The 55975-nt window shown below is 72.7% G+C and carries 52 protein-coding genes and 3 tRNA genes (1 of these 55 cut by a window edge); 28 read left to right on the top strand and 27 right to left on the bottom strand.

Going from position 1 to position 55975, the window contains the following annotated elements; genetic code table 11:
- A protein-coding gene (locus tag ACFYW1_RS19490) for an SEC-C metal-binding domain-containing protein (RefSeq protein WP_388994161.1) crosses the window boundary here: on the bottom strand, positions 1-812 show its 5' portion. Its footprint begins 190 nt before the window's first position; only the first 812 of its 1002 coding nucleotides appear in the window; it begins with the start codon at positions 810-812; the stop codon falls past the left edge of the window.
- 78 nt (positions 813-890) lie between these two features.
- Here ACFYW1_RS19490 and ACFYW1_RS19485 point away from each other — a divergent pair, with 78 nt between their 5' ends.
- The 6 genes from ACFYW1_RS19485 (at position 891) to ACFYW1_RS19460 (ending at position 5947) form a co-directional block, all read left to right on the top strand.
- Positions 891-1676 (top strand): class E sortase, encoded by a 786-nt coding sequence (locus ACFYW1_RS19485; RefSeq protein ID WP_388994158.1) that lies wholly within the window; start codon positions 891-893, stop codon positions 1674-1676.
- An 87-nt stretch (positions 1677-1763) separates the two neighbouring features.
- Positions 1764-1922 carry a DUF3311 domain-containing protein gene (locus ACFYW1_RS19480; protein ID WP_078840020.1) on the top strand — a complete coding sequence of 53 codons (159 nt, stop codon included), beginning with the start codon at positions 1764-1766 and terminating at the stop codon, positions 1920-1922.
- Entirely contained in the window at positions 1919-3490 is a 1572-nt protein-coding gene (locus tag ACFYW1_RS19475) for a sodium:solute symporter (RefSeq protein WP_388994154.1), read from the top strand. The genes ACFYW1_RS19480 and ACFYW1_RS19475 overlap by 4 nt, the downstream gene beginning before the upstream one ends.
- A 141-nt stretch (positions 3491-3631) precedes the next feature.
- Positions 3632-3964, top strand: a complete 333-nt coding sequence (locus ACFYW1_RS19470; RefSeq protein WP_148838162.1) for a DUF6412 domain-containing protein — start codon at positions 3632-3634, stop codon at positions 3962-3964.
- Positions 3965-4087: 123 nt separating this feature from the next.
- Complete coding sequence (locus tag ACFYW1_RS19465) at positions 4088-4858, top strand: YidC/Oxa1 family membrane protein insertase (protein ID WP_388994149.1); 771 nt, start codon at positions 4088-4090, stop codon at positions 4856-4858.
- Between the two features lie 228 nt (positions 4859-5086).
- Positions 5087-5947, top strand: a complete 861-nt coding sequence (locus ACFYW1_RS19460) for a fumarylacetoacetate hydrolase family protein (RefSeq protein ID WP_388994146.1) — start codon at positions 5087-5089, stop codon at positions 5945-5947.
- Between the two features lie 130 nt (positions 5948-6077).
- Here ACFYW1_RS19460 and ACFYW1_RS19455 read toward each other — a convergent pair whose 3' ends face one another.
- Positions 6078-6557, bottom strand: coding sequence for a heme-degrading domain-containing protein (locus ACFYW1_RS19455; RefSeq protein ID WP_388994142.1), 480 nt, complete (start codon positions 6555-6557; stop codon positions 6078-6080).
- A 112-nt stretch (positions 6558-6669) separates the two neighbouring features.
- Positions 6670-7785: a Gfo/Idh/MocA family oxidoreductase gene (locus ACFYW1_RS19450; protein ID WP_388994138.1), complete on the bottom strand. Its 1116-nt coding sequence runs from the start codon at positions 7783-7785 to the stop codon at positions 6670-6672.
- A gap of 153 nt (positions 7786-7938) precedes the next feature.
- Between ACFYW1_RS19450 and ACFYW1_RS19445 the strand changes: the two genes are divergently transcribed.
- From ACFYW1_RS19445 to ACFYW1_RS19390, 12 genes are all read left to right on the top strand, one after another.
- Positions 7939-9144, top strand: a complete 1206-nt coding sequence (locus tag ACFYW1_RS19445) for an ROK family transcriptional regulator (protein WP_388994563.1) — start codon at positions 7939-7941, stop codon at positions 9142-9144.
- 583 nt (positions 9145-9727) lie between these two features.
- A complete protein-coding gene (locus tag ACFYW1_RS19440; protein ID WP_388994135.1) occupies positions 9728-10696 on the top strand; it encodes a hypothetical protein in 969 nt (322 codons plus the stop codon).
- Positions 10697-10854: 158 nt separating this feature from the next.
- Positions 10855-11625: a GntR family transcriptional regulator gene (locus ACFYW1_RS19435; RefSeq protein WP_388994132.1), complete on the top strand. Its 771-nt coding sequence runs from the start codon at positions 10855-10857 to the stop codon at positions 11623-11625.
- A gap of 193 nt (positions 11626-11818) precedes the next feature.
- Entirely contained in the window at positions 11819-12943 is a 1125-nt protein-coding gene (locus tag ACFYW1_RS19430) for a TIGR03364 family FAD-dependent oxidoreductase (protein ID WP_388994129.1), read from the top strand.
- A gap of 38 nt (positions 12944-12981) precedes the next feature.
- Positions 12982-13707 (top strand): phosphonatase-like hydrolase, encoded by a 726-nt coding sequence (locus ACFYW1_RS19425; RefSeq protein WP_388994560.1) that lies wholly within the window; start codon positions 12982-12984, stop codon positions 13705-13707.
- The gene (locus ACFYW1_RS19420) at positions 13704-14846 is read left to right on the top strand and encodes an ABC transporter ATP-binding protein (protein ID WP_388994126.1); all 1143 of its coding nucleotides are present in this window, start codon (positions 13704-13706) and stop codon (positions 14844-14846) included. The genes ACFYW1_RS19425 and ACFYW1_RS19420 overlap by 4 nt, the downstream gene beginning before the upstream one ends.
- Positions 14839-15813, top strand: coding sequence for a 2-aminoethylphosphonate ABC transporter permease subunit (locus tag ACFYW1_RS19415; RefSeq protein ID WP_388994123.1), 975 nt, complete (start codon positions 14839-14841; stop codon positions 15811-15813). Before ACFYW1_RS19420 ends, ACFYW1_RS19415 begins: the two co-directional genes overlap by 8 nt.
- Entirely contained in the window at positions 15800-16597 is a 798-nt protein-coding gene (locus ACFYW1_RS19410; protein WP_384224050.1) for an ABC transporter permease, read from the top strand. The genes ACFYW1_RS19415 and ACFYW1_RS19410 overlap by 14 nt, the downstream gene beginning before the upstream one ends.
- Before the next feature lie 158 nt (positions 16598-16755).
- Positions 16756-17817, top strand: coding sequence for a 2-aminoethylphosphonate ABC transporter substrate-binding protein (locus tag ACFYW1_RS19405; RefSeq protein ID WP_388994119.1), 1062 nt, complete (start codon positions 16756-16758; stop codon positions 17815-17817).
- A 241-nt stretch (positions 17818-18058) separates the two neighbouring features.
- Positions 18059-18847: an HAD-IIA family hydrolase gene (locus tag ACFYW1_RS19400; RefSeq protein ID WP_283851754.1), complete on the top strand. Its 789-nt coding sequence runs from the start codon at positions 18059-18061 to the stop codon at positions 18845-18847.
- A 107-nt stretch (positions 18848-18954) separates the two neighbouring features.
- Positions 18955-19518 (top strand): hypothetical protein, encoded by a 564-nt coding sequence (locus ACFYW1_RS19395; RefSeq protein ID WP_388994116.1) that lies wholly within the window; start codon positions 18955-18957, stop codon positions 19516-19518.
- Positions 19515-20240 carry a class F sortase gene (locus tag ACFYW1_RS19390; RefSeq protein WP_388994113.1) on the top strand — a complete coding sequence of 242 codons (726 nt, stop codon included), beginning with the start codon at positions 19515-19517 and terminating at the stop codon, positions 20238-20240. The genes ACFYW1_RS19395 and ACFYW1_RS19390 overlap by 4 nt, the downstream gene beginning before the upstream one ends.
- A 390-nt stretch (positions 20241-20630) precedes the next feature.
- Here ACFYW1_RS19390 and ACFYW1_RS19385 read toward each other — a convergent pair.
- Positions 20631-20704: transfer RNA gene (locus tag ACFYW1_RS19385), tRNA-Lys, on the bottom strand.
- A gap of 184 nt (positions 20705-20888) precedes the next feature.
- Between ACFYW1_RS19385 and ACFYW1_RS19380 the strand changes: the two genes are divergently transcribed.
- From ACFYW1_RS19380 to ACFYW1_RS19370, 3 genes are all read left to right on the top strand, one after another.
- Positions 20889-22352: a peptidoglycan-binding protein gene (locus ACFYW1_RS19380; RefSeq protein ID WP_388994110.1), complete on the top strand. Its 1464-nt coding sequence runs from the start codon at positions 20889-20891 to the stop codon at positions 22350-22352.
- Between the two features lie 25 nt (positions 22353-22377).
- Entirely contained in the window at positions 22378-23964 is a 1587-nt protein-coding gene (locus tag ACFYW1_RS19375; protein WP_388994106.1) for an SPFH domain-containing protein, read from the top strand.
- Positions 23965-24123: 159 nt separating this feature from the next.
- Positions 24124-24714 (top strand): lytic polysaccharide monooxygenase, encoded by a 591-nt coding sequence (locus tag ACFYW1_RS19370; protein WP_388994103.1) that lies wholly within the window; start codon positions 24124-24126, stop codon positions 24712-24714.
- A 110-nt stretch (positions 24715-24824) separates the two neighbouring features.
- Here ACFYW1_RS19370 and ACFYW1_RS19365 read toward each other — a convergent pair whose 3' ends face one another.
- From ACFYW1_RS19365 to ACFYW1_RS19330, 8 genes are all read right to left on the bottom strand, one after another.
- Positions 24825-26342, bottom strand: a complete 1518-nt coding sequence (locus ACFYW1_RS19365; RefSeq protein ID WP_388994100.1) for an MFS transporter — start codon at positions 26340-26342, stop codon at positions 24825-24827.
- A gap of 131 nt (positions 26343-26473) precedes the next feature.
- Positions 26474-26547 (bottom strand) — tRNA-Lys (locus ACFYW1_RS19360).
- 87 nt (positions 26548-26634) lie between these two features.
- Positions 26635-27393, bottom strand: a complete 759-nt coding sequence (locus tag ACFYW1_RS19355; RefSeq protein ID WP_388994097.1) for an IclR family transcriptional regulator — start codon at positions 27391-27393, stop codon at positions 26635-26637.
- Positions 27394-27560: 167 nt separating this feature from the next.
- On the bottom strand, positions 27561-28415 hold the full coding sequence (gene ehuA, locus ACFYW1_RS19350) for an ectoine/hydroxyectoine ABC transporter ATP-binding protein EhuA (RefSeq protein ID WP_388994094.1): 855 nt from the start codon (positions 28413-28415) through the stop codon (positions 27561-27563).
- Positions 28405-29046, bottom strand: coding sequence for an ectoine/hydroxyectoine ABC transporter permease subunit EhuD (gene ehuD / locus ACFYW1_RS19345; RefSeq protein WP_388994091.1), 642 nt, complete (start codon positions 29044-29046; stop codon positions 28405-28407). Before ehuD ends, ehuA begins: the two co-directional genes overlap by 11 nt.
- Positions 29043-29783 carry an ectoine/hydroxyectoine ABC transporter permease subunit EhuC gene (ehuC, locus tag ACFYW1_RS19340; protein WP_388994088.1) on the bottom strand — a complete coding sequence of 247 codons (741 nt, stop codon included), beginning with the start codon at positions 29781-29783 and terminating at the stop codon, positions 29043-29045. The genes ehuD and ehuC overlap by 4 nt, the downstream gene beginning before the upstream one ends.
- A gap of 19 nt (positions 29784-29802) precedes the next feature.
- Positions 29803-30705, bottom strand: coding sequence for an ectoine/hydroxyectoine ABC transporter substrate-binding protein EhuB (ehuB, locus tag ACFYW1_RS19335; RefSeq protein WP_388994086.1), 903 nt, complete (start codon positions 30703-30705; stop codon positions 29803-29805).
- Between the two features lie 253 nt (positions 30706-30958).
- On the bottom strand, positions 30959-31918 hold the full coding sequence (locus ACFYW1_RS19330) for a D-2-hydroxyacid dehydrogenase (protein ID WP_388994083.1): 960 nt from the start codon (positions 31916-31918) through the stop codon (positions 30959-30961).
- Positions 31919-32218: 300 nt separating this feature from the next.
- Here ACFYW1_RS19330 and ACFYW1_RS19325 point away from each other — a divergent pair, with 300 nt between their 5' ends.
- Positions 32219-32956, top strand: a complete 738-nt coding sequence (locus tag ACFYW1_RS19325; protein WP_388994557.1) for a decarboxylase — start codon at positions 32219-32221, stop codon at positions 32954-32956.
- 217 nt (positions 32957-33173) lie between these two features.
- Positions 33174-34274 carry an LLM class flavin-dependent oxidoreductase gene (locus tag ACFYW1_RS19320; protein ID WP_388994080.1) on the top strand — a complete coding sequence of 367 codons (1101 nt, stop codon included), beginning with the start codon at positions 33174-33176 and terminating at the stop codon, positions 34272-34274.
- Between the two features lie 67 nt (positions 34275-34341).
- On the opposite strand, the gene ACFYW1_RS19315 is transcribed toward ACFYW1_RS19320, so the two are convergent.
- On the bottom strand, positions 34342-36240 hold the full coding sequence (locus ACFYW1_RS19315; RefSeq protein ID WP_388994077.1) for a putative bifunctional diguanylate cyclase/phosphodiesterase: 1899 nt from the start codon (positions 36238-36240) through the stop codon (positions 34342-34344).
- Positions 36241-36650: 410 nt separating this feature from the next.
- Here ACFYW1_RS19315 and ACFYW1_RS19310 point away from each other — a divergent pair, with 410 nt between their 5' ends.
- A complete protein-coding gene (locus ACFYW1_RS19310) occupies positions 36651-37865 on the top strand; it encodes a M6 family metalloprotease domain-containing protein (protein WP_388994074.1) in 1215 nt (404 codons plus the stop codon).
- Between the two features lie 82 nt (positions 37866-37947).
- On the opposite strand, the gene ACFYW1_RS19305 is transcribed toward ACFYW1_RS19310, so the two are convergent.
- The 8 genes from ACFYW1_RS19305 to ACFYW1_RS19270 all read right to left on the bottom strand — a co-directional run bounded on the left by ACFYW1_RS19305 (position 37948) and on the right by ACFYW1_RS19270 (position 45147).
- Positions 37948-38021: transfer RNA gene (locus tag ACFYW1_RS19305), tRNA-Lys, on the bottom strand.
- Positions 38012-38767, bottom strand: coding sequence for a hypothetical protein (locus tag ACFYW1_RS19300; protein WP_388994071.1), 756 nt, complete (start codon positions 38765-38767; stop codon positions 38012-38014). Before ACFYW1_RS19300 ends, ACFYW1_RS19305 begins: the two co-directional genes overlap by 10 nt.
- A 130-nt stretch (positions 38768-38897) precedes the next feature.
- Positions 38898-39239, bottom strand: coding sequence for a hypothetical protein (locus tag ACFYW1_RS19295; protein ID WP_388994068.1), 342 nt, complete (start codon positions 39237-39239; stop codon positions 38898-38900).
- A 130-nt stretch (positions 39240-39369) separates the two neighbouring features.
- Positions 39370-39984, bottom strand: coding sequence for a CatB-related O-acetyltransferase (locus ACFYW1_RS19290; protein ID WP_388994554.1), 615 nt, complete (start codon positions 39982-39984; stop codon positions 39370-39372).
- 172 nt (positions 39985-40156) lie between these two features.
- A complete protein-coding gene (locus ACFYW1_RS19285) occupies positions 40157-41485 on the bottom strand; it encodes an AAA domain-containing protein (protein ID WP_388994065.1) in 1329 nt (442 codons plus the stop codon).
- Entirely contained in the window at positions 41482-43092 is a 1611-nt protein-coding gene (locus tag ACFYW1_RS19280) for a hypothetical protein (protein ID WP_388994062.1), read from the bottom strand. The genes ACFYW1_RS19285 and ACFYW1_RS19280 overlap by 4 nt, the downstream gene beginning before the upstream one ends.
- Positions 43083-44231, bottom strand: coding sequence for a hypothetical protein (locus tag ACFYW1_RS19275; protein WP_388994059.1), 1149 nt, complete (start codon positions 44229-44231; stop codon positions 43083-43085). The genes ACFYW1_RS19280 and ACFYW1_RS19275 overlap by 10 nt, the downstream gene beginning before the upstream one ends.
- Positions 44155-45147, bottom strand: coding sequence for a phosphatase PAP2 family protein (locus ACFYW1_RS19270; RefSeq protein WP_388994056.1), 993 nt, complete (start codon positions 45145-45147; stop codon positions 44155-44157). The genes ACFYW1_RS19275 and ACFYW1_RS19270 overlap by 77 nt, the downstream gene beginning before the upstream one ends.
- A 243-nt stretch (positions 45148-45390) precedes the next feature.
- Here ACFYW1_RS19270 and ACFYW1_RS19265 point away from each other — a divergent pair, with 243 nt between their 5' ends.
- On the top strand, positions 45391-45987 hold the full coding sequence (locus tag ACFYW1_RS19265) for a histidine phosphatase family protein (protein ID WP_388994053.1): 597 nt from the start codon (positions 45391-45393) through the stop codon (positions 45985-45987).
- Positions 45988-46145: 158 nt separating this feature from the next.
- Here ACFYW1_RS19265 and ACFYW1_RS19260 read toward each other — a convergent pair whose 3' ends face one another.
- On the bottom strand, positions 46146-46823 hold the full coding sequence (locus ACFYW1_RS19260) for a helix-turn-helix domain-containing protein (RefSeq protein ID WP_388994050.1): 678 nt from the start codon (positions 46821-46823) through the stop codon (positions 46146-46148).
- 284 nt (positions 46824-47107) lie between these two features.
- Between ACFYW1_RS19260 and ACFYW1_RS19255 the strand changes: the two genes are divergently transcribed.
- A complete protein-coding gene (locus tag ACFYW1_RS19255) occupies positions 47108-48553 on the top strand; it encodes an NCS2 family permease (RefSeq protein ID WP_388994047.1) in 1446 nt (481 codons plus the stop codon).
- Between the two features lie 100 nt (positions 48554-48653).
- Here the strand turns inward: ACFYW1_RS19255 and ACFYW1_RS19250 are convergent, their stop codons facing one another.
- The 3 genes from ACFYW1_RS19250 to ACFYW1_RS19240 form a co-directional block, all read right to left on the bottom strand.
- A complete protein-coding gene (locus ACFYW1_RS19250) occupies positions 48654-50303 on the bottom strand; it encodes a phospho-sugar mutase (protein WP_388994044.1) in 1650 nt (549 codons plus the stop codon).
- 70 nt (positions 50304-50373) lie between these two features.
- Entirely contained in the window at positions 50374-51198 is an 825-nt protein-coding gene (locus ACFYW1_RS19245) for a purine-nucleoside phosphorylase (protein WP_388994041.1), read from the bottom strand.
- Positions 51199-51299: 101 nt separating this feature from the next.
- The gene (locus tag ACFYW1_RS19240; protein ID WP_148838869.1) at positions 51300-51737 is read right to left on the bottom strand and encodes a gamma-glutamylcyclotransferase; all 438 of its coding nucleotides are present in this window, start codon (positions 51735-51737) and stop codon (positions 51300-51302) included.
- Positions 51738-52018: 281 nt separating this feature from the next.
- Between ACFYW1_RS19240 and ACFYW1_RS19235 the strand changes: the two genes are divergently transcribed.
- Together ACFYW1_RS19235 and ACFYW1_RS19230 are read left to right on the top strand one after the other, a co-directional pair.
- On the top strand, positions 52019-53458 hold the full coding sequence (locus ACFYW1_RS19235; RefSeq protein ID WP_351833837.1) for an NAD(P)H-quinone dehydrogenase: 1440 nt from the start codon (positions 52019-52021) through the stop codon (positions 53456-53458).
- Between the two features lie 237 nt (positions 53459-53695).
- Entirely contained in the window at positions 53696-54640 is a 945-nt protein-coding gene (locus ACFYW1_RS19230) for a DeoR/GlpR family DNA-binding transcription regulator (RefSeq protein WP_388994549.1), read from the top strand.
- A gap of 119 nt (positions 54641-54759) precedes the next feature.
- Here ACFYW1_RS19230 and ACFYW1_RS19225 read toward each other — a convergent pair whose 3' ends face one another.
- Both ACFYW1_RS19225 and ACFYW1_RS19220 read right to left on the bottom strand, forming a co-directional pair.
- Complete coding sequence (locus ACFYW1_RS19225; RefSeq protein ID WP_388994036.1) at positions 54760-55359, bottom strand: TetR/AcrR family transcriptional regulator; 600 nt, start codon at positions 55357-55359, stop codon at positions 54760-54762.
- A gap of 184 nt (positions 55360-55543) precedes the next feature.
- The coding region (locus tag ACFYW1_RS19220; protein WP_388994033.1) for a biotin/lipoyl-containing protein at positions 55544-55975 on the bottom strand (432 nt) is incomplete at its 5' end.

The raw sequence follows: 55975 nt of genomic DNA, 5'->3' as shown, positions 1-55975 counted from the left end.
GTCACGATGCCGAGGTTGGGAGTGCCGGCCCGGTGGAGGTCGCGCAGGGCGGCCTCCAGGCGGGCCAGGTGCTCGGGGTGGGAGGGGTACTCGTCGCGCAGCCGCGGGTACGCGGCGAGGAGTTCGTCGAGTTCGGCGGCCGGCCAGTGCAGCAGCGCGACCGGGAACGGGCGGGACAACTCCGTGCGGTACGCGCCCAGTTCGGCGTGCAGGCGGGTGATCTCGGCGCGGAGCTCGCCCGGGTCCGAGGAGCCCAGCGACCACAGGCGCTTGGGGTCGTGGAGTTCGTCCAGCGGGACGGCGGCCGTGTGGACGGTGTCGGCCAGGGCGTCCCACGCGTCGTGGTCGGCGCCCATCAGCCGGCGTACCCGGTGCCGGCCGAACAGCAGCGACCGGGTGGCGTACGGGACCTCCTCGCCGGGCGTGAGGAGCAGGGTCAGCGCGGTCGAGAAGCAGTCGTGGGCCGCTTCGAGCTCGTCGTGGTTCTCCAGGGTCCCGGCCACGACCTCCCAGGCGGCGGGGTCGAGCGGGGCCGCGGTGCGGATGCCCTCGATGATCGCGCGGGCCTCCGCCTCGTGGCCGTACTCCCACAGGTTGGCCGCGTTCAGGGCCTTGACCAGGTGGGGGTGGTCGAGGTCGGGGGAGCCGAGCAGGTCGCCGTAGAGGGTGGTGGCGCGGGCGCGGTCGCCGGCGAGTTCCAGATGGGCCGCGGCGCGCAGGAGCAGCGGCTCGCGGTCCTCGGGATACCGCGCCGCGGTGCGCAGCAGGCGCTCGGCTTCGGTGGTGTGGTCGGCAGGCGTGTCGGGGCGCATGGATCACACCGTACTGCTGTACGGCTCCTGGGCGGAGGGACGTTCGGGCCCTGGAGAGTTACGGATGATGGGCCTATCGTGCGGGCCGTGCGGGAGCGGATACCGGTTGTGGTGCAGCGGAACCCGTGGGGGCGAAGAGCCGTCGCGCGCGGGCTCTGGACGGCTGCCGAGGTGGTGGTGACCCTCGGCGTCGTCCTGTTGCTGCTCGTCGTCCATCAGCTGTGGTGGACGAACCGGCAGGCCGGTGCCGGGGCCCGGGACGAGGTGCGGGCCCTCCAGCGGCAGTGGGCGGAGGGCGAGGGGACCGGCGAGGAGGAGGGGACGGGGGAACGGGGGGAGAGAGCCGCGGAGAAGGTCGGGGGGAGGGGAAGCGGTGGGGGCCGTGGGGGGAGTGGTGACGGTGGGGCCCGGGAGGACCGGGCGTACGCCGTCATCCGCATCCCCCGGATCGGGCTCGCCGCCCCCGTTGCCCAGGGGGTCGGCAAGCGCGGCGTCCTCGACAAGGGGTACGTCGGGCACTACCCGGGCACCGCGCAGCCCGGCCGGCCCGGGAACTTCGCGCTCGCCGGGCACCGCAACACGCACGGCGAGCCCTTCCGGTACATCAACCGGCTGCGGCGCGGGGACCGGATCGGGATCGAGACCCGGGACGCCGTCTACACGTACACCGTCGACCGGACGCTCGACCGGACCGGCGCCCACGACAGCGGGGTCATCGCGGCCGTACCGCGCAGCGTCGTGAAGCCGTCCGCCGGGTACGACACGGCCGGCAGCTATGTGACGCTCACCACCTGCACACCCGAATTCACCTCCCGCTACCGGCTCGTCGTGTGGGGGAGGCTCACGGACGTCCGCGCGCGATGACCCGAGTGTCCGCAAGCGTCCGGCCGCGGCGGCCGGGCCGCACTAAGGTTCCCTGACGTGCTCAGACGACGTCCGCAGTTGTTGTGGTTGCTGGTTCCCTACGTGCTCTACCTGGGGGCGCTGCCGTTCGTGAACCGGGTCCACCCGGTGGTTCTCGGGCTGCCGTTCCTCTTCGTGTGGCTGCTCGGGGCGACCCTGCTGACCCCCGTCGCCGTATGGCTGACCCGGCGGGGGGACCGCCGGTGAACGCCACGGTCGCGACCTCCGTCTTCGGGGTCTTCATGGTCGTCACCGTCGCCCTCGGCCTGCTCGCGACGCGCGGCCGGCGGAAGGGGAAGGAGGGCGGTGGCCTCGCCGAGTGGTCCGTGGGCGGGCGCAGCCTGGGAACCGTCTTCATCTGGGTGCTGATGGCCGGCGAGGGCTACACCAGCTTCAGCTACCTGGGCGCCGCGGGATGGGGCTACAACTACGGGGCGCCGGTCCTGTACGTGGTGGCGTACATGTCGTGCGGGTACGCCGTCGGCTACGTCGTCGGGCCGATGCTGTGGGCGTACGCGCGCAGGCACGGGCTCGTCGGGATCACCGACATGGTGGCGCACCGCTTCGGCCGGCCCTGGCTCGGCGCGCTCGTCGCGGTGCTCGCGACCGTCTTCCTGCTGCCGTACATCCAGCTCCAGATCACCGGCATGGGCGTGGTCGTCTCGACCATCTCCTACGGCACCATCGGCCTGAACCAGGCGTACTTCCTCGCCTTCGCCGTCACCACCGGCTTCGTCGTGGTGAGCGGGCTGCGCGGCAGCGCGTGGGTGTCGGTGCTCAAGGACGTCCTCGTGATCGCCACGCTCGGCTTCCTCGCCGTCTACGTGCCGATGCACTACTTCGACGGGTACGGGCCCTTCCTCGACCGGCTCGTCGCGGAGAAGAGCGAGTGGCTGACCTTCCCCGGACACGGGGACAGCGGGCTCGGGCAGGCGTGGTTCATCACCACCTCGTTCCTCAACTCCCTCACGGTGGTGATCTTCCCGACGACCGTCGCCGGTTACCTCGGCGCGAAGAACGCCGACGTGCTGCGCCGCAACGCGATGCTGCTGCCCGCCTACAACGTGCTGCTCTTCGTGCCGATGCTGCTCGGCATGGCGGCCCTCTTCGTCGTGCCGGGACTGGTCGGGGCCGAGTCCAACCTGGCGCTCTTCAAGCTGGTCGTGGACTCGCTGCCGGCCTGGACCGTCGGTCTCGTCGGGGTGGCGGCGGCGCTCTCCTCGATCGTGCCGATGGCGGTCTTCATGCTGGTCATCGGCACGATGTGGGGGCGCAGCGTGCTCTCGCTCGTGCCCCGGTGGGAGCGGCGGCAGAAGGGCGCCGCCCAGGTGGTGGTCGTGGTCGCGGGGAGCTTGGCGCTGCTGCTCACGTACACCGCGCCGAACACCCTGGTGCGGCTCTCCCTCATCTCGTACGAGGGGATGGCACAACTGCTCCCCATGGTGCTGCTGGGGTTGGTGTGGCGGCGGCTGACCCTGCTCGGGGCGATGAGCGGGCTGGTCGTCGGGGTGGGGATGGTGTGCGGGTTCGTGTTCACGGAGAACGACCCGGTGTGGGGGGTGAACGCCGGCATCGTGGCGCTCGGCGCCAACCTCGCCGTCGCGCTCGCCGTGACGTACGCGGGGCCGCGCGAACGCGACGACCGGCCGGACGACGAGGTGCTGGCCCGGGACGAGCTCGGGCCGGTGGCCCGGGAGACGGAGCCCGGCGACGGGGGCCGGGCGGGCACGGGGACGGTGCCGGGCGCAGGGGCGGGGACAGGGGCGGGGCGCTGACGCGGCCGGGGCCGAGGGCGGGGGACGGTACCGGGGACGGATGGCGCTGTCGGACCCATCGTGTATAACGGCTGGAGAGCCGAACGCACGCACACCCGCGGGCACACACATGTGTGAACGGGGAGAAGAGGGGAGGGACCGATGACCGGGGACGCGAACCGTCTGCGCGATGGTCTCGCCCGGCTGCTCCGTCCCGCCGGACTGCTGCTCTTCCTCGTCACCGAGATCCTGCTCGCCGAGGGCGGCAGCCTCTCCGCCGCGGTCGCGCTCGCCGCCACCGCCGCGGCTGGTTCCGCGCTCGCCGTCGCCTCGCTCATCAGCGCCCGCTGCGCCGCCCCGGTGCCCCGCACCCGGGTCCGTACCGCCATCCGGGACCGGGAGAGACGCACCGCGTTCCTGCCGCAACGAGATCCGGACGCCAAGGGGCGCAGACGCCCCCGAGCCCCCGGCCGTGCCCTCCCGACGGCCGCGTAGGGGTTCGTTCACGCCGGTGGGTGCCGAAGCGGGTGCCCGTCGACCGCCGTAGCCACCCCCTGCGGTCCGTCATGCCGATCACGTACTTCCCCCGGCACGACGAGACCCTCGGAGGGCTCACCCATGTCCGTCTTCATGTCCGCATTCGCCGCCCTGGTCGGTGCGCTGGCCGACGTGTTGGAACCGCTGTTCCAGACCGCGTCCGCAGCCGCCGCCATCGTGTTGTTCACCGCGCTCGTACGGCTCGCCGTGCACCCCCTGTCACGGGCCGCGGCGCGCGGGCAGAAGGCCCGCACCAGGCTCCAGCCGCAGATCGCCGAGCTGCGCAAGAAGCACGGCAAGAACCCCGAGCGCATGCAGCGGGCGCTCATGGAACTGCACAAGGAGGAGAAGGTCTCGCCGCTCTCCGGCTGCCTGCCCAGCCTGTTGCAGATGCCCGCCTTCTTCCTCCTCTACCACCTCTTCTCCAGCGGGACGATCGGCGACCGGCCCAACGAACTGCTCGGCCACCAGCTCCTCGGCGCCCCGCTCGGCGAGCGCTGGCACGACGCGCTCTCGCACGGCGGGCCGTTCGGCGAACAGGGGCTGGTCTACCTCGGCCTGTTCGCGATCGTCGTCGCCGTGGCCACGTTCAACTACCGGCGCACGAAGCAGCAGATGGCCGCCAACCCCGTCACCCCGGCCACCGGCCCCGACGGGCAGCCGGTCCCGGGCCTGGGCGCGATGACGAAGCTGATGCCGCTGATGTCCTTCGCCACGCTCTTCACCGTGGCCTTCGTGCCGCTCGCCGCCGCCCTGTACGTCGTCACGAGCACCACCTGGACCGCGGTCGAGCGGGCCTTCCTGTACCGGGACGTGCCGGCCGCCGGGGCCGCCGCGGTCACCGCCGGATGAGTGGGACGGGTCGGGGCGGGGCGCCGGGACGGGCGCCCCGCCGGAGGGCCGGACAGGTGGCCGGTGGAGGGGCAGGACAGATGGCCGGCGGAGGGCCGAGGACGGGGCCCCGGTCCAGGTTGTGAACAGGGTCTTGCAGAGTGATCGGATGTCTTGGACGATCGGACAAGCCTGCGATGGCCGCCACCCATCCGACGGGCCCGATCTCGACCAAGGGGAGAAAGACCGTTGAAGCTGCTTCGTGTGGGTACGGCGGGTGCGGAACGACCTGCGCTGCTGGACGAGGACGGAACCCTGCGCGACCTGTCGGGAGTCGTCACCGACATCGACGGCGCGCTGCTCGCCGACGCGTCCGCGCTCGCCCGGGTACGGGCCGCCGCGGCCGCGCCCGGCGAGCTGCCCGAGCTGGACGCCGACGGGCTGCGGGTCGGGCCGCCGCTCGCCCGGATCGGCAAGATCGTGTGCATCGGGCTGAACTACCACGACCACGCCACCGAGACCGGCGCGGAGATCCCGGCCGAGCCGATCCTGTTCTTCAAGGCGCCGGACACCGTCGTCGGACCCGACGACACGGTCCTGGTGCCGCGCGGCAGCGTCAAGACCGACTGGGAGGTGGAGCTCGCGGTCGTCATCGGGCGCACCGCCCGCTACCTGGAGTCCGCCGAGGAGGGCCTCGCGCACGTCGCCGGGTACGCGACGGCGCACGACGTCTCCGAGCGCGAGTTCCAGATCGAGCGCGGCGGCACCTGGGACAAGGGCAAGAACTGCGAGACGTTCAACCCGCTGGGGCCGTGGCTGGTGACCGCGGACGAGGTCGCCGACCCGCAGGCGCTGTCGCTGCGGCTCTGGGTCAACGGCGAGCTGAAGCAGGACGGCACGACGGCCGACCAGATCTTCCCGGTGGGCGAGGTGGTCCGTTACCTGAGCCACTTCATGACGCTCTACCCGGGCGACGTGATCAACACCGGCACCCCGGCCGGGGTCGCCCTGGGCCGGCCCGAACCCAAGCCGTACCTGCGGGCCGGGGACGTCGTGGAGCTGGAGATCGAGGGGCTGGGGCGGCAGCGCCAGGAACTCAAGGACGCCTGAGGGCCGGGAGCGGGGCCGGGCGGGGCGGTCTTCCGGGGTGCGATGCGGGACGGCTTTCCGGAGGCCGTGAAGACGTAAAGATCGGAGGGGTGGGGTGCCGTGCGAGCGGCGCCCCACCCCTCCGGTGCGTTCAGGCGGCGAGCGTCGCCGCGAATTGTTCCAGCGCCTCGACCACCAGGGCGTGGTCCTCCGCCTGGGGCAGGCCCGAGACCGTCACCGAACCGATGACGCCCGCGCCCTCGACGGCGATGGGGAACGAGCCGCCGTGCGCGGCGTAGACGCCGGGGTCCAGGCGCGAGGAGTCCTCGAAGGTCGTCCCCTTCGCCCGGAACCGTGTTCCGACCAGGTACGAGCTCTCGCCGTACCGTTCCACGACCCTGCGCTTGCGGTCGATCCAGGCGTCGTTGTCCGCGCTCGATCCCGGCAGCGCGGCGTGGAACAGCTGCTGGGCGCCGCGGCGGATGTCGATCGCGACCGGCGCGTGCCGTTGCCGGGCCATCGAGACCAGCAGGTCGCCGAGCGCGTACGCGTCGTCGTGGCCGAAGTGCGGCAGCGTCAGCCGGCGCTCCTGGGCGATGAGCTCGGAGATGGTCGGAGCGGTGGGGGTCATACGGCTGCACCTCGGGGTCGGCGGGGGAGCGGAAGCGGATACGGGGAGCGGCGCGGGGACGGGGGTACGGGGAGCGGGGACGGGGGCGCGGGGGAGAGGGGGCGGGGAGTGGTCAGGCGGGCAGGGGCACGGTCACGCCCTCGCGGGCCGAGCGGCGGGCCGCCTCCAGGACATCAAGGGTCGCCGCCGCCTGGAAGGCGGTCACCGGATTCTCACCCTTTCCGCGCAGTGCGTCGGCGACCGCCGCGTAGTACGCCGGGTAGTCGCCCGGCAGGCTGCGGACCGGGGCGCCGCCGCCCGTCAGCGGGGACTCGCCCGAGCCGATCCGGCCCCACAGCTCCTCCGGCTCCTCGCCCCACGCCCGGCCGGCCGCCGCCGGACGGGTGCCCGCCCGCAGGTCGGCCTCCTGCGGGTCGAGGCCGTACTTCACGTAGCCGGCGGACCGGCCCAGCACCCGGAAGCGCGGGCCGAGCTGCGCGGCCGTGGCACTGACGTACAGATGTGAGCGGACCCCGTTCGCATGGGTGAGCGCGAGGAACGTGTCGTCGTCCGCGGCGGCACCGGGGCGGCGCACGTCGGACTCCGCGTACACCTGCACCGCGGGCCCGAACAGCACGAGCGCCTGATCGACCACGTGGCTCCCCAGGTCGTACAGCAGCCCGCCGATCTCCTGCGGGTCGCCCGACTCGCGCCAGCCGCCCTTCGGCCGCGGGCGCCACCGCTCGAAGCGGGACTCGAAGCGCTGCACCTCGCCCAGTTCACCGTCCGCGATCAGCCGGGAGAGGGTGAGGAAGTCGTTGTCCCAGCGGCGGTTCTGGAAGACCGAGAGCAGCAGCCCGCGCTCCTCGGCCAGGGTCGCGAGCCCGCGTGCCTCGGCCGCCGTACCGGCGATCGGCTTGTCCACGACGACCGGCAGACCGGCTTCGAGCGCGGCGGTCGCGATCGGGACGTGGGTTTTGTTCGGTGAGGCGATCACGACCAGATCGAGGTCGTCCGCGCGCTCCCACAGCTCCTGCGGCGACGCGGCGAACGCCACATCGGGGAACTCGGCGCGGGCCAGGTCCCGCCGCTCCTCGTTCGTGGTGACGACCGTGTCGAGGACGAGTCCCTCGGTCGCGGCGATCAGCGGGGCGTGGAAGACGGAACCCGCCAGGCCGTAGCCGACGAGCCCGACGCGCAGGGGGGTCCCGGACGGCCCGGAGGCCCGGTGGGTCGTGGTGCCAGTCATGCCGTCCACTTAAGCAACGCTGTTGCCGAAGTGCAAGCGACGGCGACAATGGGGTCGTGGACAGGAGCAACGGTGAGCGGGGCCGATGGTGAACAGGATCAGCAGTGAACAGGATCAGCGGTGAACAGGATTAGTGGCGGCGCGAACCTGCCGATGCTGCGCGGCCACAACGCCGCGCTCGTGCTGGACCTGCTGAGGTCGGCGGGCGGGGACGGCATCAGCAGGATCGAACTCGCCGAGCGCACGGGGCTCACGCCGCAGGCCGTCAGCAAGATCACGGCCCGGCTGCGGGCCGAAGGTCTGGTGACCGGGGCGGGCCGGCGGGCGTCCACCGGGGGCAAGCCGCGCACCGTGCTGCGCCTGGTGCCGGACGCCGGGCACGCGGTCGGCCTGCATCTGGACCGGGACGGGCTGACGGCGGTGCTCGTCGACCTGTCCGGCGCGGTCGTCGCGAGCCGTACCGCCCCGCTGGACCTCGGTGCCCCGGCGGCGGAGGTGCTGACGGCCGCGACGGACGCGGTCACGGCGATACGGGACGCGGATGCGGGCGCGGGGCAGAGGCCGGGGCCGGGGAGCGGCACGGGGGACGGCGGCGGGCCGGAGGGGCGGGCGGTGCTCGGGGTCGGGGTGGCGGTGCCGGGGCCGCTGGACCACCGGGGCGGCGTGCTGCGCCGGGTCACCGGGTTCCCGCAGTGGGACGGGTATCCGTTGCGGGACGCGCTCGCCGTGCGGACCGGGCTGCCCGTCGTCGTGGACAAGGACACCAACGCCGCCGCCCTCGGCCTCGCCCTGCGGACGGCGGGCGGCGGCGACTTCGCGTACCTGCACCTCGGGACCGGGCTCGGCGCCGGGCTGTTCCTCGGCGGGGAGCTGCACCGCGGGGCCCGTACCGGGGCCGGTGAGTTCGGGCATCAGACGGTCCGGCTGGACGGGCCGGAGTGCGGCTGCGGGGGGCGCGGCTGCGTCGAGGCGCTCTGCCTCGCCGCCGTCGCCCGCGGCGATGTCGCCGAGGCGGCCCGGGTGCTGGGGACCGGCGCCGCCAACCTCGTCGGGCTGCTCGACATCGACCGGGTGGTGCTCGGCGGCCGTACCGTCGCGGCCGATCCCGACGCGTACGTACGGGGGGTGCGCGCCGTGATCGACGAGCGCACCCGGCGGGGCGGCATCGCGCCGGTGCCGGTCGACGCCGTCGAGGGCGGGGACCGGCCGGTCGCGGAGGGGGCCGCCCAACTGATCCTGGCCCCGCTGTTCGGCCGCGCGGACGGCGCTGAGGGCGCAGGTGGGAGGGGCAGGACGGACGGGGCAGGCGCGGCGGATGACGCAGAGGGAGTGGACGGGGGCACGGGGCGCGCGAGGTGAGCCCTGCGGGGCGGGTGTGAATCATGGGGGCTCAAGGGACGGGTGAGCCGGAAGGGGAACGGTGTCGGCACGCCGGAGGCTGGGCCGATCGGGCGGATTCGGACAGCCGACCGGGCGGCACCGCGGCATGTCGGCGGGGCGTGCCTCGCGCGTGCGTGGCAGCGTCGCGGTTCCAGGACCGGTGAACTCCGGCCGTACGGGCCCCGTGGGTGTCCGCGATGTCCTGTGCCGCCCGTGGGGCCGGTCCGTGGCGCCCGGCACGCCTGCCCGCGGTGTCGCCGGAATGCCCGAGCGGCTCTCCCCGCAAGGCCCTGAAGCGAAGGGCGGGGGACCTCCCGCCGGGGGCGTCCCGGCGCTTTTCGCCCGGGTGCGCCGGATGCCCGGGGCCCCGCCCTCGGGCGAACGGCGACACGCCGCGGACGCCCCGGCCGACCGCACAGCGAGCAGCGAAGGTGATCCCCAGATGTCCCCTGCACCGCCCCCGTCCGGCACACCCTCCGGAGCCACCTCCACCTCCAGGGCGACCTCCGCCCCCGGGCCCGCTCCCGCCTCCGTTCCGACGGCGAGCCCCACGTCCGTCCCCGTGAGCTCCGCCGCGTCCATCTCCGTGTTCGGCGCCCCGGCCGGTTCTCCCACGGCCCCGCCGTCCCCCGGACGCACCCGGCACGGGCTCGCGCTCGGGCTGGCCGCGGCGAGCGTCGTTCCCGCCGTCGTCCTCGGCAGCACGTCCGTCACGTCCGCCTCCGCCGCCTCCGCGGCCACTCCGGTCTCGGCGCCGGACATCACCGCCACCGCCGCCGACCAGCAGCCCGCCTGCGGCGACCCGAAGGCCGGCGAGTTCCCGATCCGTACCCGTATCCACGGCGGCCCGGACAGCTACGCGTCCGGCGGCGGCTACGGGACCTGGTTCCTGGAGCTGACCAACACCACCACCGAACCGTGCCGGGCCATCCACCCCGTGCTCGTCCTCACCGACGAGGACCGGAGGCTGACCTCCGACCAGATCCAGCTGAAGTTCTCCGAGCAGGCCCGGCCCGGTACGGAGCACCGAGTCACCTGGGAGACCACCGACCGGGACGAACACATCGGGGTCTTCGGGGGCGACGGCGACGACTTCGAGGGCTTCACCGTCCCCGCCGGCCGGACCGTCACCGTCCAGGTCCGGATGGCCTTCACCTCCGACACCCTCCCCGGGCGGATCACCGCCAACGCCGCGATCGTCCAGCGGCAGCGCGCGGGCGGCGGTGCGACCGGCGATCCGGGCGGGGACGACGGGGCGTGGGTGGGCGAGTCCGACGACTACTTCTTCACCGTCGTCGACGACAGCGAGGGGACGGACGGGACGGACGGGATCTGGCCCGAGGCCGACACCGACGGCGATCCCTCGCGTCCGGTCGGGCCCGGACGGCCCCCGGCCGGGGAAGATCCGCCGGAACTGGCCGAGACCGGGCCCGGCCTCGCCCCGCTGGCCGGCCTCGCCGGCGCCAGTCTCCTGATCGGTGCCGGGGCCGTGGTGATCCGGACCCGCCGCCCGCGCCACCCCCGCCCATGACCGGCCCGCCCCTGACCACCTCCCCCATGACCGGCCGCGCCCGCACCCCGGAAACCCCTCGCCCCACTCGCCCCCCGAGCAACCCCCGTACCCCGGAAGCTCACCGTCCCGCTCCTGAACGTTCACCCCCGTTCATGTCCGTCTGCCACCATCGCGCCGTGGACTACCCGCACGACCAGGCACCTGGCGCACCCATCCGTTCCGGCATCCCGGAGCACGGCCGCATCCCCAAGTACTACGCGGTGAAGGCCCGTGTATCCACGCTCGTGGAGGAGTTGGGCGAGGGCGGGATGCTGCCCACCGAACGCGACCTCGCCGAGCGGTACGAGGTCTCGCGCGAGACGGTGCGTCAGGCGCTGCGCGAACTCCTGCTGGAGGGGCGGCTCGCCCGTCAGGGACGCGGCACGGTCGTCGCGGGACCCAAGCTGGAGCAGCCGCTCTCGCTGGCGAGTTACACGGAGGGCGTGCGCCGCCAGGGCCGTACGCCGGGACGCCGCCTCATCGGACTGGAGCGGTTCCCCTGCCCCGGGGCGCTCGCCGGCGACATAGGGGTGGCGCGCGGGGAGCCGGTCTGGCACCTGGAGCGGGTGCTGCTCGCCGACGACGACCGGGTCGGGCTGGAGAGCACGTACGTCTCCGTCGCCCGAGTGCCGGACCTGGACCGGGACTTCGACCCCGACTCGTCCTTCTACGCCTATCTCCGCGACCGGCTCGGGATTCCCTTCGGCGACGCCGACGAGCGGATCGAGACCGTGCTCGCCACTCCGCGCGAGGCGCTGCTCATCGGCACCCCGCCCGCGCTGCCGATGCTGCTGATGCACCGCATCTCGCGCGACACGGACGGCGATCCGCTGGAGCGCGTGCGGACCCTCTTCCGGGGCGACAGGTTCTCCTTCACCGCGCACCTGGGCGCGCAGGACGGTCACTGAACACCGCCCCACCCCTTCGCCGAACACCGCTCCACCCGTTCCGGCGGGTGACGGAGGCGGTGACCCCACCCGGCCGAACACCCCCTTCGGATAACGGGAACGTAACGGGTCTAGGCCAACTTTGGGGCCCAGTTCACCATCCCGTTGCCGTACGGATCAGTTCGGGTCACCGGTCCCGAGGAGCGTGGCCGTCGTGAGAGTCATCGTCGTAGGAGCCGGCGTGGTGGGAACCATGCACGCCTGGCACGCAGTGAACCGCGGCCACGAGGTCGTACAGATCGAGCGCGAGAGCGAGGCGCGCGGGGCATCGCTCCGCAATTTCGGACAGATATGGGTCAGCGGCCGGGCCGGTGGCGAGGAGCTGGAGACCGCGCTGCGCGCCCGTGAGCTGTGGGAGGGCATCGGGGCGCGGGTCCCGGAGCTGGGCTTCCGGGCCTGCGGCTCGCTCACCCCGCTCCGTACCGAGCTGGAGATCGCGGTCGCCGACGCGGCCGTCGCCCGGCCCGACGCGGTGGCACGCGGCTACAAGCTGCTCACCGCCGACGAGGCCCACGCGATCAACCCCGCGCTGCGCGGTGACTTCACCGCCGCCCTGTGGTGCGAGCGGGACGCGGCGGTCGAGCCGCGCACCGCGCAACTGGCCCTGAAGAAGGAGCTGTTGAAGTCGGGCCGGTACACGTTCATCGGCGGCCGCGAGGTCCGCGAGGTGGTGGGCACCGCCTCCGTCCGCGACGACCACGGCGACGTGCACACCGGTGACGCCGTGATCCTGGCCACCGGCGCCTGGCTCGGCGGCCTCGTCCGCGAACTGGCCGGCCCCGACCTCCCGGTGCGCCGCGTCCGGCTCCAGATGATGCAGACCGACCCGCTCGGCGAACCGCTCACCACCTCCGTCGCCGACGCGGACAGCTTCCGCTACTACCCGGCGTACCGGAGCGAGGCGCTCGACACCCTCAACGCCGAGCAGGCACAGGCCCCCACCGCGGCGGCGCACAAGATGCAGCTGCTGATGGTGCAGCGCCGCGACGGCGGACTGACCATCGGCGACACCCACGAGTACGAGCCCCCCTTCTCCTTCGACACCGTCGAGGAGCCGTACGAACACCTCACCGGGGTCGTCGAGTCCTTCCTCGGCCGCCCGCTGCCGAGGATCCGCCACCGCTGGGCCGGGGTCTACGCCCAGTGCACCGACACCAGCCGGGTCGTCCACCGCCAGCAGGTGCGGGACGGCGTCTGGCTGGTCACCGGACCGGGCGGCAGGGGCATGACCTGCTCGCCCGCGATCGCCGAAACGACCGCCGACGAACTGGGCTGGTGAAGAAGTTGAGCAACACCGAGAACCCGAACACCGAGAAGCTGAGCACCGGGGCCCCGACCACCGGGAAGCCGGACACCGAGAAGCTGAACCTGGTCGTCCTCGACATGGCCGGCACCACCGTCGCCGACGGCGGCCTCGTCGAGCAGGCGTTCTCCGTCGCGGCCGAGCGCCTCGGCGTGGAGCCCGGCTCCGCCGACCACGCCGAGAAGCTCGACTACGTGCGCGCCACCATGGGCGAGTCCAAGATCTCGGTCTTCCGCCACCTCTTCGGTGACGAGGAGCCGGCCCAGCGGGCCAACGCCGCCTTCGAGGAGGCGTACGGCGAACTCGTCGACGGCGGCCGCATCGCACCGCTCCCCGGCGCCCGCGAGGCCATCGAGCGGCTCCGGGCCGAGGGCCGGACCGTGGTCCTGACCACCGGGTTCGCCCGCGTCACCCAGGACGCCATCCTGGCCGCGCTCGGCTGGCAGGACCTGGTGCCCCTGACCCTCTGCCCGGCCGACGCGGGCGGCCGCGGGCGCCCCTGCCCGGACATGGTCCTCGCCGCGTTCCTGCGCACCGGCGCCGTGGACGACGTCCGGCGGATCGTGGTCGCGGGCGACACCTCGTACGACATGCTCAGCGGCGTGCGCTCCGGGGCCGGGATCGTGGCCGGGGTGCTCACCGGCGCCCACGACAAGGACCAGCTGGCCCGGCACGGCGCCACGCACGTCCTCGGCTCCGTCGCCGAGCTGCCGGACCTGATCGCGCGGGCCGAGGCATGACCGGCGGAGAGCGGTCCGTCCGCAGCGGCATCAGGTTCGACCAGGTCAGCGTCGTGTACGGCGGGAACACCGTGCTCGACCGGCTCGACCTGACCGTCGAACCCGGCGAGGTCATGGCCCTGCTCGGCCCCTCCGGGTCCGGGAAGACCACCGCCCTGCGGGCCGTCGCCGGATTCGTCCGGCCGGCCTCGGGCCGGGTGTACCTGGGCGACCGCGACGTGACCGGGCTGCCGCCGCACAAGCGCGGCATCGGCATGGTCGTCCAGCAGTACGCCCTCTTCCCGCACATGCGGGTCCGGGACAACGTCGCCTTCGGGCTCAAGTCCCACAAGGTCGCGAAGACCGAGATCCCCGCCCGGGTCGCCGAGGCGCTCGAACTCGTCGGCATGGCCGCCTACGCCGAGCGCTACCCGCGCGAGCTCTCCGGCGGCCAGCAGCAGCGCGTCGCCATCGCCCGCGCGCTCGCCATCCGGCCCGGCGTCCTGCTGCTCGACGAACCGCTCTCCGCGCTCGACGCCCAGCTCCGCTCCGGAATGCTCACCGAACTGGCGCGGCTGCACCGCGAGTTGCCCGACGTCTCCATCCTGTACGTCACCCACGACCAGGTCGAGGCGCTCACCCTCGCCGACCGGATCGCGGTCATGGACAAGGCGCGCCTCCAGGACTGCGGCACCCCGCAGGACCTGTACCGCCGCCCGCGCACGGAGTTCACCGCCTCGTTCGTCGGCAACGCCAACCTGCTGCCGGTGACCGTCGCCGACGGCCCCGACACCGTCGACTTCGCCGGGCACGCGCTGGACGTACCGACCGGCGAGGCGGCCCGCGGGGCCACCGCCACCCTGTGCGTCCGGCCCCACCTGGTCGGACTCGGCGACGGACCCAACGCCCTGAGCGGCACCATCGCCGAGGTCCAGTGGCGCGGCTCCACCCACCGGCTGTACGTCGACGTGGACGGCCACCGGGTCAAGGCCGACCTGCGGGAACTGCGCGAGACCCCGGCGCTCGGCGACCGGGTCACCGTGCACTTCGCGGCCGAGGACGCGGTGCTGCTGCCCGCGGGCACGGCCTCCGGAACCGGCGCCGGAGCTTTTGCTGGAACCGGAGCAGCAGCCGGAGCCGGAGGAGGAACCGATGGCTAGCGCCGCCCACCCCGCCGCGTCCGGCATCGCCGCGCCCGGCGCCCTGACGAAGGCGCCGCGCCCGCGCACCGGCGGCGACGGGACCGGCCCGGCCGGGGCGGCGCCCCCGGCCCCGTCCGGTCCGCCCGCCCCGGCCCGCGAGGCCCGCCGCGTGCCCCGCTTCGTCTGGGCCCTGCCGCCCGTCGCCGTCCTCGCCCTGGTCTTCCTCTACCCGCTGGCCCTCGTCGTCCAGCAGTCCGTCACCCCGGACGAGGGCGGCACCTCGTTCGCCCCGTACGGCGAGGTGTTCGCCTCCGAGGCGTTCCGCTCGGCCCTGACGACCACCGTCTGGCTGGCGGCCGGCTCCACGGTCGGCTGCCTCGTGCTGGGCTTCGTCCTGGCCATGATCATCGCCTTCGTGCCGTTCCCCGGCTGCCGGGCGGTCGCCAGGTTCATCGACGTCTTCCTCTCCTTCCCGTCGTTCCTGATCACGCTCGCCCTGCTGTTCATCTACGGCAACGTCGGCATGGCCAACGGCGTCTGGACGGACCTCACCGGGGCGTCGAGCGGCCCCTTCGACTTCCTCACCACCCCGTGGGGCGTCCTGCTCGCCGAGATCACCTACTTCACCCCGTTCGTGATGCGCCCGCTGCTCGCCGCGTTCTCACAGCTCGACAGCGGGCAACTGGAGGTGGCGTCCTCGCTGGGCGCGAAGCCGGCCCGGATCGTGCGGCAGGTGATCCTCCCCGAGGCGCTCCCCGCGCTCGCCGCGGGCGGCAGCCTCGTCCTCGTGATGTGCCTCAACGAGTTCGGCATCGTGCTGTTCACCGGCGCGAAGGGAGTCACGACCCTGCCGATGCTCGTCTACGGCAAGGCGATCCTGGAGTCCGACTACCCGACGGCCTGCGTCGTGGCCGTCGTCAACATCGTGATCTCCGTCGGCCTCTACAGCCTGTATCGGATGGTGAGCCGTCGTGTTGGTGCATAGCCGTACGGGGAAATGGGCCACCTGGGCCGTGTTCTTCGTGCTCTTCGTCCCGCTGTTCGCGGTGCCGCTGCTGGTCGTCGTCGCCGCGTCGTTCGCGACCAACTGGTCCGGGGCCTTCCCCTCCGGGCCGACCGCGAAGCACTACGCGGCCGCGACCGGCGGGGACTCCCTCCAGGCCCTGACCACCAGCCTGGTCACCGCCGTCGCCGCCAGCCTGCTCGCCCTCACCATCGGCTCCTGGGCCGCGCTCGCCGCCGCCTCGATGCGCAGGCGCGGCAAGCGGTTCCTCGACGCGCTGTTCATGCTGCCGGTCGCCGTGCCGTCCGTCGTGGTGGGCCTCGCCGTGCTCGTCGCGTTCAGCAAGCCGCCGATGCTGCTGAACGGGACGCGCTGGATCGTGATCCTGGCGCACACCATTCTTGTCACCGCGTTCGCCTATTCGTCGGTTTCGGCGGCGACGATGCGTCTCGACCCGATGTACGAGCAGGCGGCGGCCAGTCTCGGCGCGAGCCCCGGCCGGGTGCTGTGGCGGGTCAAGCTGCCGCTCCTGCTGCCGTCCCTCACGGCGGCGGCGGGGCTCTGCTTCGCGCTGTCCATGGGCGAGTTGAGCGCCACGATGATGCTCTACCCGCCGGACTGGACACCGCTCCCGGTGCAGATCTTCGCGGCCACCGACCGCGGTTCGCTCTTCACCGGCGCGGCCGTCGCCGTGGTCCTGATGGGAACGACGCTGCTCGTGCTGCTCGGCGTCTCCCGCATCCGCACCAGGGCCTCGTACCGCTGACACCCGGGGCCGGGCGGCCCGCAGGCCCCCCGGCCCCACCCCTCCGTCGGCCCGCCGACGCCACTCGTCGATCAGCTGCCACCTCCGTACCGACTTCGGTGCCACCCCCGTACCGACTCCGGCCGGCTTCCGGCCGACATCCAGGAGATACGACTGCCATGCGCAAGAACCACCTCAAGCCCGTAGCCGCCGTCACCGGCTGCCTCGCCCTCGCCGCCACGCTCTCCGCCTGCGGCGGCTCGTCGGCCGCGTCCGACGAGAAGGTCGTCACCGTCTACAGCGCCGACGGCCTCAAGGGCGAGAACGGCGACGGCTGGTACGACAAGGTGTTCAAGGACTTCGAGAAGAAGACCGGCATCAAGGTCAAGTACGTCGAGGGCGGTTCCGGCGAGATGGTGCAGCGCGCCGTCCGCGAGAAGTCCAACACCCAGGCCGACGTGCTGGTCACCCTGCCGCCGTTCATCCAGCAGGCCGACAGCAAGGGCCTGCTGGCGACGTACGAGCCGGCCGGCTCCGACAAGGTCGACGGCGCCGACAAGGCGTACAACTCCAAGTGGACCTCGGTCGTCAACAACTACTTCGGCTTCATCTACAACAAGAAGGAGATGAAGCAGGCGCCCGCCACCTGGGAGGAACTGCTCGACGGGAAGTTCAAGAACAAGGTCCAGTACTCCACGCCCGGGGTCGCCGGTGACGGCACGGCCGTGCTCATCAAGGCCATGAACGACTTCGGCGGCAAGGAGCCGGCGATGGAGTACCTGAAGAAGCTCCAGGTCAACAACGTCGGCCCGTCCGCCTCCACGGGCAAGCTGGCCCCCAAGGTGGACAAGGGCGAACTGCTCGTCGCCAACGGCGACGTCCAGATGAACTTCGCGCAGTCCAAGGACATGCCCAACCTCGGCATCTGGTTCCCCGCGAAGCAGGGCGGCAAGCCCACCACCTTCGCGCTGCCGTACGCGGCCGGCCTGGTGGAGAAGGCGCCGCACACCGAGAACGGCAAGAAGCTGCTCGACTTCATGCTCTCCGAGCAGGCCCAGAAGGACGTCAGCGCGGTCGGCGGCGGCTTCTCCGCCCGCAAGGACGTGGAGGCCACCGACGCCAACGCCATCGCGCTCGCCGAGCTGATGGACGGCGTGGAGGTCTTCGAGCCGAACTGGTCGGACATCGGCACCAACCTGGACGTGTACGTGGACGCCTGGAAGTCGGCCACCGGCAGCTGACCCCGCCGCGCCGGACGGGCCCGCCGGACGGTTCCGGGAACGGGGCCTGCGCCGGCTCCCGGGACGCCTCCCCCGACAACCTCGGGGAAGCGTCCCCGACAACTTCGGGGACGCTTCCCCGACGGTTCCCGGGACGGCCGGAACCCTCACGTCCGGGGCGGCCTAAAATCGGGGGCGTCGGCGCTGCACAGCGCGGTGCCGCCGGCGTCCCCGCACACGACGTACGGCAGGAGTCCCACGCATGGCAGAGCGCAAGCCGATCTCGTCCTGGCTCACCGACATGGACGGAGTCCTGATCCACGAGGGCACGCCGATCCCCGGCGCGGACGCCTTCATCAAGCGGTTGCGTGACTCGGGCCTGCCCTTCCTGGTCCTCACCAACAACTCCATCTACACCGCCCGCGACCTGCACGCCCGGCTGAACCGCATGGGCCTGGACGTGCCCGTGGAGAACATCTGGACCTCCGCCCTGGCCACCGCCCAGTTCCTGGACGACCAGCGGCCCGGCGGCACGGCGTACGTCATCGGCGAGGCCGGCCTCACCACCGCCCTGCACGACATCGGCTACGTCCTCACCGACCACGACCCCGACTACGTGGTCCTCGGCGAGACCCGCACCTACAGCTTCGAGGCGCTCACCAAGGCGATCCGGCTGATCAACAACGGTGCCCGCTTCATCTGCACCAACCCCGACGAGACCGGCCCGTCGGCCGAGGGCCCGCTGCCCGCCACCGGCTCCGTCGCCGCCCTCATCACCAAGGCCACCGGCAAGGCCCCGTACTTCGCGGGCAAGCCCAATCCGCTGATGATGCGCACCGGGCTCAACGCGATCGGCGCCCACTCCGAGTCCAGCGCCATGATCGGCGACCGGATGGACACCGACGTGCTGGCCGGTCTGGAGGCGGGGATGCAGACCTTCCTGGTCCTCACCGGTCTCACCACGGTCGCGGACATCGACAAGTACCCCTTCCGGCCGTCCACGGTCGTCGACTCGATCGCCGACCTGGTCGCCCTCGTCGACGAGGGCTGAGCCCGGGGCAGGAGCGGTACGGAGAGGGGCACGGGCGGGGCCCGAGTGGGGGAGCTGCGGATGCGGAAAGCCTCCGCAGGCGCGAACCTGCACTGAGGAGGTTCACCATGCGTTCCCTGCCCCTCACGTTCTGTGCCGCCGCGGCCGTCGCGGCGATCCTGGTACCGGTTCCCGCCGCCCTGGCCGACTCCGCGGCCGGGGCCGACCGGGAGGAGGGCGGGGGCCCGCGGGCCTCCCTCACGGTGACTCCGTCCACCGTCGGGCCCGGCAGCGAGGTGGACCTGCGGCTGAAGGGCTGCGGAGGCCGGAAGGCCGAGGGGACGGCCGACGTCCTCGTCTCCCCGGCACGCTTCTCGCCCGCCGCGGACGGGGGCCTGTTCGCCGAGACCCGGATCGGCTCGGACACCTCCCCGGGCGACCACGACATCCGCGTCGTCTGCGAGGACGGCAGGGGCACCGAGGCCGTCGGCACGGTCACCGTCACCGACCGGGGCCGGGCCACCCCCGTGGCCCCGGTGCGCGCGGGCGGCGGTGGCGCCTCCCTGGCCGAATGGGAGGCCCAGGAGGGCCCCGGTACCACGCACACCCTGACCGGGCTGGTCCTGGCCGCCGTCGCGGCCGTCGCCGTCGCACTGCGCAGCGTGCGCCGTCGCCGCCCGGCCGCGGAGTGACCGGGCCCGCCCCGGACCGCCCCGCCGGATACGGCCGGCTGCTCGCCGGAGCGGTCTGGGCCGTCCTGCTGCTGGGCCTGTGGCTCTGGGGGCGTGACATCACCGACGGCCCCGGTGCCGGTTCGGCCCCGACAACCGGTGACGTCGCCGCGGTGGGGAGCCCCCTCGGCGTGGCGCTGCCCCCGCCGCACGACCCGATCAGGGGCGCGGTCCCGCGACGCGTCGAGATCCCGTCGATCGGGGTCGACGCGCCCGTGGTCGCCGGCGGCCTGGACGAGGACGGCGCGATCGAACCGCCCCCGTACGACCGCCCCCAGACCGTCGGCTGGTACCGCGACGGCACCCGGCCCGGTGCGAACGGCCCGGCCCTCCTCGTCGGCCACGTCGACACCGAGACCAGACCGGCCGTCTTCCACGGGCTGAGCGCCACCCGCCCCGGCGCCGAGGTCGAGGTCACCCGCGCGGACGGCACCGTCGCCGAGTTCACCGTCGACGACGTCCGGGTCTTCACCCGGGCGCGCTTCGACGCCGCCGAGGCGTACGGCCCGCGCGAGGCCGGCCGGGCGGAGCTCCGGCTGATCACCTGCGGCGGCACCTACGACCGGGCGTCGCGCTCCTACGACGCCAACGTGGTCGTCTCGGCCTACCTCACCGGCGAGAGGCCCGCCGGGAAACCGGACGGGAAGGCGAACGGGAAGCCGGACGGGAACGACGTCGGCTGAGGGGAGCGGCCGGTGGATTCACCGGTGGCGTCTCCAACTCCCGGACCGCGCGGACCAGTACGGAGCCCCGGACGCCCGGAACACTCCGCGCGAGGAGCCCCAACTACCCGGCGCATCAGCAGGCATCGACCTCCACCCCGGCATCGCCCTGGGGCCCGGTCTCGGCCGAGGGGGCGAAAAGGTCGGGTTACCAGTTGTATGTGCGATTTGCGGAATCCTCGCGAAGGGGCGTGCGCGAGGGTCCGTGAGGGCAGCCTTCCTATCGCTGGGTGACGGACTGGTCACTGTGCGACATCCGGGAGTTGGCTGTGGGTCGGCTGTGCGTCGGTCGTGAAGGGGGTGGAAACGAAGAAACCCCCTCACGCGTGGTGAGGGGGTTTCGACTGTGCGTGCGCCGCCAGGGACTCGAACCCCGGACCCGCTGATTAAGAGTCAGCTGCTCTAACCAACTGAGCTAGCGGCGCCTGCTGACCTGCGTAACTCTACCCGAAGTCGGGAGGTGCTCCCGACCATTTCCCGCCCGCCCCGGCCTGTCGGATGGTCGTTTTTTCTCTTCTGTCCGTCAAAATGCGTTATGTCAGGAGAGTTGAGACACTGGCGCCCGTGCCGACGGGCCAAAAGATCTTGACGAGTGCGGAGGGGAACCACATGACTGTGCCGTCCTTCGAGGAGTACGTACCCGCCGTCGACTGCGTCTGCGCGGGATGCGCCGCGCAGCGGCGGGCCGCCGGCGCGTTGTCCGTGCGGGACGGCGGCCACCCGGCCGCCCACGGCGCGCGCCGCGCGATGGTGCTGGTCACCGCGGCCGGTGTGGTGCTGAGCAGCGGAGTGGCGGAGGCCGCCGGGACCGATGCGGCGGGTGCGTCGGCGGTGACGGATGTGGCAGGAGCGTCGGCCGTGACGGACGCGACCGGGGTGTCGGCCGCGGCGGCCCCGGCCGGCCCGGTCTACGCGCCCGCCGGCCCGGTCGACGCGCTCGCCGCCGCGGACCCGGCGGCGGCGACGGACGTCCCGGCCGGGCTGGACCCGGACAGTCCGCAGGGCGGTCCCGGACCGCTGCGCGGCGGCGGGGTCTCGGGCCCGCCCTCGTCCACGACCACCACGCCCAAGCTGCGCCCCACCAGCCGGGCCGACATCATCAACCGGGCGAAGAAGTGGGTGTCCGCGCAGGTCCCGTACAGCATGGTGAAGTACTGGCCGGACGGCTACCGCCAGGACTGCTCCGGCTTCGTGTCGATGGCCTGGAACCTGCCGGGCAACGAGTGGACCGGCAGCCTCGCCGCGTTCGGGACGCGGATCGCGCGGGAGGAGCTCCAGCCCGGCGACATCCTGCTCTTCCACAACCCGGCCGACCCCTCCAAGGGATCGCACGTCACGATCTTCGGCGGCTGGACCGACTACACGCACACCCATTACACGGCGTACGAGCAGACGAAGCCGCACACCCGCAGGCGGACGACGCCCATGGCGTACTGGACCCACTCGGGCAACTACGTCGCGTACCGCTACAGGGGCCTCACCGGCGGGAGCAGCGGCGGCAGCGCCGCGACGACGACGAGGTTCCCCGGCACGGGGATGTTCGGCCCCGGTGCCAGCAACAAGTACGTCACCGAGCTCGGCCGGATGCTCGTGAAGCGCGGCGGCAGGCGTTTCTACGGGGTCGGCCCCGGTCCCGGCTGGGGCGACGCGGACCGGCGCGCCACCCAGGCGTTCCAGAAGGCCCAGGGCTGGAAGGGCAAGGAGGCGGACGGCATCCCCGGCCCCGACACCTGGCGGCTCCTGGTCGCCGGGACCGGACGCGACATCCCCGGAACCGGAACCGGGAGCGGGGGCGGAACCGGTACGGGAGCCGGGCAGAACGGCTCGAACCCGGATTCGAAGTTCCCCGGCCGGGGCTATTTCAGGCCCGGTCGGTCCAACGGCCATGTCGAGAGGCTCGGCAGGCAGTTGGTGAAGAAGGGGTACGGCAAGCACTACGCGTCGGGCCCCGGACCCCGGTGGACCGAGGCGGACCGGCGCAATGTCGAGGCCTTCCAGCGGGCGCAGGGCTGGCGGGGCGGAGCGGCCGACGGCTACCCCGGCCCGGAGACCTGGCGACGGCTCTTCGCGTGACAGCACGGACATGACGGAGGTGGGAATGCGATCCACGGTGTCGGACAGTTCCGGGAACCCGGAGGACGGAACGGGACGGGAGGGGCGGCGGGAGCGGCGGGAGCCGGTCCGCGCGTGGGGCCCCGACCGGACGGCGCCGCCCGAGGACGCGGACTCCCCGGCGGCCGGGCCGGGCGCCGGGGGCGCGGACCCGGGCGGTCACGGTACGGGTCCGGGTTCCGTCGTGGACGCCGGGCCGGAATCCGTGGTCGATCTCGTGCTGGACCTGGTGCCGGGCGAGAGCGCGGACACCGCGTTCGGCGCGACCTCGGCGGCGGTGTCGGTCCCGGCCGGGGCGGGCGGATCGGCCCCTGTCCCCGTACCGGACGTACCCGCCCCCGCTCCCGCCCCCGAGGCGCCCCGGCGCCGGACCGCGCCCGACACCGTCTTCGACTCCCTGCCCGTCTCCGGCGGCGACGGGGCCGTGCAGTGCGGCGACGCGCCGTGGGGGGCCGGGCGGCACCACGCGGTCATCGCCAACGAGCGCACCGCGACCATCCCCGTGCACCTGCTCTTCCGCGAGGACGCCGCCCGGGCCGACGCCGCCGCGCTCCCCGACGGGGTGGTGCGGCGGGGGAGCGGCGGCGAGCGGCCGGCGGCCGGGGTGCGCCGGCCGCCCATGCCGAGGGGACCGCAGGTGCGGCCCCCGACGCGCCCGGCACCGCTCGGCGACCCCCGGCTCACCGAGCGGACCGGGCCCGCGCTGCCCGGCTGGCTGGCGGTGCTCGCCGCGCTGGCCGGCACCGCGGCCGGCGGGGCCGTCCTCTGGTGGGTCGGCGCCCTGCCCGCCGCCGCGCTCGCCCGGTTCGGGATCGGCCCGCGCCCGTACGACGGGCTCGGCCCGGGTGCCTGGGCGGCGCTCACCGCGCTCCTCTCGTCGGTGCTGTTCGCGCTCGGCGGGCTGAGCCGCGGACGGGTCGGCCACGCCTGGGTGCTGACGCTCTTCGGCGAGTACCGGGGCAGCGTGCGGCGCACCGGGCTGATGTGGATCAGTCCGCTGCTGCTGCGCCGCCGGGTCGACGTGCGCCTGCGGCACTGGCGCAGCGAACCGCTGCCCGCCGTGGACGCCAACGGCACGGCGCTGCGCGTCGTCGTCCTCGTGGTGTGGCGGATCAAGGACACCGCCCGGGCGGTGCTCGGGGTCGCCGACCACGAGGCGTACCTGTGCGAGCAGGTCGAGGCGGCGATGGCCCGGATCCTCTCGCAACTGCCCGCCGACGCCTTCCACGAGGACGCGCACACCCTGCGCAACGCGGAGGCGGTCGGCGACGCGCTGACCCGGCTGCTGAAGGCCGACTGCGAACCCGTCGGCATCGAGGTGTACTCGGCGCAGCCGACCGGGATCGAGTACGCGCCGGAGGTCGCCGCGGCCATGCAGCGACGGCGAATTGCGGCCATCGACGCCAAGCACCGCGACAGCGTGCTCACTTCGGTCGTCGACGCCGTCGACGACACCGTCAACCGGCTGACCGCGCGGGGCATCGTGGAGCTGGACGACTACGAACGGAAGTCCCTGGTCAAGGACTTGACGGTGGCCTTCTACACCGGGCGCAGCGGCGGGGAAGGGGCCTGAGGGCCTGCCGGGTCCCCTGGGGCGACCAAGCGGAATAGGACTCTCATTGGTCTGGACATGTTCATATCCCGTCAATAATCTAAGTCTTGGTCTAGACCGCAGAACACGCGTGCAGCAGGGCTCATGGAACTTCCCCCACGTTCTCGAGGAGCGACAGCAATGCGTAAAAGGGCTAGTGCGGCCGTGGTCGGTCTGGTGGTGGCGGGCGTCTCGATGCTCGCGACGAGCAGCGCCGGAAGCCACGGCTACACCGACAACCCCATCAGCCGCCAGAAGCTCTGTGCCAACGGCACGGTGACCGGCTGCGGCAACATCCAGTGGGAGCCGCAGAGCGTCGAGGGGCCCAAGGGCTTCCCGGCGGCGGGCCCGGCCGACGGCCGGATCTGCTCCGGCGGCCACGGGGAGTTCGCCCAGCTCGACGACCCGCGCGGCGGCAACTGGCCCGCCACGAACGTGACGGCCGGTCAGGGCTTCAGCTTCCGCTGGCAGTTCACCGCCCGCCACGCCACGACCGACTTCCGCTACTACATCACCAAGGACGGCTGGGACCCCACCAAGCCGCTCACCAGGGCCGCCCTGGAGTCGCAGCCCTTCATGACGGTGCCGTACGGCGGCAAGCAGCCGCCCTCGACCCTGACCCAGCAGGGCACCATCCCCACCCAGAAGTCCGGGAAGCACATCATTCTGAGCGTCTGGAACATCGCCGACACGGCGAACGCGTTCTACGCGTGCTCCGACGTCCAGTTCTGATCCCGGCGCCCCGCCTCGAACGGTGACCGCCGCACGACGGACGTCACGCCGAAGCGGCCGGTGCGGACCCGGACCCCGGGCCCGCACCGGCCGCGCTTCCTGAGCGGCCGTCAGGCCGCCGCGACCGGTTCGGCCCGCTTCGTCGGCCCGGTGCCCCGGCACAGCAGGACCGCCGCCAGCACCGCGCCCACCAGCAGCAGCACCGATCCCGCCACCGAGGCGTACCGCATGCTGTGCACGAAGGCGTCCCTGCCGATCGAGATCAGCGAGCCGTCGCCGGTGGCCACCGCGCCCGCCAGGGTCTTGCGGGCGGCCTCCGGAGCGGAGGCGGGCATGTCGGCGGTGTAGACGGCGGTGGCCAGCGCGCCCAGCAGGGCCATTCCCGTCGCGCCGCCGAACTCCTGGCCGGTCTCCAGCAGCGAGGCCGCCGAACTCGCCTTCCGGGGCGGGGCGGTGGACAGCGCCAGGTCCGAGACGAGCGCCATCACGGCCACGATGCCGCAGCTCATCACGGAGCAGCCGACGAGCAGCAGCCACAGCGAGTCCGTACCGGTCAGGGCGAGGACGGCGAAGCCGGCGGCGGCGATGACGAACCCGGCGCAGACGACCTGCCCGCGGCCGGTCCGCTGGGCGACCGCCGTGGCCGTCGGGGCCGCGGCGCCCACCGCCAGGGACGGGGCCAGGCTCCACAGCGCGGCCTCCAGCGTGCCCATGCCGAGCACCGACTGCAGGTACTGCGTGGTGAAGAACGAGGAACCCATCATCGCGAAGGCGGCCAGCGCGTTGAGCCCGATCCCGGCCGAGAAGCGGCCGTCCCGGAAGAGTTCCCGGCTGATCATCGCGTCGCCGCGGGTGCGCTGGCGGCGGACGAAGGCCCATCCGACGAGCAGTCCGACGGCGACGAGCAGGGTGTTCTCCGGGTCGATCCCGTGGGCGGCGGTCTCCTTGATCCCGTAGACGACGGGCAGTACGGCCCCCATCGACAGCGGCATGCTCAGGAGGTCGAACCGACCCGGGGCGGGGTCCTTGTACTCCGGCACCAGCAGCGGCACCAGGACCAGCAGCAGCACCATCGCGGGCACGTTGATCAGGAAGACCGAGCCCCACCAGAAGTGCTGGAGCATGACTCCGCTGAGCACCGAGCCGAGCGCGATCCCACCGGCCATGGCCCCCGACCAGATCCCGATGGCCCGGCCGCGCTGCCGTTCGTCGCGGAACATGTTCCGCACGAGCCCCATGGTCGAGGGCATCAGCGTCGCCCCGCCGATCCCGAGCAGGGCACGGGCCGCGATCAGCATCTCGGGGCCGGTGGCGTACGCCGCGGCCACGGACGCGGCGCCGAACGCGACCGCGCCGAGCAGCAGCAGCCTGCGACGGCCGATCCGGTCGCCGAGCGAGCCCATCGTGATGAGCAGCCCGGACAGGGCGAAGGCGTACCCGTCGAAGATCCAGAGCTGCTGGGTGGCGCTGGGGGCGAGGTCACGGTCGATGGCGGGGATCGCGAAGAAGAGGACGGAGACGTCCATCGAGACGAGGAGGAGGGGCAGCAGGAGGACCACGAAGGCGGTCCATTCCCGGCGGCCGGCGAGGGGGCCGCGATCGGCGGTGGTGCTCGTGGCGTTCGTCATGCCAAGGAATGTACGAGCGTTTAAAACGCTTGTCTAGTACGAGTGTGTAAAACGATCGTATGGATCCAGGGGCAGCAAAAAACGCATCGGGCGGTCCACGTGTGTACGTGGACCGCCCGATGCGTTGTCCGTGCGCCGCCAGGGACTCGAACCCCGGACCCGCTGATTAAGAGTCAGCTGCTCTAACCAACTGAGCTAGCGGCGCCTGCTGACTCGAAAATAATACCTGCTCCGGAGGAGTGCTGATGCCACCGGCCGCAAACCGGGTCAATGGGTGGCGAAGCGGTACGGATCAGAGCGCCATCGACAGCATCAGCGGGGCCGCCCGCCGGTTCAGCGTGTGCGCCGCCGCGCGCAGCCGGTGCGCGTCTTCGACCGGGAGGGACAGTGCCAGGCAGCCCGCCGACGCCCCGGCCGTCAGCGGCACCGCGGCGCACACCGTGCCGACCGCGTACTCCTGGAGGTCGAGCACCGGCACCGTCGCCGGCTGGCTGTCCAGCTTGGAGAACAGCACCTTCTCGTTGGTGATCGTCCGCGAGGTGAGCCGGGGTGTCCGGTGGCGGGAGATGTGGTCGCGGCGGCCGTCCCGGTCGAGCTGCGCGAGCAGGCACTTGCCGGCCGCCGAGGCGTGCGCGGCGAACCGGAAGTCCACCCACTCGTTGACCGCGGGGGTGAGCGGGCCGTCGGCGTACTGCGTGACCCGGATCTCGCCGTCGACGTACCGGCTGATGTAGACCGCCGCGCCGACCGAGTCGCGCAGCTGCGCCAGTGTCCGCTGGAGCCTGGCCTCCAGGGCCTGCCGGCGGGGCCGGCCCGAGCCGAGGCGCAGCAGCGAGGAGCCGATGACGTACGCGCCGTCGGCGATCTGCTCGACGTAGCCCTCGCGGCGCAGGGTCAGCAGCAGGGGGGAGAGGTGTGCGGCGGGCAGTCCCGTCTCGCGCGAGATCCGGGCGGCCGGTACGCCGTCGTCGTGGGCGGAGATCGTTTCGAGGACGCGGAAGGCGTACTGCACCGAATGGAGCGGTGTGGTCGGTTCGGGCATCAGTGCCACGGTTTTCCCCCAGCAGGTTGTGACCGCAAGCTCTGTCCACACGATAACCGTCAAGGTCCCTCCGCGGGGCCGCTGTTGGGGGACCGACGCATGCGCCCCGGCTCGATGAGCTGGGGCGCATGCGTAGGGCATATGCCAATGTCATTGGCGTCCAACAAGTGGCGAGGTCACAGCACCGCGTCGAGGAACTCGCGCGTACGTTCGTGCTCCGGGTCGGAAAAGATTTTTTCCGGCGGTCCGGATTCGATCACCCGTCCGGAATCGAACATCAGCACCGTCTTCGAGACGTCCCGGGCGAAGTTCATCTCGTGGGTCACGCAGAGCATGGTGATGTCGGTGTTCCTGGCGATGTCACTCAGCAGCTCCAGCACCCCGGCCACCAGCTCCGGGTCGAGCGCCGACGTCACCTCGTCCAGCAGCAGGATCTCCGGCCGCATCGCCAGGGCGCGCGCGATCGCCACCCGCTGCTGCTGGCCCCCGGAGAGCTGGGAGGGGTGCGCGTCGACCTTCCCCGACAGCCCCACCAGGTCCAGCAGTTCCCGGGCCCGGGCCTCCGCCTCGTCGCGGTCCATGCCCAGCACGTTGACCGGGGCCTCGGTGATGTTCTGCAGCACCTTCATGTTGGGGAAGAGGTTGAACTGCTGGAAGACCATGCCGATCTTCTTCCGGGCCTCGCGCAGATGCTTCTCGGGCGCCGGTTTCAGCGCCCCGCCGTCCGCCCTGACGTGGGACAGCGGGGAGCCGTCCACCCAGATCACACCGCCGCTGACCTTCTCCAGCGTCATTAGCAGCCGCAGGATGGTGGTCTTGCCCGAACCGCTGGGGCCGATCAGTGTGACGTGCTCGCCGCGCTCCACCGAGAAGTTCAGCCGGTCGAGGACGGTGTGGTCGCCGTACCGCTTCACGACGTCGTCGAAACGGACCAGCGGATGGCCGGTCCCCGGCGCGGCGGCCGGTGCGGCGGCCGACGGGGTGTCCCCGGCGGCGGCCGTCTTGCGCAGGGGAAGGGGTTCAGTGGCCAAGACGCTTCTCCAGCTTTCTCATCAGCAGCGAGGTGGGGTAGCTCGCGACCAGGAAGACCAGGCCGGCGAGCGTGAACGCCTCGGTGTACGCGAAGTGGTCGGCACCGTACTTGCGGGCCTCGAAGACCATTTCCTGCACCGTGATCACGGCGAGGAACGGGGTCTCCTTGAACATCGAGATCGCGTAGTTGCCGAGGGCGGGCAGCACGTTGCGCACCGCCTGCGGAAGGATCACGGCCTGCCAGGTCCGCCGGGGGGAGAGCGAGAGCGCCCGACATGCCTCCCACTGCCCCTTGGGCACACTGTCGATCCCGGCGCGGTACACCTCGGAGGTGTACGCGGCGTAGTGCACGCCCAGCACCACGATGCCGACCACCAGCGGCTCCACCGAGGTGAACAGGGCCGCCGCGCCGACCAGTTGGACGAGCAGCGGGGTGGACCTGACGAATTCCGTCACGGCCCGCACCGGCACCGTCACGAATCTGCTCGGGGCCCGGCCCGCGACCGCGACGACCAGTCCGAGGACCGCGGCGACGAGCGTGCCGAGCGCCGTGGCGAGCAGGGTGACCCGGAATCCCTCGATCAGCAGCGGCAGGGCGTCCCCGGCCGCGTTCCAGTCGAAACCGTTCACCGGGCACCTCCCGGAACGGAGGCGGTGGCCTCGGTGGCGCTGCGGCTGCGCAGCAGCGAACCCGCCCCGGTGGGCAGCCCGAGCCGCCGCTTGGCGCCCCGCTCCAGCAGGTTCATCAGCAGGGTCAGGGCGTACGCCAGCACGAAGTAGACGGCCAGCAGGGTCACGTACGCGGTGAGCGTCTCACCGGTGCGGTCGCGCAGCTGCTGGACCACGGTCATCAGGTCGGCCGCGGAGATCAGCCACAGCAGCGGGGTGCACTTCAGCAGCTGGATCAGCAGATTGGTGAACGACGGGATCATCTGCACCCATGCCTGCGGGAGGATCACCTTCCGCATCCGGTGCAGCGGCGACATGTTCAGCGCGACGGCCGCCTCGTACTGGCCGCGCGGCACGGAGCCGATCGCCCCGCGCACCACCTCGGCGCCGTACGCGCCGTAATTGAGGCCGAAGGCGACGACGCCGCAGAGCAGCGGCTCCAGCTCGTACCCCGTCAGCGTCGGCATCGCGTAGTAGAGCCAGAACAGCTGGATGTAGAGCGAGGTGCCGCGGAAGAACTCCACGACCACGCGCGACACGCCGCGCAGCACCAGCAGGCGGCTGATCGACATCAGGCCGAGGACGAACGACAGCAGGAGCGCGGCCAGCGCGCCCAGCACGGTGGCTTCGAGCGTCACCCACAACCCCGAGCGCACCTGCGGGAGTTCGTCGACGAAGGCGGAGAAGAAATCATTCATGCGGCGCGGCCCGTCCCCGTCAGCCCTTGCACAGATCGGCCGTCTTCAGCGTGGCCGGCGGGAGCTCGGTCGCCGAGAAGCCGTACTCCCGGAGCAGCTCCACGTAGCGGGACCGGTCCGAGACGATCTTCTTCAGCTCGCGGTTGAAGGCGTCCCGCAGCTCCTCGTTGCCCTTGCGGAAGACGGCGCCGCCGGGGCTGTACTGCTTCGCGCCGTCGAGCTCCGGCAGGAACGCCCCGGTGACCTCGGTCTCCGGGTTGGTCCTCGCCAGCCAGCGCAGCGAGATCCCGGTGAGCAGGAACGCGTCGACCCGGCCGCCCTTGACCGCGTCGGCGCCGTCCTGCGGCTTCTGCAGCGTCTTGATCCGGTCCTCGGGGATGCCCGCGCCCTCGGCGTACTTGCCCTCGACGGCGCCCGACATCACGCCGACGGTGATCCCGGCCGCCTTCACGGACGCCAGGTCGGTGACCTTCTTCGGGTTGCCCTTCTTCACCATCAGGGCGGTGGGGGAGATGAACTCGGGCTCGGAGAAGATGGCGTTGGCGCAGCGCTCGGGCGTGATCGCCATGCCGGCGCTGACCACGTCGTACTTGCCCGCCTGGAGCCCGGGGATCAGGCCGTCCCACTCGGAGAGGGTGGGCCTGAGCTCGTCCACGCCGAGCGCCTTGAAGATCTCCCGGTGCAGGGTGGGCGCCTCGCCCTTGAGCTCCTTGCCCTCCAGGTAGCCGTACGGGGCCTCGTTGGCGTACGCCACCCGGACGAAGCCCTGCTTGCGGAGCTTGTCGAGCGCACCCGCACCGTCCGCGGCACCGGCGTCGGTCTTGCTGCACGCGGAGAGCAGCCCGGGGACGACGAGCAGCCCGCCCACGGCCGCCGATCGGTTCAAGAAGCCCCGGCGGGACAGGTTCGGGAAGTCAGCCATGGTTCGCAATCTCCTGGAGGGATCGAACAGTCCGGACAGGGGGAGCGCCTGCCCGATCCCGCACGTCTATGCCGAAAGCGACCGCATGTGACCGAAAGGTGGCCGGAGCGTGACCTTCCCGTGTCCCCTCCGGTCGGCCCCGGAGGCCGGGGCGGTTGGCGAAGTGCCTTGTGGTGAAAGGGAAGTGAGGGAGCGTCGGATCCGTCGTCCCGTCACCGCGTGGCGACGGGGGCGCGGTGCGGTCCGGCCGGATTCACTTCCCCGGCCCGGGGAAGGGCACGTACCCGCGCCGCTTGTCCACCACGTTCGGCAACGGGGCACCGGACAGCCACAGTTCGTACATCGCCACGAACTGCTCGCCCAGCCGGTCCCGCCAGCCCGCCGTGTCGCCGCTCATGTGCGGCGACACGATCAGGTCCGGCACGTCCCAGAGCGGGCTCGACGGGTCCAGCGGCTCCTGCTCGAACACGTCCAGCGCCGCCCCCGCGATCCAGCGCTTGCGCAACGCCTCGGCCAGGTCCTCCTCGACGACCATCGGCCCGCGCCCCACGTTGACGAAGCGGGCCGACGGCTGCATCAGCCCGAAGAACCGGGCGTCGAACAGGCCCCGGGTCGCCTCGGTCAGCGGCGCCGCGCAGATCACCCAGTCGGCCAGGGCCACCAGCCGGTCCAGGTCCTCGGGGCCGTGCACGGTGCGCCGCGCGGTACGTCCCACCAGCGCCACCTCGACCCCGAGGGGCATCAGCAGCCTGGCGATCTCCCGCCCGATCGGGCCCGCGCCGACGACCACCGCGCGGCTGTTCGCGAGCGTCCCGCTCTCCCGGTGGCGCCACTGCCGCCGCTGCTGGAGCTCCAGCGTGCCCGGCAGGTCCTTCGCGAACGCCAGCATCAGGGCCGTCACGTACTCGGCCACCGGCCGCTCGAAGATGCCCCGGGCGTTGGTCAGCACCGTGTCGGAGGCGACCAGCTCCGGGCACAGCAGCCGGTCCACGCCCGCGCTCGCCGTGTGCACCCACGCCGGACGGGGCCCCTCGCCGGGCCAGGCGGCCCGTACCGCGTCGGTGGCGAAGTCCCACACCAGCAGCACATCCGCCTCCGGGAGCCGGGCGGCGAGCCCGGCCCCGTCGGTGTACCGGATGCGGGCCCGGCCGGTCAGCCGGCCGAGACGCGGCGACGGGTCGGTGTCCAGGACGAGCAGGGTGGGCTCTGGCATGGGGGAGGGTCGCTCCGTTCCGCTGCGCCGCGTCCGGGAAGGGCGGATGGCCCACGCTCGCAGCCGCGCCCCGCTCCGTCAACAGGTCGGGGTGGGACTGTGGGCAGATGGGGGAATACTTGGATGAAACGGAGAAAAGAGGGGGAGGGTGAGCGGCGCGTGCGCCCCGGACCGGTCGGGCCGGTTCCGGTTCGGCCGGTTCCGGTCCGGGTGGGCAGGCGCGGGAAGGCGGGAAGCGTGGACAGGACGACCCTCGGCTTTCTCCACCCCGGACATTTCGCGGTGGACGACTTCCCGCGGATGGAGATCCTGCTCGACGCGGTCCGGCTCGTCGTGTACCGCACCGACGTCGACGACGACTCCTACGGGGTCGACGCGCTGGTACGGACCGGGGCGCCCGAGCGGCTGGCCGCCGGGGTGGAGGAACTCCAGCGCTCCGGCGTCGAGGCCGTCGTGTGGGCGAGCGCCGGCGGCAGCTTCCTTCACGGCTGGGAGGGCGCCCACGAGCAGACCGCGGCCCTGGCCAGGGCGGTGGGCGTGTCCGCCTCCAGCACCTCGCTCGGCTTCGCCCACGCGGTACGGGAACTGGGCGCCGACCGGATCGCCGTCGCCTCCACCTATCCCGAGCACATCACCGGTCTGCTGCTCGACTTCCTCCGCACCGCGGGCGTCGAGGTGGTCGCAGCCGACTCCGCCGGTCTCGGCTCGGCCGCCGAGGCCGCGGCCTGGGACCCGGACCGGGTGCGGGAGTTCGCCGTCGCCGCCGACCGGCCGGAGGCGGACGCGGTGCTGCTGCCCGACACGGCGCTGCACACCGCCGGGCACGAGGCGGAACTGGAGGAGGTCCTCGGCAAGCCGGTCCTCACCGGGAATCAGGTGACGGTCCGGGAAGGGCTGCGGCTGGCGGGCCGCCGCGCCTGGTCCCCGAGTCTGGGCAGGCTCTTCGCCGAGCGGGAGGCGCCCCCGGCCCCGGTGGCGACCTGGGGCGAGGGCCGCGCCTGGGCGCACAGCGGGAAGCACGGACACCGGGAGGGGTGAGCGGACACCGGGGGAGGAGCGGACGCCGGGGAGGCGAGCCGCCCCGCACGGCCCCCGACCCGCGCCCCGCACGGTCCGGCACTCCGCACACGCCCGCGCCCCGCACGGTCCCGCTGCCCGCCCGGGAATAAGCGGAGACTCCCTCCTGTTCTGTTCTCCCGGACGTACGAGGGACGTACGGGCAAGGCGCAGGCGCGTCATCCGGAGAGGCCAGGACGTGGACGAGATTCGAGGCGACGAGATCCGTGGCAAGGCGGAGGGAACGGCCCCGGTGCCACTTTCCGTACTCGACCTGGTGACCGTGGGGCAGGGCCGCACCGCCACCCAGGCGCTGCGCACCTCCGTGGACATCGCGCAGCTCGCCGAGCGGCGCGGATTCCACCGCTACTGGGTGGCCGAACACCACTCCATGCCCGGCGTCGCCTCCTCGTCGCCCGCCGTGATCCTGGCCCACCTCGCCGCCCGCACCGAGCGTGTACGGCTCGGCTCCGGCGGTGTGATGCTGCCCAACCACGCGCCGCTCGTCATCGCCGAGCAGTTCGGCACCCTGGAGGCCATGGCCCCCGGCCGCATCGACCTCGGCCTCGGCCGGGCCCCCGGCACCGACGGGGCCACCGCCGCCGCCCTGCGCCGCAGCGACCGGCTGAACGAGGGGGCCGAAGACTTCCCGCAGCAGCTCGCGGAGCTGACCAGGTTCCTGGACGACGACTTCCCCGACGGCCACCCCTACGCCCGTATCCACGCGGTCCCCGGCCCGGTCCAGGGCACGGCCGAGGGCGGCGTCCAGTCCACGGCCCGGCCGCCGATCTGGCTGCTCGGCTCCTCCGGCTTCAGCGCCCGGCTGGCCGGTGCGCTCGGCCTGCCCTTCGCCTTCGCCCATCACTTCTCGGCCCAGAACACGGTGCCCGCCCTCGACCTGTACCGGGAGTCGTTCCGGCCGTCCGCGGTGCTCGACGCCCCGTACGCCCTGATCGGCGTCGCGGCCCTGGCCGCCGACGACGAGCGCGAGGCCCGCCGCCAGGTGCTCACCGGGGCCCTGTCCATGCTCCGGCTGCGCACCGGCCGCCCCGGCCTGGTCCCGACGCCCGAGGAGGCGGAGGCGCACGCCTTCACCCCGATGGAGCGCGAGTTCGTCGACGGCTGGCTCGCCAACATCGTCCACGGCACCCCGGACGAGGTCCGCACCGGTCTCGACGCCCTCGCCGGGCGCACCGGCGCCGACGAACTGATGATCACCGCCAACGCCCACGGCGGGGAGGCCCGGCTGCGCAGCTACGAACTGATCGCCGACGCGTACGGACTGCCCACGACGGCCTGACCCGCGCACCCGGGGCGACCGGCCCGCCTCTTCACGCGGACCGGTCGTCCCGGGAGCCCGGACCGGTTCAGGCGGGCAGTTTCCCGCTGCCGATCAGCTCGGCGATCCGCTCCGGGGCCACCGCGCGCGAGTACAGCCAGCCCTGCCCGGTGTCGCAGCCGATCCTGCGCAGCCGCTCCGCCTGCCCGGCCGTCTCCACGCACTCCGCGGTGACGGTCAGGCCCAGGCGGTGCGCCAGCTGCACCATCGCCTCGACGATCGTCTCGTCGGCCGGACTCGGGTGGGCGCCGTCGTCGTAGCGGAAGCCGCGGACGAACGAGCCGTCCAGCTTCAGCACGGAGACCGGGAGCCGGCTCAGATAGGCGAGGTTCGAGTAGCCGGTGCCGAAGTCGTCGATGGCGATGCGCACCCCCATGCCGCTGAGCGACTGGAGGGCCTGGAGCGGACGGCCCGCCGACCCCATCACCGCGGATTCGGTCAGCTCCAGTTGCAGCAGCGCCGGATCGAGACCCGTCTCGGCGAGGATCTCGGCGACGTCGGTGACCAGGTCGGAGTCCCAGACCTGGCGCACGGCGACATTGACGCTGATGAACAACGGCGGCTCGGCCGGGTGGTCGAGCTGCCAGCGCCGGGCCTGGCGGCAGGCGGACCGCAGCACCCACCGGCCGAGCTGGACGATCGAGCCGTCCTCCTCGGCGATCGCGACGAACCGATTCGGCGAGAGCATGCCGAATTGCGGGTGGTTCCAGCGCACCAGCGCCTCCACCCCGTGCACCACCCCGTCGGCCATGCCGACCAGCGGCTGGTACTCGATGGTGAACTCGCCGCGCTCCACGGCGGGCCGCAGGTTCGAGGAGAGCGTCTGCCGGGTCATCCGGTGGGCGTTGCGTTCCGGGTCGAAGACCGTCCAGCGGGCCTTGCCGTCCGCCTTCGCCCAGTACAGCGTGGTGTCGGCGGCCTGCATCAGCCCGGTGGCCGAGGTCCCGGCCACCGGACGCTCCACCACCCCGATCGACGCGGACACCGAGAGCCGCTGCCCGGCCAGGTCGAAGGGCTGCTGGAGCGCGTGGAGCACCGCGCGGGCCAGGTCGGTGAGCTGCTGGGTGCCGGTGGAGTCCTCGACCAGGATCGCGAACTCGTCGCCGCCCAGCCGGGCCACGAGGTGCGAGCCGGGACGGTGCGGCCCCTCCTGCTCCGCGCAGTCGGTGAGCCGCGCGGCGACGGCGGCGAGCAGCCGGTCGCCGACCCGGTGGCCCATCGTGTCGTTGACGGCCTTGAAGCCGTCCAGGTCCAGGTAGCAGACCCCGACCCGGCCGCTCCCGGATTCGGCGCCGTCGTCCCGGGGGGAGGGGTTCTCCAGGACGGCGGTGAGCCGCTCGAAGAACAGCGTCCGGTTGGGCAGCCGGGTCACCGGGTCGTGCATCTGGAGGTGGCGCAGTCGTTTCTGCAGCTCGCGCCGGTCGCTGATGTCCGAGACGGAGAGCAGCACCTGCCCGGCCCCCCGCCCGTCGCCCGCGCCCGCATCGGCCCCCGGGCCCGTACCGTGCTCCGGGCCCGGCATCGGTACGACGGTGACCTCGGCCCACAGCGAGCGGCCGTCGGGGTGCTTGAGCTGGTGGGTGCGGCGGAACCGCGAGCGCCGCCCGTGCAGCACCTCGCGGTACGCGTGCCAGGTGCGGCCGTCCGCCGCCAGGTCGAGCAGATCGGCCGCGGACTGGTTGGCCAGCGCCGCGGCGGGGCGGCCGAGGAGGTTGCCGAGGGCGTCGTTGGCGGTGACGACCAGGCCCTCGTGGTCGACCACGGCCATCGGGAGCGCGGCGGCCCGGAACGCCGCCCGGTAGCCGTGCGGCTCGGAGCCGCAGCCCCCGACGGGAGGCCACAACTGGTCACGCTCCGTGGTCGATGGCCCCGCGGAACAGGGGGACGTGCCCGCCGGGGGCCTCGGCCCTTCGGACGTTCCGCTCACCGTTCGCTCCTGCCGTGCAGTTCGGTTTTGAACAGGTGTGGCCGGACTGGCCCGCCGCGCGGACCGCCTCGACCGCAGGCGGAAACCGCGTGGGAAAGCCTGGTGAAGCATAGAGGCAGGGGCCTGGGACGTTCCAGCGCCCCGACCCTTCCACGCCTCGGGTACGCCTCGCATGGGTCATTTACGCACCGATCCGATTTGCCCGTAACTGACTGTTTCTGAGCGCTTCTGCATCATCGGGATGTCTCAATGATCGATTGTGACTGTCCGTAAAGTCCAGGGATTCGGTCGACCGTTGACTCGACTGGGGCACCACAACAGGACGAAAGCCTTGAATCATCACAGGGTGGGTGCGTGATCGCATCTCGCACCCGGAGGTAGACGTGCCGCCTCAGCGCAGAACCGGGGGAGTGGAGAGGCCGAGTCTGCGCGGTGTGGGCGCGGCCCTGACCTCTCTTCTGGCGCTCGCCGCCACCTCCCTCGTCGCCGGACCCGCCGCGGCCGCCACCGGCGAGGCGGGCCCGTGCGCCCTGCCGCGCACCGAGGCGCACCACTCGCTCGGCGTGAGTGACTGGAACGACGCCTACCCCCGCCCCGACCACCCCCTCGACGCGGTCATGATCTTCCTGTCCTTCCCGGACCACCGCCCCGCCGTCACCCCCGGAGAACTCGCCGCCGACCACTTCCCCGCCACCACCCAGTTCTTCCAGCGCGCCTCGTACGGGAAGTTCACCCTGCGCCCGCACCCGCTGCGGCAGTGGATCCGGATGCCCGAGACGTCCGACCGGTACGGCATACGGCGCGACTGGGACAACGGCCGGCGCGGCGCCTATCTGCGCGACGCCGTGGCCGCGGCCGATCCGCAGGTCGACTTCTCCCGGTACGCCGTCGTCTACCTGGTCGCCGACCCGGACGCCCCGGGCGTCGACTCCGACGCCACCAAGGTGGTCAACTTCGACGAGCCGCTGCGCGCCGACGGCACGGACATCCGGCGCGTCGTCACCGTCTTCGAACGGCACCCGCCGGACCGCAACGTGCTGGCGCACGAGACCGGCCACGTCTTCGACCTGCCGGACCTCTACCACCGGCCGGCCGACGGCAAGGGCGACTGGGACACCTACGTCGGCGACTGGGACGTGATGGGCAGCCAGTTCGGACTCGCGCCGGACCTCTTCGGCTGGCACAAGTGGAAACTGGGCTGGCTGGACCGCAGGCAGGTGGTCTGCGTCCAGAGCAGCCGGGACATCACCCTGGAGCCGATGGCGGCCGTGCCCGCGCCGGGCGCCTCCCTCGGCACCCGGCTCGCGGTGATCAGGACCGGCGAGGACAGCGCCGTCGCCATCGAGGCGCGCGGCTCCACCGGGAACGACGGCACCACCTGCGCCGAGGGCGTCCTGCTCTACCGGGTGCGCAGCGGGACCCCGTCCGGCGGCGGCCCGGTCGAGGTCATCGACACCCATCCCGAGACCGACGGCTGCTGGGACCGGTCGGTCTACGCCCCGCTCGCGGACGCCCCGCTGCGGGTGGGCGAGACGTACAGCATCCCCGGCGGGCACACCAGGGTCGAGGTCGCGGACCGCACCCCCTCGGGCGCCTGGACCGTCCGGATCACCACCGGCACATAGCCCGTCGCGGCGCCCTTCCTTCCCGTCCCCGAAAGCGCACGAAAAAGCCCCCTCGCTCTCGCGAGGGGGCTTCTCCCGTCTGTGCGCCGCCAGGGACTCGAACCCCGGACCCGCTGATTAAGAGTCAGCTGCTCTAACCAACTGAGCTAGCGGCGCCTGCTGACGTCGTAGACCTTAGCACTCTGATCGGCGGGAGGAAAAATCGGTTCTCGGGACGCCGTCGAGGGCGTCGACCTGGTCACCCGTACGCAGGCCCAGAGCAGCACATCGGGCCCCGGCAGCCAGGGGGTACGGGTGTCGGGGGCCACCACCCAGCGGGGGCCGGAAGTGGTGGGCGCGCAGGTCAGGGGCGGAACGGTGACCGCGTCCCCGGTGCCGTGGCAGAGCAGGGGCGGAACCTTTCCGTCGCTGCCGTCCCCGTCGCCGTCGGCCCCTTCCGGGCCCTCGGCGCCCTCGTCGTCCCGCAGCTGCGGGTCCATGGCCGCCCGCGGCTCGGGGCCGCCGCCCCACTCCTCCCAGTCGAGCAGCGACGGCAGCCGCTGGGCGGTGCCGGGGGAGGCGAACAGCAGCATCCGGCCGCGGTGCGTGGCGACGGGGCCGGACCCCGGGCCGTCGGACCACAGGTGCTCCAGCATCCGGCGCCCGAAGAGGGTGGGCACGTTCACCACGTCGAAGGCCGATCCGCACGGCAGCACCCCGGGCGAGGAGGGATGGGCCTCCCACTGGGCCAGGGTGCTGCGCGGATAGGCGGCGGCACCCGCGAGCCAGGCGGCCCCGGCCGCCGTGACCTGGGAGGTCTGATGCACCGGGGTCCGGTGGTGCGGGGCCGGGAGGACGCCGACGTCGTGGTGCGGGGTCTCGCCGTGATGGGGGATGGTGTCGCCTGGCAGCCATGCGGTCATGCGCCCATGTCTACCGGGAGTGATCGGGCGGATTCCGAGAGTTGCCGGAAACCGGGACAGGGCGGGGTGGCAAGGAGTATCTTGCGCGCGGGCATATGCCAGAGGTCGTAACCGGGGCCGTCGTCCGACGTCAGGAGGGCGTCCCGCCCAGCAGGCTCCGGCCGAACTCGACCATCTTCCTGGCGTAGTCCTCGGTCCACTCCGCGCGCTGCGCGATGTCCGCCGTCGTCAGCCGGTCGAACCGGCGCGGATCCGCGAGCCGGGCGGCGGCGATCGCCTGGAACTCGACCGCGCGGTCGGTCGCGGCCCGGAACGCCAGGGTCAGCTCGGTGGCGCGGGACAGCAACTCCTTCGGGTCGTCCATCGACTCCAGGTCGAAGAAGTGCTCGGGATCGGCGACGGCCGCCGACGGCTCGAAGAGCAGGGGCGCCGGACGCATCCGCTGCCGTTCGTTCCGCTCGGACTGTGGCATGTGGTGTTCCCTCCTCGGATGGGCCGGACGGCCACCCTCCATTGTCCGACGTCCCGCAAGTGGGCCCGGATCCCGGCCGTGACGCCCCCGGTCGGGACCACCGGTCCCGACCGGGGGCGTCGCCGCCGGGTCACCGGCGGGGGAGCGCGGACGCCGCTTTCTCCAGGTCGTCGACGCTGCCGGACATGATGGTGCGGACGTGCTCGGTGATGTGCTCGACGGGCCAGTCCCACCAGGCGACGGCGAGGAGCCGGGCGACGGTCTCCTCGTCGTGACGGACGCGGATCGTACGGGCGGGGTTGCCGCCGACGATGCCGTAGTCGGGCACGTCGGAGGTGACGACGGAACCGGCGGCGATGATCGCGCCGTGCCCGATGCGCACGCCCGGCATCACCGTGGAGCCGTAACCGAACCAGACGTCGTTGCCGACGACGGTGTCGCCCCGGCTCGGCAGCCCGGTCAGCAGGTCGAAGTGCTCGCTCCAGGAACCGCCCATGGAGGGGAACGGGAAGGTGGACGGGCCGTCCATCCGGTGGTTGGCCCCGTTCATGATGAACCGCACACCGGTCCCCAGCGCGCAGTACTTCCCGATGACGAGCTTCTCCGGACCGTAGTGGTACAGCACGTTGCGGGTCTCGAACGCGGTCGGGTCGTCCGGGTCGTCGTAGTACGAGAAGTCCCCGACCTCGATCAGCTCGGACTTCACCAGGGGCTTCAGCAGCACCACCCGCGGCTGCCCGGGCATCGGGTGCAGGACGGTCGGGTCGGCGGGAACGGCGGGTTCGGGCACGGGGCGATTCCTTGTCGGCTGTCGGCTGTCGGCTATTGGCTGTCGGTCGGTCCGTGGAGCGTACAACCGGTTCGTCGTCGGGGTATCAGGTCGCGGGGCGGCCGGAGTCGTTCGGGCCGGGTCACGGTCACCAGGTCACCCGGTGCTCCGCCAGATGCGCCAGCACCGCGTGGTTCGCCTCCCAGCCGTCCGGGAACTTCACCGTGACGCCCAACTGCACCGGCTCCGTGGACGGATGCTCGTCCAGCAGCTCCGTGACGCCCGCCCGGCACACCACGACGCAGGCGTGCCGGTGGCGCGAGGCCAGTACGCAGAGCCGGCCCGTCTCCAGGTGGAAGGCCGTGGCGTCGGGCCGGCCGGACAGCGGGTGCAGGACCACCGTGACGTCGAACTCGCGGCCCTGGAGCCGGTTCGCGGTGTCCACCGCGACGCCGCCCACGCCCAGCTCCGCGAGCGCCGCCCGGACCGCCGCCGCCTGGTCGCGGTGGGCGGTGCCGACCGCGATCCGGTCCGCTGTCACCGGCACCGGGTCCGGTGAGCGCTCGCTGATCGCCGCGCCGCCCCGGTCCAGCAGCCGGCGGACCACCAGGGCCACCGCCCGCACCGCCTCCGGATCGGTGCGCGGCGTGTGCCTGGCCGGGAGTTCGAGCAGACCCCAGCCGGACTCCGCGGCCTCGTCCAGCACCCGGTCCGGGGCCGAGCCGTCCGACGCGACGCCGAACGACAGCCGCCGGTCGCCGTGGCCCGTCCCGCTGCGGAACGGGGTGTACGGGTAGAACGCGTCCGAGACCAGCGGCGCGGCGGACGCGGGCAGCCGCCAGGACACCGGCAGCCGGTGCTGCGGCAGTTGGGGATTGTGCGCGAGCAGGGTGGAGACCGCGCTCGCGGACGGATCGTACGAGAGCCCCGCCCACTGGTCCGCGCCCACGATCGAGAACGGGTCCAACTGCCCCGGGTCGCCGACGAACAACGCCCGCTCGAAGAGCCCCGCCACGGCCAGCAGCGCGTCCGAACGCATCTGGTACGCCTCGTCGACGATCGCGTGCCCCCACGGCTCCACGTTCTTCACGTGCGCCCACTTGGCGGCCGTCGAGATGACGACGTCCAGCCCGGCCAGATCGGCCGCCTTCGCCGACTTCCGTACGTTGGCCAGACCGTCCAGCACCTTGTCGTACGGGTCGGAGTCGTTGCTGTGCAGCCGGCCCACCGGCAGCCCCGGGTCCTTCTCCGCCAACCGCACCACCAGGTCGTCGACCTGGGCATTGGTCTGCGCGACCACCATCAACGGGTGCCCGGCCGCCGCGAGTTCGAGCGCGGCGCGCACCACGAGCGTCGACTTGCCCGCGCCCGGCGGGGAGTCCACCACGATGCCGCGCGAGGTACCGCCGAGGGTGTCGGCGAGGATCGCGTCGGTCGCCCGCGCGGCCCGCGCGCCCGGGTCGAAAACGTCCGTCACAGCAGGTCCTCCGCGGTCACCGGGTCGGGGTGCTCGGCATGCCCGGCCGCCGCGCCCGGCGGACCGCCGTGCGTCCAGGGCGTCTCCTCCGGGTCCGGCAGCTTCGGGCCGCCGCGCTGGTCGTGCTCGAACAGGGTCCAGGCGATCCGGTCGCCCGGCCCGGGCACCGAACCCGGGGCCGGCTCCTTGCTCCGGCCCATCCGGTCGAGGACCCGCAGCACCAGCGACGGCGCGCCCCCGTCCGCCGGTTCGGCGTACGCCACGAACTCGGCGGTCTGCGGCCGGCCGTCCAGCGAGCGGTACACCTTGGTGCGCTCGCCCAGGTGCGGACGCTCGTCCGTGCGGACCGTGACCAGCGGGCGCGGGGACGGGCGCTTGGACTCGCTGTACGCCATCACCACCTCCGTCACCTCGCCCACGAACGCCTCCCCGGCCAGCCGCCTCCCGGCCAGCACCAGCGGATCGTCCAACGCCTCCTGGGCCTCCAGCTGGGCCTGCGCCGTCTCCCGCGAGGCCAGCTTCTGCGCCGCCGTCACCGCGTCGTCCCGGCGCGGCTGCGGCGGCTCGCCGGAGCGCACCCGGTCCCGGTGACCGGTGAACGACCAGCGATCCCTGGTCCAGCGGTCCTCGGCCCGGGACCCCTCGGGCAGTGCCCGCAGCAGATCGAGCCCCCGCCACACCGCGTCCCACGTCGGCCGCATCACCCCGGCCAGCAACGCCCTGATCTCCCGCTCGGCGGCGGTCACCCCGGCCAGCAGGGCATCGGCAGCGAGACCGTCCTCGGCCGCCGCGAGCGCGGTGCGGGCCCGGTCGTACCGCTCGATGGCGGGGGCCAGCAACCGGTTGTCGAACGCCGGGTCCGTGGCCGGACCGGCCGGTGGGCACCACAACTGGCCCTCGCCGTCCCGCTCCAGCTCCGCGCGGAGCGCCGCCGACGCCCCCGACCCGCCCGCCGGGACGTCGATCCAGGCGAGCAGCGCGCCCAGGTGCTGATCCTCCAGGCTGCTCTGCCCGGTCGCCCAGTGCCGGTTCAGCAGATCCGTCGCGGCGAGCAGCAGGGCGGAGCCGGGCACCCGGGCCCGCTCCCCGTAATGCGTCAGCCAGCGGCCCAGCAGCGGAACCCGGGCGGGCGCGGGGTACGGTGCGTCGGGGTCGTCCTCGGCCGTGCGCCGGAACCGCATGGAACGGCCCAGCAGCCGGACGAACTCGATGCCCGCCCGGCTCGGCACGATCAGCTGCGGCGCGTCCGCGCACAGCTCGACCTCGACCTTGGTCTTCTTCCCGGTCGCCGGATCGGTCTCGTTGCGCTCGGCCGGCTCGACGACGTCCTCGTACGCCTCGACGTGCGGCAGCACCGCCTCGGCCAGCTCGGCGAGGAACGCGAACCGCAGGTCCCGGTCGCGCGGCTGCGGGACCGCCAGCAGCCGGGGCGCCTCCCGGTCCGTCCCGACGAGCGCGCCCAGCGGGGCACCGGCCTCACCGGCCGTGGTCAGCGGGACCAGGACGAGCGGCCGGTCGGTCAGATGCCGGTGCCGGACCGTCGCCAACGGCTGCGCCCGGCCGCTCTCCACGGCCTCCATCCGGGCCAGGGTGCTGATCAGCGACATGCCGCACCGCCCTCCAGCGCCTCGGTGCGCAGGGCCGCCGCCCGTCGCAGGGCCGCGACCGTCGGGTCCGCCGGATCGCCCTCCTTGCCCGCGGCGGCGGCCAGCACCTCGCCCACCGTGGTCAGCCCGCCCAGCTCGCCGCGCACGCTCCGCCCCAACGCCTCCACCGCACCGGCCGCCCGGGCCCTCTCCCGGCAGTGGAAGGCCAGCTCGCAGGCGGCCAGGCACTCCGGGGCGTACGCCGCGTCGACCGAAGCGACCGCGGCGTCCAACTGCTGCCGGGGACACCCCGGATCGAAGGTGGTGCCCTCGGGCAGGGCCGCCGCGATGTCCTCCAGCCGGGTCAGCCGGGTCAGTTGACGCCGGGTGACCGCGCGCTGCTTGCGCACGTCGACCACCGAGGCGGTGGGCAGGTTGGAGAAGTCCTTCGGGCAGACCAGCAGCACCCGGTGGCCGACCCCGGCCCCCTCGGTCAGCTCCGCGATCCGCTCCAGCGCCAGGACGTAGACGGCGGACTGCCGGGCCGCGGCACCGACCTTCGCCGCGTCGGCGGAACCGTCGAGCATGGGGAAGGACTTGATCTCGATGACCGTCCAGGTGCCGTCCGGATGCACCGCCACCGCGTCCGGCTCCAGATAGGCGGGGGAACCCGCCACGTCCAGGGCCAGCATCGGGTGGTCCAGCAGCGCCCAGCCGCCCGACCCGGTCGCCTCGCGCAGCGCCAGGGCCGTACGCGCGGCGCGGCCCTCGGGCCCGGCCGCCGTCAGATCGGGCACCAGGACCTCGCGGGGCTCCCCGGCGCCGCCGCCCAGCCGTTCGTACAGCAGCCGCATCAGCTCCGCGCCGCCGTCGCCCTTGACCTTGGCCTCGAAGGCGTTGCCCCGGACGAGGGCGAACTGCGACTGGCCGAAGGGCGCCGGTGCGCCGAGCGCCTCGGCCAGCGCGCCCTTGTCCACCCCGGCGCCGTCCAGCAGGGCGCGGCGCCGACAGCCGGGATTGGCGGCGAGGGCGGCCAGCGCGCGGGCGTCCAGCGGGCGCGGGGCCACATCGGGGCCCCGCAGCTCAGCGAGCCGCCGCCGGAGCGTCGCCGCCCGCCGCTCCCGCTCCCGCGGGGGCGCCGGGGGCGGCCCGGGACGCACGACCGGCCGGGAGGTCTGCGTCGGCCGGTGACGCGGCGTCGGTGGAGTCTGCGGAGGAGGTCCGCTGGCCGGGGATTCGCTCACCCGCGGAAGTGTTGCATCCGGCACTGACAATCGGGGACTTGGCCGGCGGGGCGATCCGCGGGAACCGGCCCCCGATCCACTCCTCGATCCGGTCGGCGAGACGCATCACGGGCCGGGCGAGCAGGGCCCCGACGCCCATCACGGCGGCGCCCGCGACCGCGTCGAGCAGGTAGTGGTTGGCCGTGCCCATCACCACGAACGTGGTGATCAGGGGATAGGCGATGCCCAGGGCCCGCAGGTACGGGTTGCGGCAGTGGCGCCACAGCAGGATCCCGCACCAGAGCGACCAGCCGACGTGCAGGCTCGGCATCGCCGCGTACTGGTTGGTCATCCCGCCCATGCCGCGCGGGGCGCTCGCCTCGGCGCCCCACCAGCCGTAGGAGCTGTACTGCGCCATCGTGTCGACGAAGCCGTGCTTCGCCTCCAGCAGCCGGGGCGGGCAGGTCGGCATCAGCGTGAAGCCGATCAGGCCGAGCATCGTGGAGGTCATCAGCCAGGTGCGGGCCCTGCGGTACACCTCCTGGCGGCGGCGGAACAGCCAGACCAGGACGACCGGGGTGACCAGGTAGTGCAGGGAGGCGTACGCGAAGTCGGAGGGTATGCCTATGGAGGGGTGGGCGGTGAGCAGCCGGTTGAGCGGGTGCTCGGCGTTGAGGTGGAAGGACTTCTCCAGGCGCAGGATGGCCAGGCCGTTGTCGACGGCCGTGGACACGTCGCCGCGGGCCACCAGCCGGCCCCCCGAATAGGCCGCGTACATCAGGACCAGCAGTGACAGCTCGGTCCACCAACGGGGCCGCGGGCGCACCTCGGGCGCGGTGCTGGCATGCTGCATCCGGAAGCTCTCCATCATGTGTTCGTGCGACCGACGGCGGGCGTTCAACCGTACGGTGCGAGTCGGTCGCGACTCCTCCGGGGGTCCCGGCGGGGTCTCGTGCGCACGGCTTTCTCCGCGTCCCGTGGGACGCCGGTTCGGCCCCGGAGGTTGCCTCGCGCCCACGTACGCGATGATGGGAGAACCGGACGATCATTCTGTCGTGGTCCCCGGCCCAAGATCTCGGTTTCAGGGAGAGCCGTCATGGCACCGCGTATCCTGCTCGCCCGGCACGGCCAGACGGAATGGTCCGTCAAGGGCAATCACACCGGCAGGACGGACATCCCGCTCCTCGACACCGGCCGGGCCGGCGCCAAGCTCCTCGGCGAGCGGCTGCACCGCGGCCCGTGGGCGGAAATCCCGGATCTGGAGGTCCGCACCAGCCCGCTGCGACGGGCCAGCGAGACCTGCTCCCTCGCCGGGTTCGGGGACCGGGCCGAGCCCTGGGACGCGCTGCTGGAGTGGGACTACGGGGCGTACGAGGGGATGACCCCGGCCGAGATCAAGGCGATCCGGCCCGACTGGCTGATCTGGCGCGACGGGGTCCCGGGGGGCGAGACCCCGGCCGAGCTGTCCGCCCGCGCCGACGAGATCGTCGAGTGGGCCCGGTCAGCCGACCGCGACGTGCTGGTCTTCGCCCACGGACACATCCTGCGGGCACTGGGTGCCCGGTGGCTCGGCGAGGACGTGACGTTCGCGGCCCGCATCCGGCTCGACCCGACGTCCCTGTCGGTACTGGGATGGGCGTACGGGGCCCCCGCGCTGGAACGATGGAACGACACGGGCCACCTGGAGCGCTAGGGCCTCTCGTTTGGATCATGCCGGGCTCGCGTGCCCCGGTGCGCACGCTCGCGGCGTTGTCGTCGGTCGCCATGGCTCCGCCATGTCTCCCTCCTCCGCCTTGCGATCGCACGCACCGGACCCCGCTCACTGATCCGGCCTGATCCAAACGAAAGACCCTAGGGCTCCGGGACCAGGGACCAGAAGCGGTCGACGATGCCCTCGATGTAGCGCCGCCCGTCCTCGCCGGAGGCGCTGGCGCCGCCGGCCCGGCTGAGCGTGGCCGCCATGAGGCCCTGGTACTCCTGATGCATGGTGCGCAGGGGGTCCTGGAGGCTGCGGCGGTCCGCGGAGACGAGGCGGGCGATGGGGCGGATGTGGGCCTGCCAGCGGGTGGAGACGGCCTCGGTGAGGAGCTGGGCGAGCTCCTCCTCGCGGCCGGTGATGGCGATGAAGTCCCGCGGCGGGAGGTTGAAGAGGGTGCCGAGTTCGGCGGAGTGCCGCTTGTCGCCGGTCCAGACGCCGGTCTCCTCCATGTGGCGGTAGGCGTCCAGGGGAAGACCGGTGGCGCGGGCGACGTCCTCGGCGGCGAGCCCGCGGGCCAGCCGGTGCTCGCGCAAGGTGTGGGGGGTGCCCATGAGTTCGCCGGGGGTGCACCACAAGGCGGCGGCCAGGGCGGCGACTTCGCCGTCGGCCGGCAGAGCGGTGCCGCGTTCCCATGCGGTGATGTGGTCGGGGGTTATGTGGGTCATTCCGTACGAGGCGCGCATGCCGTAAGCGACGTGACCGGGTGCCATCCCGAGTTTCTCGCGCAGGATGCGGGCGGCGCGCGCGTTGAAGGGGAGCGGTGGATGCACGCGCCGAGACTAAAGAGTTACCCCTGGTCAATTCCAGAGGGTGCTTTCGCTTTCTTCCTATTTTTGTGGGACAGGTCGCCCGGTTTTTTGCAGGAACTGGCACGGGGCGTGTGGGCGAGTCAACTGGAGAAAGCTGCAAACACCTTGAGGCCGAATAGTCGCCGCGTATGATCCGCTCGCAAGACGCCGCATGTGTGTTCGCATCGCCGACTGCCGCACGCTCCCGGCGTCATTGCGATTTTTCCCCTTTTCCCCCTCCCCAGCAGGTCCAGGAGACAGCAGTCATGAAGACCAGCGCGACAGAGCCGGTGCGCGAGCCGGCAGCCGCATCGGGCGGCCCGCTCGACCGGTTCTTCCGAATAAGTGAACGTGGTTCGACGTACGGACGTGAAATACGAGGCGGGCTCGCCACGTTCTTCACCATGGCGTACATTCTCGTGCTCAACCCGATCATTCTCGGCAGTACCGAGGACAAGTTCGGCGAACAACTGGATGCCGCCCAACTGGCCACTGCGACAACACTAGTTGCTGCGGTGATGACTGTGATCATGGGTGTGGCCGGTAACCTTCCGCTCGCCCTGGCCGCGGGTCTCGGCCTGAATGCCGTCGTCGCGTTCCAGATCGCTCCTCTGATGAGCTGGGACGACGCGATGGGCCTCATCGTGCTCGAAGGTCTGCTGATCTGCGTCCTGGTGATGACCGGTCTGCGCGAGGCCGTCATGCACGCCATTCCGCAGCCGCTCAAGCAGGCCATCAGCGTCGGCATCGGTCTGTTCATCGCCTTCATCGGCTTCGTGGACTCCGGGTTCGTCACCCGCATCCCGGACGCCGCGAACACCACCGTGCCCGTTCAGCTCGGCACGGGCACGCTGACCGGCTGGCCCATGCTCGTCTTCTGCCTCGGCGTGCTGGTGACGATCGTCCTCCTGGCCCGCAAGGTGAAGGGCGCCATCCTCATCAGCATCGTCCTGATGACCGTCCTCTCCGTCATCATCGACGCGGTCGCCGACGTCAAGACCTGGGGTCTGACCGAGCCCGCGCTGCCCGACAAGCCCATCGCCGCCCCCGACTTCGGGCTCCTGGGCAACTTCGACCTGTTCGGCTCGTTCAGCCAGATCAGCGTGCTGACCGTCATCCTGCTGATCTTCACCCTCATCCTGTCGGACTTCTTCGACACGATGGGCACCATTGTCGGCGTCACCGCCGAGGCGGGCCTGCTCGACGAGCGCGGCCAGGTCCCCGGGCTGGGCCGGGTCCTGCTCATCGACGGTGCGGCCGCCGTCGCGGGCGGTGCCGCCTCCGCCTCGTCCGCCACCACCTACATCGAGTCCGCGGCGGGCGTCGGTGAGGGTGCGCGCACCGGTTTCGCCAACCTCGTCACCGGCGGTCTGTTCGCCCTCGCCCTCTTCTTCACCCCGGTCCTGACGATCGTGCCCCTCCAGGCCGCGTCCCCCGCCCTCGTCGCGGTCGGGTTCCTGATGATGACCCAGGTCAAGCACATCGACTGGGACCGCTACGAGCTGGCCGTCCCCGCCTTCCTGACCATCGCCGTCATGCCGCTCACCTACTCCATCACCAACGGCATCGGCGCGGGCTTCGTCTCGTACGTGATCATCAAGGCGTGCCTGGGCAAGGCCCGCGAGGTGCACTGGCTGCTCTGGGGCACCGCGGCGCTCTTCCTCGTCTACTTCGGCATCGACCCGCTGGAGCAGCTGCTCGGCATCAAGTAACCCCGCACGGACGTCCGTACGCCCCCGTACGGACGGAAGAACACCACCGGGGCGGTCCGGACTCCCGTCGGACCGCCCCGGTGACGTGTGTCGCGCCGGTTCAGATCCCGGCCGCGGCCGCCAGGTCGCGCTTGATCCCGGCGAGGAGCTCCGCGCCCTTCTCCCGGGCCGCCGGCAGCTCGTCCGCCGAGGAGACCGGCACCACGACCTCCAGGTAGCACTTGAGCTTCGGCTCGGTGCCGCTCGGGCGGACGATCACCCGGGCGCCCTCCAGCCGGTAGCGCAGCCCGTCGGTGGGCGGCAGCTGCGCGCTGCCCCGCGAGAGGTCCTCGGCCGAGACGACGGGCAGCCCGGCGAGCGCGGCCGGCGGCCGCTCGCGCAGCCGGCGCATGGCGTCCGCGATGACCGACAGGTCCTCCACCCGGACCGACAGCTGGTCGGTGGCGTGCAGCCCGTGCGCGACCGCCAGGTCGTCGAGGAGGTCGAGGAGGGTACGTCCCCGCTCCTTGAGCCCGGAGGCCAGTTCGGCGACCAGGAGCGCGGCCGTGACGCCGTCCTTGTCGCGCACCCCCTCCGGGTCGACGCAGTAGCCGAGCGCCTCCTCGTACCCGTAGCGCAGACCCTCCACGCGGGCGATCCACTTGAATCCGGTCAGCGTCTCCTCGTGGCCCAGACCCGCCTTCCCGGCGATCCGGCCGAGCAGCGAGGACGACACGATCGACTCGGCGAAGACCCCGCTCACGCCCCGGTCCACCAGATGGGCGGCGAGCAGCGCCCCGACCTCGTCGCCGCGCAGCATCCGCCAGCCGCCCTCGACGGCCGGGTCCGGGACGGCGACGGCGCAGCGGTCGGCGTCCGGGTCGTTGGCGATGACGATGTCGGGGTTCTCGCGGCGGGCGGTCGCGAAGGCGAGGTCCATCGCGCCGGGCTCCTCCGGGTTGGGGAACGCGACGGTGGGGAACGCCGGGTCGGGCTCGGCCTGTTCGGCGACGAGCACCGGGGCGGGGAAGCCCGCCCGCGCGAAGGCCGCCGTCAGCACGGACGTACCGACCCCGTGCATCGCCGTGTACACGACGCGGGCGGTGCGCGGCGACCCGGCGGCGAGCACGGCGTCCGTACGGGCCAGGTAGGCGTCCAGCACCTCCTCGCCGAGGGTCTCCCAGCCGTCGTCGGGGCGGGCCACGCCGTCGAGCGGGCCGACCGCGGCGATGGCGGCGGCGATCTCGCCGTCCGCCGGCGGGACGATCTGCGAACCGTCGCCGAGGTAGACCTTGTAGCCGTTGTCGCGCGGCGGGTTGTGGCTGGCGGTCACCTCGACGCCGGCCACGGCGCCCAGGTGCCTTATGGCGTACGCGAGCACGGGGGTGGGCAGCGGGCGGGGCAGGACCGCCGCGCGCAGGCCCGCGCCGGTCATCACGGCCGCGGTGTCACGGGCGAAGTCGGCGGACTTGTAGCGGGCGTCGTAGCCGATGACGACGAGCCCGCCGTCCTGCCCCTGCGCCTTCAGGTACGCGGCGAGACCGGCCGCGGCACGGATGACGACGGCGCGGTTCATCCGCATCGGCCCGGCACCCAGTTCGCCGCGGAGCCCGGCCGTGCCGAACTGCAACGTGCCGGCGAACCGTGCCGCGAGCTCGTCCGCACTCGCGGCGGACCCGGATTCGAGGAGCGCGGCGAGCTCGTCACGGGTCTCGGGGTCGGGGTCCTCCGCGAGCCACGTCCTGGCCCGCTCGATGAGGTCCTGCTGCACGGCGTCCGCCTTTCTGCGGTCTGCTTCGTGGGTGGGGGCGCGGACCGGCCGCGGCCGGCCGACGGGTGTCTCAGATGCGTTCGAGGACCCGGGCCAGCAGCGCGCCCATCCGGGTCGCGGAGTCCCGCCCGGCCTGGAGCACTTCCTCGTGGTTGAGCGGCTCGCCGCTCAGCCCCGCCGCCAGGTTCGTGACCAGCGAGATGCCCAGCACCTCGGCACCGGCCTCGCGCGCGGCGATGGCCTCCAGCACGGTGGACATGCCGACCAGGTCGCCGCCCATGACCCGGACCATGTTGATCTCGGCGGGCGTCTCGTAGTGCGGGCCGGGGAACTGCACGTACACACCCTCTTCGAGGGTCTCGTCGACCTCCTTGCACAGCGCGCGCAGCCGCGGCGAGTACAGGTCGGTCAGGTCGACGAAGTTGGCGCCGACGATCGGGGAGGCGGCGGTCAGGTTGATGTGGTCGCTGATCAGCACCGGCTGACCGGGGCGCATGCCCTCGCGCAGACCGCCGCAGCCGTTCGTCAGGACGACCGTGCGGCACCCCGCGGCGACGGCGGTGCGGACCCCGTGCGCCACGGCGGCGACGCCCCGGCCCTCGTAGAAGTGCGTGCGGCCGAGGAAGACCAGCACCCGCTTGCCGCCGATCAGGTACGAGCGGATCGTGCCGCCGTGCCCCTGCACGGCGGGTGCCGGGAAACCGGGCAGCTCGGTCACCGGGAACTCGGCCTCCGGGACGCCGAGGGCGTCGCCGGCGGGCGCCCAGCCGGAACCCATCACGAGCGCGACGTCGTGGGTCTCGGCACCGGTCAGCTCGCGCAGGCGGGCGGCGGCGTCGGCAGCGGCCGCGTACGGCTCGCCCTGGATGTTGTCCGGAATAACTGATGCGTTCACGCGGATGAGGGTAACCGGTGATTCCCTACGCGCGTAGATGCCCATGCGTGGAGACCGCACGCGTTCCTTCGTACGTTCACACAAATACGCTGGTCCGGGGGTCAGCAGGGACGCTTGCGCAGTTCCATCACATAGTCGTGCGGCGCGCCCGCGGACTCCGCGGCGTCGGCGATCTCGCCGAGATAGCGGGCGGACGGCAGCCCGCCCTCGTACCCGTTCAGCACGTACATCCAGGCCGGCTCCTCGCCGTCCAGGGTGTGCACGCGCACCCGCATCCGCCGGTAGATGTCCAGGCCGACGCCCTCCCACCGGTCCATGGAGTCCTCGTCCATCGCCGCCAGGTCGTACAGCGCCACGAAGACCTGGGAGCGGGGGGCCTCCACCACCGTGGCGAGCGCGCCCTCCCACCCCATCTGCTCCCCGCCGAAGGTCAGCCGCCAGCCGTTGAGCCAGCCGGTACCGCGCAGCGGGGAATGCGGTGCGCGGCGCGTCATCAGCCGCGCGTCGAGGTTGCCGGCGTACGCGGCGTAGAGCGACATGGCATCGAGGGTACGGGAGGGGACGGGGGGAACGTCGATCCCGGGCGGAAGATCCCCCGAGGGGGCCGCCTCCCCGCGGCCGGCCCGCCGCGCGTGCCCGGCGCACGAGCCCTCCCGGCCCGGCCGCGCGCACCCTGGCGCACGTATGGAGGGCCCCGGGGCGAAGCTCCTTGGCGGGTGCGGGACAATGAAGTACGTACTGCATTCCCCGGGGCCACCCCCCGGACCCCCGGCCGGGGCAGCAGACGGCCGCGGGATGACACACGCGAGGCGGACTTTTCGTGACCCGGATCGTGATCATCGGCGGCGGACCCGGCGGGTACGAGGCGGCATTGGTGGGCGCCCAGCTCGGCGCGGAGGTGACCGTCGTCGACTGCGACGGCCTCGGCGGCGCGTCCGTGCTCACCGACTGCGTGCCCTCGAAGACCCTGATCGCGACGGCGGAGGTGATGACCACCTTCGACTCCTCGTACGAGGAGCTGGGCATCATCGTCGCGGACGACACCCCGCACATCGAGCAGGCGGCCCGCGTGGTCGGTGTGGACCTCGGCAAGGTCAACCGGCGGGTGAAGCGCCTGGCGCTCGCCCAGTCCCACGACATCACCGCCTCGGTCACCCGGGCCGGCGCCCGGGTGATGCGCGGGCGCGGCCGGCTGGAGGGCCTCCAGGCCGCCGACGGCTCCCGCACGGTCGTCGTGACCGCCGCGGACGGCACGGAGGAGCGGCTCACCGCCGACGCCGTGCTGATCGCGACCGGCGGTCACCCCCGGGAGATCCCGGACGCCCTTCCCGACGGCGAGCGCATCCTGAACTGGACCCAGGTCTACGACCTCGACGAGCTGCCCGAGGAGCTCATCGTGGTCGGCTCCGGCGTGACCGGCGCCGAGTTCGCGGGCGCCTACCAGGCACTCGGCTCGCGCGTCACGCTCGTCTCGTCCCGCGACCGCGTGCTGCCCGGCGAGGACCCGGACGCCGCCGCCGTGCTGGAGGACGTCTTCCGGCGCCGCGGCATGAACGTCATGGCCCGCTCCCGCGCCCAGGCCGCCAAGCGCGTGGGCGACCGGGTCGAGGTCACCCTCGCCGACGGCCGGGTCATCTCCGGCTCGCACTGCCTCATGGCGGTCGGCGCGATCCCGAACAGTGCGGGCATGGGCCTGGAGGAGGCCGGGGTCCGGCTCAAGGAGTCCGGCCACATCTGGACCGACAAGGTCTCCCGCACCAGCGCGCCCGGCGTCTACGCGGCCGGTGACGTCACCGGGATCTTCGCCCTCGCCTCGGTCGCCGCCATGCAGGGCCGGATCGCGATGTACCACTTCCTCGGCGACGCGGTGGCCCCGCTGGACCTGAAGACGGTCTCCTCGAACGTCTTCACCGACCCCGAGATCGCCACCGTCGGCTACACCCAGGCCGACGTCGACGCCGGCAAGATCGACGCCCGGGTCGTCAAGCTGCCGCTGCTGCGCAACCCGCGCGCCAAGATGCAGGGCATCCGCGACGGCTTCGTCAAGATCTTCTGCCGCCCCGGCACCGGCATCGTGGTCGGCGGCTGTGTCGTCGCCCCCCGGGCGAGCGAACTGATCCACCCCATTTCGATCGCGGTCGACAACAACCTGACGGTGGAACAGATCGCGAACGCCTTCACCGTCTACCCGTCCCTGTCGGGTTCGATCGCGGAAGTGGCCCGGCAGCTTCACACCCGCAAGCGCGCCGGCGAGGCGTGACACCCCGGGCGACGAGGGGCTTTCCGTCCGGTCGTCCCCCGGTGACTCCCGGCAACCCGGGGGCTCCGGGGGATGCCGTTCGATCAGTACGGGACAACAACGGGGCCTTCTATATCACTTGACGGTCACACGTGTGCGCAACTTCCGTTAATCGGCGCAAACTGCTGAAAACGCTCGGGTGGCCACGTTACTGTCAGTTTCGTGTTCGCTGCAGAACGTCGTCAATTGATCCTCGAAATGGTGCGTGCCAACGGGGCGGTATCGCTCCGTGAGCTCGCCCGCGTCGTCCAGACCTCCGAAGTGACCGTACGGCGGGACGTGCGGGCGCTGGAGGCAGAAGGACTCCTCGACCGCCGGCACGGCGGTGCGGTCTTGCCGGGCGGTTTCACGCGGGAGTCCGGCTTTCCGCAGAAATCCCATCTCGCCACCGCGGAGAAGACGGCCATCGCCGACCTGGCCGCCGGTCTCGTGGAGGAGGGCGAGGCCATCGTCGTCGGCGCCGGTACGACCACGCAGGAGCTGGCCCGCCGGCTCGCGCGGGTCCCCGGGCTGACCGTCGTCACCAACTCGCTGCTGGTCGCCCAGGCGCTGGCCCATGCCAACCGGGTGGAGGTGGTGATGACCGGTGGCACGCTGCGCGGTTCCAACTACGCCCTGGTGGGCAGCGGCGCCGAGCAGTCCCTCCAGGGGCTGCGGGTCTCGCGCGCGTTCCTCTCCGGGAGCGGACTCACCGCGGAGCGCGGCCTCTCCACGTCCAACATGCTCTCCGCGAGCGTGGACCGGGCCCTGGTGCAGGCCGCCGCCGAGGTGGTGGTCCTGGCGGACCACACGAAGCTCGGCTCCGACACCATGTTCCAGACGGTGCCGACGGACCTGATCACCCGCCTCGTGACGGACGAGCCCCCCGGCCACGACGACCGTGCCGCGACCGAACTCCAGGCGCTGGCGGACCAGGGAGTGCAGATCGCCGTGGCCGGTGCCGGAAACGGGCCGGCCCCGTCCGAGCCCCTCCCGCACGGCCGGCAGCCCCGCCGGGACATGCCGCTGCCCGGCCAGCGCCGTACGCACGGGGGCGGTGGCACCACCTCGGGGCCGGCCCCGCAACAGCTGCGGAGCGCGGCGGTGCTGGCCGACCAGGGCCAGGGGGAACGGGCGAGGGTCGCGGACCTGCGCCGCCGATAGCCGCACCGGCCGACGGCCGGACCAGCGGCTCCTGCGGGGGCGTCGTGCACGGGACGACGGGCGCGGTACGCGGTGTGCGGCTGGGGTTTGGGTGCGGCCGTGGTGCCGAACGGCCGGGGTCAACTCCCTTCCGCGTTCGGCCCCTTCAGCCCCTGGAGGGTCAGCATCAGCAGCCGGTCCGCCAACTCCGGGTCGTCCGGCGACTGCTCGGCGGCCAGGGCGATCGCGTTCGTCAACTGCATCAGGTCGTCGATCGACACGTCCGGCCGCACGGCCCCGCTCGCCCGCGCCCGCGCCAGCAGCGTCGCACCCGCCTCGCGCAGCGGCACGTTGCACTGCGAGAGGGCCGAATTCTCGTCCCGCGACGTCGACATGAGCGCCTGGGCGACTCCCCGGTACTCACCCGCGTGAGTGATGATCGCGCGCAGCCACTCCACCAGGCCCCGGCAGGGCTGTTCGGCCCCGGCGAGCTCGTGGGAACGGGCGATCAGCGACGTCAGGGCCTCCTGGAAGACGGCGTTCATCAGCGCGTGCCGGTTCGGGAAATGCCGGTACAGCGTGCCGATGCCCACGCCCGCGCGCCGCGCGATCTCCTCCAGCGGCGCGTCGGTGCCGTGCTCCGCGAAGGCGGCGCGGGCCTCGCGCAGCAGCCGGTCGTGGTTCCGGCGCGCGTCGGCGCGCATGGGCCGGACCGGCTTCCGTGCCGTACTGGTCGTCATCGCGCGGTCCTCCCGGTCTCCGTCCCGGGGTCCAGGATGCCACCGCGCGCCCGGCGGCCTCGCCGGCATCCGCGGAACGAACGCCCGGCCCGCGGTCCGGGCCGGGGAAAACGACCGGGGCCCCGCTCGGCCGCGTACGGCTTCGCAGGGCCCCGGTGGTGTCACGGGTGCCGCGGTCGGGTCGTCAGTCCTTGATCTCGCAGATGACGGCGCCGGAGGAGATCGAGCTGCCGACCTCGGCGACCAGGCCCTTGACCGTGCCCGCGCGGTGCGCGTTCAGCGGCTGTTCCATCTTCATGGCTTCGAGGACGACGATGAGGTCGCCTTCCTGGACTTCCTGGCCTTCTTCGACGGCGATCTTGACGATGGTGCCCTGCATGGGGGAGGCGAGGGTGTCGCCGGAGACGGCGGAGCCGGACTTCTTGGCCGCGCGGCGTTTGGGCTTGGCGCCGGCGGCGAGGCCGGTGCGGGCCAGGGACATGCCCAGGGAGGAGGGCAGGGAGACCTCCAGGCGCTTGCCGCCGACCTCGACGACCACGGTCTCGCGGCCGGGCTCCTCCTCCGCGTCCGCGTCCGCGGGGGCGGTGAAGGGCTTGATGTCGTTGACGAACTCGGT

Source organism: Streptomyces sp. NPDC002669 (assembly GCF_042889165.1).
Classification (GTDB): domain Bacteria; phylum Actinomycetota; class Actinomycetes; order Streptomycetales; family Streptomycetaceae; genus Streptomyces.
The sequence above is the reverse complement of the archived record's forward strand: the minus strand, read 5'-3'. Positions and strand labels throughout refer to the sequence as shown.

Excerpts from the sequence above, each read along its gene's own strand:
- ACFYW1_RS19405 (WP_388994119.1), top strand. The coding sequence starts at position 16,756 with ATGCGCAAGAACCACCTCAAGCCCGTAGCCGCCGTCACCGGCTGCCTC.
- ACFYW1_RS19400 (WP_283851754.1), top strand. The coding sequence starts at position 18,059 with ATGGCAGAGCGCAAGCCGATCTCGTCCTGGCTCACCGACATGGACGGA.
- ehuB (WP_388994086.1), bottom strand. The coding sequence starts at position 30,705 with ATGGCTGACTTCCCGAACCTGTCCCGCCGGGGCTTCTTGAACCGATCG.
- ACFYW1_RS19240 (WP_148838869.1), bottom strand. The coding sequence starts at position 51,737 with ATGTCGCTCTACGCCGCGTACGCCGGCAACCTCGACGCGCGGCTGATG.
- ACFYW1_RS19300 (WP_388994071.1), bottom strand. The coding sequence starts at position 38,767 with ATGACCGCATGGCTGCCAGGCGACACCATCCCCCATCACGGCGAGACC.
- ACFYW1_RS19380 (WP_388994110.1), top strand. The coding sequence starts at position 20,889 with ATGACTGTGCCGTCCTTCGAGGAGTACGTACCCGCCGTCGACTGCGTC.
- ACFYW1_RS19370 (WP_388994103.1), top strand. The coding sequence starts at position 24,124 with ATGCGTAAAAGGGCTAGTGCGGCCGTGGTCGGTCTGGTGGTGGCGGGC.
- ACFYW1_RS19445 (WP_388994563.1), top strand. The coding sequence starts at position 7,939 with ATGCTGCGCGGCCACAACGCCGCGCTCGTGCTGGACCTGCTGAGGTCG.
- ACFYW1_RS19465 (WP_388994149.1), top strand. The coding sequence starts at position 4,088 with ATGTCCGTCTTCATGTCCGCATTCGCCGCCCTGGTCGGTGCGCTGGCC.
- ACFYW1_RS19330 (WP_388994083.1), bottom strand. The coding sequence starts at position 31,918 with ATGCCAGAGCCCACCCTGCTCGTCCTGGACACCGACCCGTCGCCGCGT.
- ACFYW1_RS19420 (WP_388994126.1), top strand. The coding sequence starts at position 13,704 with ATGACCGGCGGAGAGCGGTCCGTCCGCAGCGGCATCAGGTTCGACCAG.
- ACFYW1_RS19375 (WP_388994106.1), top strand. The coding sequence starts at position 22,378 with ATGCGATCCACGGTGTCGGACAGTTCCGGGAACCCGGAGGACGGAACG.
- ACFYW1_RS19225 (WP_388994036.1), bottom strand. The coding sequence starts at position 55,359 with ATGACGACCAGTACGGCACGGAAGCCGGTCCGGCCCATGCGCGCCGAC.
- ACFYW1_RS19470 (WP_148838162.1), top strand. The coding sequence starts at position 3,632 with ATGACCGGGGACGCGAACCGTCTGCGCGATGGTCTCGCCCGGCTGCTC.
- ACFYW1_RS19365 (WP_388994100.1), bottom strand. The coding sequence starts at position 26,342 with ATGACGAACGCCACGAGCACCACCGCCGATCGCGGCCCCCTCGCCGGC.
- ACFYW1_RS19325 (WP_388994557.1), top strand. The coding sequence starts at position 32,219 with ATGGAGATCCTGCTCGACGCGGTCCGGCTCGTCGTGTACCGCACCGAC.
- ACFYW1_RS19230 (WP_388994549.1), top strand. The coding sequence starts at position 53,696 with ATGGTGCGTGCCAACGGGGCGGTATCGCTCCGTGAGCTCGCCCGCGTC.
- ACFYW1_RS19455 (WP_388994142.1), bottom strand. The coding sequence starts at position 6,557 with ATGACCCCCACCGCTCCGACCATCTCCGAGCTCATCGCCCAGGAGCGC.
- ACFYW1_RS19450 (WP_388994138.1), bottom strand. The coding sequence starts at position 7,785 with ATGACTGGCACCACGACCCACCGGGCCTCCGGGCCGTCCGGGACCCCC.
- ACFYW1_RS19290 (WP_388994554.1), bottom strand. The coding sequence starts at position 39,984 with ATGCCCGGGCAGCCGCGGGTGGTGCTGCTGAAGCCCCTGGTGAAGTCC.
- ehuC (WP_388994088.1), bottom strand. The coding sequence starts at position 29,783 with ATGAATGATTTCTTCTCCGCCTTCGTCGACGAACTCCCGCAGGTGCGC.
- ACFYW1_RS19415 (WP_388994123.1), top strand. The coding sequence starts at position 14,839 with ATGGCTAGCGCCGCCCACCCCGCCGCGTCCGGCATCGCCGCGCCCGGC.
- ACFYW1_RS19280 (WP_388994062.1), bottom strand. The coding sequence starts at position 43,092 with ATGTCGCTGATCAGCACCCTGGCCCGGATGGAGGCCGTGGAGAGCGGC.
- ACFYW1_RS19395 (WP_388994116.1), top strand. The coding sequence starts at position 18,955 with ATGCGTTCCCTGCCCCTCACGTTCTGTGCCGCCGCGGCCGTCGCGGCG.
- ACFYW1_RS19270 (WP_388994056.1), bottom strand. The coding sequence starts at position 45,147 with ATGCAGCATGCCAGCACCGCGCCCGAGGTGCGCCCGCGGCCCCGTTGG.
- ACFYW1_RS19255 (WP_388994047.1), top strand. The coding sequence starts at position 47,108 with ATGAAGACCAGCGCGACAGAGCCGGTGCGCGAGCCGGCAGCCGCATCG.
- ACFYW1_RS19265 (WP_388994053.1), top strand. The coding sequence starts at position 45,391 with ATGGCACCGCGTATCCTGCTCGCCCGGCACGGCCAGACGGAATGGTCC.
- ACFYW1_RS19295 (WP_388994068.1), bottom strand. The coding sequence starts at position 39,239 with ATGCCACAGTCCGAGCGGAACGAACGGCAGCGGATGCGTCCGGCGCCC.